The sequence below is a fragment of the Pseudonocardia terrae genome (assembly GCF_021343995.1).
GTDB lineage: Bacteria > Actinomycetota > Actinomycetes > Mycobacteriales > Pseudonocardiaceae > Pseudonocardia > Pseudonocardia terrae.
The window spans coordinates 1-56,931 of the sequence record NZ_JAJTTE010000025.1 but is presented as its reverse complement, the minus strand read 5'-3'; the positions used below and the strand labels follow the sequence as shown (position 1 = coordinate 56,931).

Here is a 56,931-nt window from a genome sequence, read left to right as displayed (position 1 = left end):
GGCCGAGGTACCGGCCGTCGCGGGTGTCGACCTTCACCTTGGTGCCGGTCTCGAGGAACAGCGGGACCTGGATCTCCGCGCCCGTCTCCAGCGTGGCGGGCTTGGTGCCGCCGGTGGAGCGGTCGCCCTGCAGGCCCGGATCGGTGTGGCTGATGACCAGCTCGACCGACGTGGGCAGCTCGATGAACAGCGGGCTGTCCTCGTGGAAGCTGACCTGCGCGACCTGGTTCTCCAGCAGGTAGTTCGCGGCGTCGCCAACCACGTTCTCCGGGATGGGGAGCTGGTCGTAGGTGTCCCCGTCCATGAAGACGAAGTCCGCGCCGTCGCGGTACAGGTAGGTCATGTCGCGGCGGTCGACCGTCGCGGTGTCGACCTTGGTGCCGGCGTTGAAGGTCTTGTCGACGACCTTGCCGGTCATCACGTTCTTCAGCGTGGTGCGCACGAAGGCGCCGCCCTTGCCGGGCTTGACGTGCTGGAACGCCTGGACCGACCACAGCTGGCCCTCCAGGTTGAGCACCAAGCCGTTCTTCAGGTCGTTCGTGGTGGCCACGTGCGGGTCTCTCCTGGTTCGTCGCGGTCGTGCAGGGTCGTACGGAGGGGCGCGCGTGTGCCGACCGTGACGACGGGTGACGAACCGGTACGACCGCACGCGGCGGATGCTGCTCTCGGCGGCGGCGTCCGGACTCCCGCCCGGGCCGGCCCCGCCGAACCGCCGTCGAGGATACCGGTGCACGCCCGCGCACGAACGTCACCCCGGGTCAGGCCACCTCGACGAGCTCCTTGGTGAACCCGGTCAGGGCCTCGGCCGGCCCGGCCCCGGACACGACCAGCGTGTCCTCGATCCGCACGCCGCCCCGGCCGGCCAGGTAGACGCCGGGCTCGACGGTCACGGCCATGCCCGCCTCCAGCATGTCCTTCGACGCCGCCGACAGCGCCGGGGCCTCGTGGATCTGCAGCCCGACGCCGTGACCCAGGCCGTGCAGGAACTCCGGGCCCCGCCCCGCGGCGGTGATCGGCTCGCGGGAGGCGGCGTCGACCTCCGCGGCGGGCACCCCGGCGCCCACCGCGGCGCACCCGGCGGCCTGCGCCCCGCGGACCAGGTCGTACAGCTCGCGCTGCCAGTTCGCCGCCCGGCCCAGCACCAGCGTGCGGGTCATGTCCGAGTGGTAGCCGCCGACCAGCGCGCCGAAGTCGAGCTTGAGGAGATCGCCGGGGCGCAGCGCGGCGTCGGTCGGGCTGTGGTGCGGGATGGCGGAGTTCGGGCCCGCGGCGACGATCGAGTCGAACGACGGCCCGTCCGCCCCGAGCCCGCGCATCCGGAACTCCAGGTCCAGGGCGATCTCCCGTTCGGTCCGGGCCGCCCGGACGCCCCCCGCCGCGAGCAGGTCGGTCAGCGCCGTGTCGGCGAGGGCGCAGGCTCGCCGGATCGCCTCGATCTCGGTGTCGTCCTTGATCGCCCGCAGCTGCGCGACCAGCCCGGGCGCCCGCTCCAGCGTCGTGCCCTCGGCCGCCGCGGTCAGGGCGGTGTGGGCGTCGACGGTCACGGCGTCGGACTCGAAGCCGAGTCGGCGGATCCCGAGCACCGACGCCCGCGCGGCGAGGGCCAGTGCCGTCGCCCGCTCGATCACCGGCGGCACGTCCGGCACCTCGGTGGCGGCCTGGGTCGTGTACCGGCCGTCCGTGCCGAAGCGGCTGCCCGCGTCGTCCGTCGCGGCGAGCAGCAGGGCGCCGTTGGAGCCGGTGAACCCGGTCAGGTACCGGACGTTCACGAGGTCGGTGACCAGCAGCCCGTCGAGCCCCGCGGCGCGCACCCGCTCGCGGAGGGCCTCGCGGCGCACGGCTTCGGCTCGGGTGCTGGTCGGGACGCCAACGGTCATGGCGCTCAGCCTAGGCTGGGTGCATGAGTGGGTCGGGGCTGTACTTCAGGCAGCTGCTGTCCGGACGGGACTTCGCGGTCGGGGACCGGGTCGCCACCCAGATGGTCAACTTCGCCTACCTGATCGGGGACGAGGAGTCCCGCGAGGCCGTCGTCGTCGACCCCGCCTACGCCCCCGACGACCTGCTCGACCTGCTCGAGGCCGACGGCATGCGGCTGACCGGGGTGCTCGCCACGCACCACCATCCCGACCACGTCGGCGGCACGATGATGGGCTTCGACCTCGAGGGCCTCACCGGGCTGCTCGCGCGCACCCCGGTAAGGGTGCACGTGCAGAAGACCGAGGCCGAGTGGGTCACCAAGGTCACCGGGCTCTGCGCCACCGACCTGACGCTGCACGAGAACGACGACGTGGTTCAGGTCGGCGACATCCCCGTGCGGCTGCTGCACACCCCCGGTCACACGCCCGGCAGCCAGTGCTTCCTGGTCGACGGGCGGCTGGTCGCGGGCGACACCCTGTTCCTGCAGGGCTGCGGCCGCACGGACTTCCCGGGCGGCGACGTCGAGGCGATGTACCGGAGCCTGCAGCGGCTCGGGTCCCTCGCCGGCAACCCTGTCGTCTACCCTGGACACCGGTACTCGGAGGAGCCGCACTCCCCGCTGCTCGACGTCCGCCGCTCCAACGTCGTGTTCCGGCCGCGGTCGGCGGAGGAGTTCGTGCTGGCCTTCGGCTGAGCCGGGCTGCCTGAGCCGGGCTGCCTCGCCGCGCTACCGGCTCGCCAGGTACCGCAGCGCCAGCACGTAGCCCTGCACGCCGAGGCCCACGATGGTGCCGGTGGCGACCGGGCTGACGTAGCTGTGGTGCCGGAACTCCTCGCGCTGGTGCACGTTGCTGATGTGCACCTCGACGAGGCCGTCGGCGAGCATCGCGCACGCGTCGCGCACGGCCACGCTGGTGTGCGTCCACGCGGCGGGGTTGAGGACGACCGGGATGCCGTCGTCGGCGGCCTCGTGCAGCCAGCCGATCAGCTCGCCCTCGGTGTTGGTCTGCCGGACCTCGACCTCCAGGCCCAGCTCGGTGCCGGTCTTCTCGCACAGCCCGACCAGGTCGGCATAGGTCGTGTGGCCGTAGATGCCCGGCTCGCGCAGGCCGAGCCGGTTGAGGTTCGGGCCGTTGAGGACCAGGACGCGGGTCGTGTCGCTCATGCGCTCACCGTGGCATAGGCCTGCTCGAGCAGCTCCGGGGCGGGGCCCTCGAGCCGGCCGGGCTTCGCGAGGCCGTCGAGCACCACGAAGCGCAGCATCCCGGCACGGGACTTCTTGTCGCCCTTCATGGTCTCGACCAGCTCGGGGAGCACGCCCTTCTCGTACGTCGTCGGCAGGCCGATCGAGGTCAGGATCGCGCGGTGGCGGGCGACGGTGGCGTCGTCGAGGCGACCGGCGGCCTTCGCGAGCTCCGCGGCGAACACGAGCCCGACGCTCACCGCCGCGCCGTGCCGCCAGGTGTAGTCCTCGCGGCGCTCGATGGCGTGGCCCAGAGTGTGGCCGTAGTTGAGGATCTCGCGCAGGTGGGACTCCCGCAGGTCGGCGCCCACGACGTCCGCCTTCACCTGGATCGACCGCCGCACCAGCTCGGGCAGGATCTCGCCGGCCGGGTCGAGCGCCGCCTTCGCGTCCCGCTCGACGAGGTCGAGGATCACCGGGTCCGCGATGAAGCCGGCCTTGATCACCTCGGCCATGCCCGCGACGAGCTCCGGCTCGGGCAGGGTCTCCAGGGTCGCCAGGTCCACGAGCACCGCGGACGGCTCGTAGAACGCCCCGACCAGGTTCTTCCCGGCGGCGGTGTTGATGCCGGTCTTCCCGCCGACGGCCGCGTCGACCATCGCGAGCAAGGTGGTGGGCACGTGGACGACCTTCACACCGCGCATCCAGGTCGCGGCGACGAAGCCGGCCAGGTCGGTCGCCGCTCCCCCGCCGAACCCGATCACGACGTCCTGCCGGGTCAGCCCGATCTGCCCGCAGACCTCCCAGCAGAAGCCGGCGACCGCGAGGGACTTGCCCTCCTCGGCGTCGGGCACCTCGACGCGGTGGGCGTCGATCCCGGCGGCCTCCAGCTCCTGGCGCACCGACTCCGCCGCCTCGGCCAGCGCCGGTTGGTGCACCAGCAGCGCGGTCCGCGACCGCAGCTCCGCCACGACGCCGGGGAGCCCCGCCCGCACCCCGCGGCCGACGATCACGTCGTAGGGCCGCTCCGCGGCGACGCGGATCGTGGTGGGGTTCGCGACGCCCGGGGCGGGCGCGATCGCGGTCGGGCTCGTCTCGGAGGGGCCGGGCTGGGTCATGCGACGACCCTAACGGCCGTGGCCCGCCCGGCTGCGGGGCGTCGGCGGTGGCGCTCCGTCGCCCAGGAGCCGGCGCGGGTCAGCAGCCGGGGCGGGTCAGGAACCAGGGCGGGTCAGGAACCGGGGCGGCCGAAGACCGGATCCGGGAGCGCGGCGTCGTCGGAAGGGGTGATCTCGTCGTCCGGATCGCCGGGGCGGGGCTCCGGGGCGGGCGCGGCGTCGGCGTCGAGGCCGAGCGCCGCGAGAACGGCGGCGGCGACCTGGTTCGCGCTGCGCTTCACCGTGTCGATCTGCACGGTGGCGACGGACTCGTACAGCGGCGCCCGGGCCTCGAGCAGGGCGCGGAAGGTCGCCCGCGGGTTCACCCCGGCCAGCAGCGGCCGCGCGGTGGACATGCCGGTGCGGCGGATGCCGTCGGCCAGCCCGACCTGGAGGTAGACGACGCGGTGCGCGGCCAGGAGCGCGCGCGTGGACTCCGCCAGCACGGATCCCCCGCCGAGCGCGAGGACACCGCAGTCCGTACCGAGCAGCTCGGCCACGACCTCGCGCTCCACCGCGCGGAACGCCTCCTCGCCCTGCGAGGTGAACATCTCCGCGATGGTGGTGCCGACCCGCGCCTCGATCTCGGTGTCGACGTCCGTGAACGGCACCGACAGCCGGCGCCCGAGGACCCGCCCGACGGTGCTCTTGCCCGATCCGGGGGGACCCACCAGCACCAGCACCGGCCTCGTCGCGTCGCTCACGGGCGCGATCGTATCCGCCGTTCGCCCGGCGTTCACCGACGGCCGCAGCCTCTCGCGGGCGGATGCGCCCGGTACCGCGACAGCGATCGCGAGGGCCACCGCGAGGGCGATCGCGACGGGGCCGCCTCAGTGCGCGAAGCGGCGCGCCACGTCCTCCCGGTAGGCCGCCACGTTGCGCCGCGTCTCAGCGAGCGAGTCGCCGCCGAACTTCTCCAGCGCCGCCTCGGCCAGCACCAGCGCCACCATCGACTCGGCGACCACGCCGGCCCGCGGGACCGCGCAGGCGTCGGACCGCTGGTGGATGGCGGTCGCCTCCTCACCGGTCGCGGTGTCGATGGTGCGCAGCGCCCGGGGCACCGTCGAGATCGGCTTCATGGCGACCCGCACGCGGACGGGCTCGCCGTTGGTCATGCCGCCCTCGATGCCGCCCGCACGGTTGGACAGCCGCTTCACCGGGTCGCCCGGGATCATCTCGTCGTGCGCGGCGGAGCCCCGGCGGTGTGCCGTGCGGAAGCCGTCGCCGATTTCCACCCCCTTCATCGCCTGGATGCCCATGAGCGCCGCGGCCAGCTTGGCGTCGAGCCGGCGGTCGGACTGGACGTACGAGCCGACCCCGACCGGCATGCCGTAGGCGATCACCTCGATGACCCCGCCCAGGGTGTCGCCGTCCTCGTGCGCAGCGTCGATCTCGGCCATCATCCGCTCGGCCGTGGCCTCGGAGAAGGCGCGGACCGGGCTGGCGTCGACGCGGTCGAGGTCGCCGGGCCCGGGGACCGGGTCGTCCTCGGGGGCGTCGACGGCACCGATCGCGACGACGTGCGACACGATGTCGACCCCGAACGCCTGCTTGAGGAACGCCTTGGCGACCGTGCCGAGCACGACCTTCGCAGCGGTCTCGCGGGCGCTGGCGCGCTCCAGGACCGGGCGGGCCTCGTCGAAGCCGAACTTCGTCATGCCGGCGAGGTCGGCGTGGCCCGGCCGCGGCCGGGTGAGCGGGGCGTTGCGGGCCCGGTTCGCGATGAGCTCGGGGTCGACGGGATCGGCCGCCATGACCGTCTCCCACTTGGGCCACTCGGTGTTGCCGATCCGGACGGCCACCGGACCGCCCTGGGTCACGCCGTGCCGGAGGCCGCCGATCACCTCGAGCTCGTCCGCCTCGAACGCCATCCGCGGGCTGCGCCCGTGGCCCAGCTTGCGGCGGCCCAGTTCGGCCTGCAGCTCCTTGGTCGTGACCTCGACACCGGCGACCATGCCCTCCAGCACGGCGACCAGCGCGGGACCGTGCGACTCCCCGGCGGTGATCCAACGCAGCACGCCGCGATTCTCTCACCCCCCGCCCATCGTCCCGACGGCACCGCTCACGCCACCCATGAGCGCCGCCACGAACACCACCAGCCACGCCGAGCCGAGCATCGGCGGGCCGAGCGGCAGCTCCGCGGGCGGCCCGGCCGGCGGAGCGAGGGGTCGCGCGCCCCTCCGCCACGTCGCCGCTCCCGCCGACCCGTCCGACCGTTCCGGCGCCACCGGATCCGGCGGGCCGGCGCGCAGCACGCCCCCACCCCGGGGCCGCGGGCGGCGGACCGACCGGACGACCAGGAACCCCGCCACGGCCGCGCTCACCACCGCGGTCAGCGCACAGCCGACGAGCAGCGCCGGCCAGGAGGCCGCGGTGAGCAGGGCGCCGACCGGCGCCGCGAGCTTGACGTCGCCGAGCCCGAGCGACCGGGGCGACACTGTATGGGTCAGCAGGTACATCCCCGCGAGGAGCGCGGCTCCGGCGGCGGCGCGCCCGACCGCCGCGATCCCCAGCGGCGCGGCGAGGAGGAGCGCGGCCGGCAGCGCGGGCAGGGTGAGCGCATCGGGCAGGCGGTGGTGCCGCAGGTCCACCACACCCGCCACCACCGCCAGCCAGCCGGCCGCGAGCAGCAAGGGCGCCCACGACCACGCCAGCGCACCGCTCCCCGCCGTGCCGACGACGACCGCCCACGGCACCCCGACCGCGACCTCGAGCCAGGGCACCGCCACATGCGTCCCCCGCCGGAGCCGGCCCAGCAGCACCCGGCCGGCGGCACCGGCCAGCATCCCGAGGCCGAAGCCCAGGACGGCCCACCCCACCCCGGCGCCACTCGGCAGGTAGCCGCCCGGCGAGATCCCGCCCGGCACCACCCCGGCGGCCACCGCCGCCCGCACCACCGCCGCCGGCCCCGCCACCGTCATCCCGGTCGTCATGCCGCCGATGCTCGCCCGGTCCACCGACCAGCGGCGGAACGGCGGGCGAGTTGTGCACAGGCCTGCTCTTCGGTGGATGAACCCCTGTGGCCGGGCCGCGAACGCGCCGATGCCGTCGGGCGGGTCCGGTAGTGCGCGTCACCCGCCTCGCACCCGACCGGACGGTGCAGCACCGGGCCGGGCCGGGAAGGATCGAGGGGTGCCCTCCCGCCCCGACCCGCCGCTCGCACCCGCCGTCGTCCGGGCGGACATCGACCACGGCCGGGCCGAGCTGGTCGGCGATCCCGAGCGCCCGTTGGCCTGGACACTCCTGGTCAACGGCACCGCGCAGTCGCACGTCGACCTCGCCGACCCCGAACACCTGGAGTTCGAGTACGTCCGGCGGATGGGCCACGTGGTCGACACGATCGCGCCGCCCACGGAGCCGCTGCGCGCCGTCCACCTCGGCGGCGGGGCCTGGACGCTCCCCCGGTACGTCGCCGCGACCCGCCCCGCCTCGCCGCAGCTCGTGGTGGAACTCGACGCGGCCCTCATCGACCTGGTCGCGGCCCGCCTGCCCGCCGACGGCACCGGCATCGACGTGACCAGCGGCGACGCCCGCGCCCGCCTCGCGACCCTGCCCGCCTCCTCCGCCGACCTGCTGGTGCTCGACGTGTTCGCCGGTGCCCGCACGCCCGCCCACCTGACCTCGACCGAGTTCGTCGCCGACGTGCGCCGGGTCCTCGCGCCCGGCGGGGTCTACGTCGCGAACGTGGCCGACGGGGGCCCGCTGGACTTCGCCCGTGGCCAGATCGCCACGGTGGGGGCACACTTCCCGGAGCTCGCCGTGGTCGCGGCGCCGGACCTGTTGTCCGGCCGCCGCTTCGGCAACCTGGTTCTGGTCGCGTCGGACCGGCCGCTCCCGGTCGCCGACCTCACCCGGCGCGCCGCAGGCGACCCCTTCCGGGCGCGCGTGCTGGCCGGCCCGGCGGCTGCGACGCTGGCGCGGGGCGCCGCCGTGCGACACGACCGGTCCACCACGCCTTCGCCCGTGCCGCCGCCGGGATTCTTCGGGCAGTAGCTACTCGGGAAGGTAGCCACAAGGCCCGGTCAGCTAGAAGGCCCGGTCTAGATTAGAAGGCCCCGTTGCGGATCGCCTCGGCGACGTTGCTCTGGTGCTCGGCCAGCGACGTCGCGAAGCAGGAGGTGCCGTCCTTCTGGCACCGCACGAAGAAGGTCCACGGCCCCGCCTGCGGGTGGAGCGCGGCCGCGATCGCGTCTTTGCCCGGCGCCGCGATCGGCGTGGGCGGCAGGCCCGTGTTCTGGTAGGAGTTGTACGCCCCCGCGGTGCCCCGCGCCTCGGCCGTGGTCCGCAGGGCCTGCAGGTCCAGCGGATAGTTGACCGTGGAGTCCAGCTCGAGCCGCTGGTTGATGTCGAGCCGGTTGGTGATCACCCGCGCGACCTTGCTCATGTCGGGGGTGATCGCCTCCTTCTCGGTGAGCGAGGCGAGCACCAGGAGCTGGTAGGTGGCGAGCCCGTCGTGGCTCGCGTCGGCGGTGAGGCCGCTGGACTCGAGCTGCGCGGCCGAGACCGCGAACAGGGACTTCCAGACGTCCGTGGCCGACGTGCCCGGGGCGACGTCGTAGATCCCCGGCACGATCAGGCCCTCGAACCGCCGGTTCGGCTCGGCCCGCGCGACGTCCTCGACCGCCCACTGCGGTACCCCGAGCGACGCCGGGTCGGCGGTGGCCATGACCTGCCGCAGGTCCTCCGGGCTCACACAGCGCCGCTCGCCGTCGATCCGGGCGCAGCTGGCCTGCGAGATCTGGCTGACGACGCCGGGCGCGACCGTTCCGTCGGGCGAGCGGGTGTCGTCGAGCTGGGTGCCCCCGCGGATCTCCAGCCGCCCCACCCGTGAGGACGGGTCGATCATCGCGGCCACCGCCGCCTCGCCCGACATCTGCAGCCGCATCTGGTAGTAGCCGGGCTGGATCGCGAGGACCTTCTTCTCCTCGGCCGCGGCCTCGGTGAACGCCTCCGGACTCGCGACGACGCCGCGGCGGGCCAGCATCGAGCCGATCTGCCGGGTGGAGTCCCCGTCGAGGACCCGGACCACGGCGTCGCCCTGGCCCTCGCCGTCGAAGTCGTCCGTGAAGAACTTCGAGCCGACGAGGTACGCGCCCCCGCCGAACACCACCCCGAGCAGGACGAGCGCCGTGAGCAGCACGAACAGGCCGCGCCGCCGGCGCTTGCGGGCGATCTCGCGCAGCTCCGCCCGCCGCGCGGCGAGCTCCTCGCGCCGGGTCAGGAACGGGCCGGTGGGATGGTTCACGCCGCGCGGCCCGCCCGACGGCGGTTCCGGTCGCTGCGGCAGGTCCCGTTCACAGCTCCGGAGGGTAACGGGTGCCCGGAAGGTCCCGGCACCGAGCACGCCCGACCGGGCCGGACGGTCACCGCCGGGTGTCGAGGTACCCCTGCAGGATGGCGACGGCGGCGGCCTGGTCGATCACGGCGCGCTGCTTGCGCCCCTTGACCCGGCCGCGCAGCTGCTGCGTGGCGACGACGGTCGTGAGCCGCTCGTCGTGCAGGACGACGGGGACCGGCACCACGGCCTCGAGCTCGACCTTGAACGCCTGCGCGGCCTCGGCCGCGGGACCCTCGCGGCCGGCGAGGGTCCGCGGCAGCCCGAGCACGATCTCGACGGCCAGGTGCTCGTCGACCAGCTCGGCGATCCGCCGGGCGGCACCCTCGCGCGGCACCGTCTCCAGCGGCGTCGCGACCAGGCCGTCGGGGTCGCACAGGGCGACCCCGACGCGCACCGATCCCACGTCGACGCCGAGCCGGCGCCCGCGCGGGTCGATCAACCCCGGACCGCCTCGCGGAGCTTCTGGATGGCCGCGCCGACGCCCGACGGGTCCGTGCCGCCGCCCTGGGCGAGGTCCGGCTTGCCGCCGCCCCGCCCGCCGACGGCCGGCGCGAAGGCCGGGATCAGCGTGCCGGCGGCCAGCCCCTTGTCCCGGGCCGCGGCGGTGGTGGCCACGACGAACGCGACCTTCCCGCCGTCGGTCGAGAACAGCGCCACGACACCCGGCTTCGCCCCGAGCCGGCCGCGGACGTCCGAGGCCAGGTTGCGCAGGTCGTTGCCGGCCAGCCCGGCCGGGGCCTCGACCGCCACGACGGACACGCCGCCGAGGTCCTCGGCCTGCTCCGCGAGCGTGCCGGCCGAGGCGAGCACGGCCTCGGCGCGGTGCTTCTCCAGGTCCCGCTCGGCGTCGCGCAGCCGTTCGACCAGCCCGTTGATCCGCTCCGGCAGGTCCTCCGGCTTGGCCTTGAGCTGCTCGGCCAGCTGCGAGACGAGCAGGTGCTCCTTGGACATGTGGTCGAACGCGTCGAGCCCGACGAGGGCCTCGACGCGCCGCACCCCGGAGCCGATCGAGCCCTCGGACAGCACCTTGATCAGGCCGATCTCGCCGGTCCGGCCGACGTGCGTTCCACCGCAGAGCTCGCGGGAGTAGTCGCCCATGTCGACCACGCGGACGCGGTCGCCGTACTTCTCGCCGAACAGCATCATCGCGCCGAGGCGCTTGGCCTCGTCCATCGAGGTCTCGTAGGCCTCGACCTCGCGGTTCTGCTGCAGCACCGCGTTGATCTCGCCCTCGACCTCGGCGAGCTGGGTCGGCGTGACGGCGCCCGACGGCGAGGTGAAGTCGAACCGCAGCCGCCCGGGGGCGTTGAGCGAGCCGGCCTGCGCGGCCGAGGTGCCCAGCGCGCCGCGGACGCCCGCGTGCACCAGGTGGGTGCCGGTGTGGGCGCGGGAGATCGCGGCCCGGCGCGCGACGTCGATCTCGGCGACGACCGGGGAGTCGACGGTGGCCGTGCCGTTCGTGACGACGCCGCGGTGCACCCGCAGGCCCGCGACCGGCGACTGGACGTCGTCGACCCGGATCGTGAACGAGCCGGACCGCAGCTCGCCGGTGTCCGCCTGCTGGCCACCGGCCTCGGCGTAGAACGGCGTGCGGTTCAGGACGGCCTCGACCGACGAGCCCTCGGGCGCGGCGGGGACCGGCTGCCCGTCGACCAGCAGGCCGACGATCGTGCCCTCGGCGGCCAGGTCGGAGTAGCCGAGGAACTCGGTGATGCCGTGGTTGTCCAGCACCGCGCGGTAGACCGACGCGTCGCCGTGCCCGACCTTGCGGGAGGCGGCGTCGGCCTTGGCCCGGCTGCGCTGCTCCTGCATGAGCGCGGTGAACCGGTCCTGGTCGACCTCGAGGCCCTGCTCGGCGGCCATCTCCAGGGTCAGGTCGATCGGGAAGCCGTAGGTGTCGTGCAGCTGGAAGGCGCGGTCGCCGGGCAGCACCAGCCCGCCCGCCTTCTTCGTCTCCGCCACGGCGGTGTCGAAGATCCGCGACCCGGCGGTGAGCGTGGAGAGGAAGGCCTCCTCCTCCGCCTCGACGACGGCCGAGATCCGCTCGAAGTCCGTGGTCAGCTCGGGGTAGGTCGGCGACATCTCGTCCCGCACCACCTCGGCGAACGCCCGCAGCACCGGCTGGGTCACGCCGAGCAACCGCGCGGAGCGGACGATCCGGCGCAGCAGCCGGCGCAGCACGTAGCCGCGGCCCTCGTTGGACGGCGTGACGCCGTCGCCGATGATCATGACGCCGGACCGGGCGTGGTCGGCGATGACCCGGAAGCGGGTGTCGTCGGCGTCGCCGTCCCGCCCACCCGCGCCGTACCGGCGGCCGGACAGGGCCTCCGCCTGCGCGATCACCGGCCGGACCAGGTCGGTCTCGTAGACGTTGGCCACGCCCTGCAGCAGGTAGGCGACGCGCTCGACGCCCATGCCGGTGTCGATGTTCTTGCTGGGCAGCGTGCCGACCGGCGGGTGGCCGAGCTTCGGGCTCAGCTCGCCGCGCTCGTCCTGCATGAAGACCAGGTTCCAGATCTCCAGGTACCGGTCCTCGTCGGCCTCGGGGCCGCCCTCGCGCCCGTACTCCGGGCCGCGGTCGTAGTAGATCTCCGAGCAGGGGCCGCCGGGACCGGGCACGCCCATGTCCCAGTAGTTGTCCTTGCCGCCGCGGCGCTGGATCCGCTCCTCGGGCAGCCCGGCGATCTTCTTCCAGAGCGCGATGGCCTCGTCGTCGTCCTGGTAGACGGTGACCCAGATGCGGTCGGGGTCGAACCCGAAGCCGCCCGACTCGCGGTCGCCGGTGACCAGGTTCCAGGCGTGCTCGATCGCCCCGGCCTTGAAGTAGTCGCCGAAGCTGAAGTTCCCGGCCATCTGGAAGAACGTGTTGTGCCGGGTGGTGCGGCCGACCTCGTCGATGTCGCCGGTGCGCACGCACTTCTGGATCGACGTGGCGCGCGGGTACGGCGCCGGCACGTCACCGAGGAAGTACGGCTTGAACTGCACCATCCCGGCGTTGACGAACAACAGGTTGGGGTCGTCGAGGATCAGCGACGCGCTGGGTACGGACGTGTGCCCGGCCTTGACGAAGTGCTCGGTGAAACGACGGACGATCTCGTGGGTCTGCACGGGTGTCTCTCTCGAGGGGAAACGGTGGGACGACGGCTCGGTGCGGCAGGGACCGCTCAGGCCCCTGCCCCGCGCGCTCGCCCCCGAGGGCGGGCCGGCTCGTCCTCGGCCACGGCCTCACTGTAGGACGGCACGTGCCCGCCCGTCCGTCGTTCGACGAGGTCGGTGAGCTCCTGCTCGCGGGTGGCCATGCCGGCGCGCACCTCCGCGCCGAAGGCCCCGAGCCCCGCCCCGAGCTCGCGCAGCCCGTCGGCCAGGTCGGCACCGATGCCCTGCGGGGTGAGTCGCTGCTTGGTCTCGGTGAGCCGGCGGGTGACGTAGGCGCCCGCGGCCGCACCGACGCCGATCCAGAACAGCCGCTTCACTTCTTCCTCCCCCGGCGGCGACCACGGGAGTGCGCCCCCGCGTCCTTGCCGGCGCGCCGGGCCTGGATCGCCTTGTTCAGGCCGTAGGAGAAGGCGGCGGCGCGCACGAGCGGTCCGCCGAGGGTCGCGGTGAACAGCGAGGTCAGCACCGAGACGTTGCTGGTGACGGTCCGGGCGTTCGAGGTGATCCCGTCGACCCGCTCGAGCTGGGTGTTGACGCTGTTCAGCGTGGTGTGCGCGTCGACCAGCAGGGGGGCGCTGCCCTCGTGGGCCTTGCGGATCGCGACGGTCGCCTCGTCGAGCGTGCGGCCGAGCTTCAACAGCGGGATCGCGAGCAGCACGACGAGCACCACGAACGCGATCGCCGCGATGAGCGCGGCGATCTGACCAGCCGACACGGACCCCTCCAGCGATCTTGGACTTCCGACCGCCACGAGCGTGGAGATCGGCGGTCAGGCTACTCCCCCGGCCGCCGGTCCCCACGTCCGGATCACGCCCGGATCAGCCGGTGGTGTCGGCCGTACCCTCGTCGGTGTCGGTGGCGGAGACCATCGCGTCGACCACGGCCTCGGCGACCTCACGGGGCAGGCCGCCGGTGACGAGCTGACGGAGCCGCGCGAGCGCGCGGTGCTGGGTGACACGCACGGCGCCGGGGGTGGAGCCGACGGTCTGCGCGGTCTCCTCGGCGCTCAGCCCGACGACCACGCGGAGGACGAGGACCTCGCGCTGCCGCTCGGTGAGCACGCCCAGCAGCCCGCCGAGGCGCTGGTTCAGCTCGGCGGTCAGCGCCAGGTGCTCCGGACCGTCGAGCACCACGCCGGTGTCCGGCACGTCGGCGACCGGCTCGGAGCGGTTGCGGCCGATGGCCCGGAAGGTGTCGGTCACCTTGTGCGCGGCGATGCCGTACACGAAGGCGCGGAACGACAGGCCCTTCACGGTGTAGCCGGGCAGCGCGGCGAGCACGGCGACGCAGACGTCCTGCGCCACGTCCTCGGCCGAGCCGATGACCGTCTCCTGGCGGCCGAGCCGCGCCCGGCAGTACCGCAGCACCAGCGGGCGGATCTCCTCGAGGAGCCGCTCACGGGCCCGCTGGTCGCCCTCGACGGCGGCGGCGACGTACTGCTCCAGGACCGACGGCGCCGGGACCGAGCGGGCCCGCCGGCCCTTGACCCCGGGGACGACGCTGAGCTGCGGCCCCCCGGCGGACGCGGTGCCGGGATCCGCGCCGGGGTCGACGGTGAGCCCCTCCGGCTCGGCGAACGCGGCGCCGAACGGATCAGGGGGCTCGAAGGCTGCCGCGGCGGTCATCGGACCGTTCCCGTGGCAGGGCGGACGAAGGCGTGCATGGGTTCCCCTCCCCTGCGACGCAGGGGGCGTGCCCGACCCTGGGCCGGACGGCGCCCCTCCGCGCCGTGCGCGGTAGTGAGCGACCGGGGCCCGATGTGCCCGTCGGACCCTGGCCGCGTTTGCTCCGGACGGAGCGACCGTGCGGCACCCGCCCGGCCGCCGATGGCGGCCCCCGACGGGCCGGTGCCCGTACCGTCCTCCCGGCCGGTGATCGCGGGGCCGTGCCCTGCCCGACGAGACCGTTCGAGATTCAAGTACGTGGTCACCATCTTGGGTGATCCTCGAAATAGAGTCAAGCCCAACTCGGCGCGTTTCGGCTACCGTCCGTCAATGTGACCACCGGCGGAAGCGGCCGTTCGAGCGATGCCCGGGCGCGGGCCGCGCGAACCAAGCGCGACCGCACCCGCCGCGCCCTGTTGGACGCCGCCGACGCCAACTTCGGCGCCCGCGGCTGGAACCGCACGCGTATGGAGGACGTCGCGGCCACCGCGGGCGTGAGCCCGGCGACCGCCTACAACCACTTCCCGAGCAAACACGCCCTCATCGGTCACGTCTACGCTCCACTGGTCGATTCACTCGTCCAGCAGGCGGAGCAGGACCGCAGGGCCGGACGGCCGGTGCTCGACGCACTGCGCGACCAGATCAACGCTCTGACCAGGACGAGCTGGCGCCACCGCGGGCTGACGGCGGCGTTCTGGTACGGGCTCCAGGATTACCTCGCCACCCGCGTCGGCGGGCCGCCCGACCGGGCCGACCTGGGGGACCCGCGCACCCTCGCGCCGGTGCCGGACGCCATCCTCGGACTCCTCGAGGACGGACAGGCATCCGGGGTGCTGCGGCCCTACCCGTCGGCCGTGGAGATCAGCGGGCTGATCGTCAACACCCTGCTCATCCGGGCGGTCAACCGGCCCGACGAGCCGCCCGAGCAGACGGCCGAGCTGTTACTCACCGTGCTATTCGGGACACTCAAGCCGGAGCTGCTCCGCGACGCCCGGGAGGACGAGCGGCCGTTCGCCAGCGGCCAGTGAACGGCCCCGCGGGACGGACGGCAGACGGAGCACGACGAGCGGTCACGAACGGGTGATCCGGTCCCCCGCTGCGGTCGCGTTCCTTGCCGCGGTGCAGCCGGGGTCGTACCTGTACCGATCATGGAACGTCGCGCGATGTCCCGCACCGCCACCCTGCTCTCCCTCGCACTGTCCCTCGGCACGGCCGCCGTCCTCACCGCCGCGCCCGCCGCTGCGGCCACCGTGCCCACTGCCGGTCCCACTGCCGGTCCCACCGCCGGTCCCACCGCCGGTCCCGCCGCCGGTCCCGCCGCCGCGTCCGCCGAGGGCGGGAGCACCACCAGCGCCACCTCCGAGTCCACCGTGCGGCCCGACGGCGCGCGGACGGTCACCCTCTACTCCGGCCCGGTGCGGGTGCAGCGCGGCGCCGAGTGGCTGCCGGTCGACCTCACCCTGCAGGCCGGGCCCGACGGCGTCGTGCGGCCCGCCGCGGCACCCCACGACCTCACGCTGACCCCGACCGGGCCGTCGGTGCGGTACGCGGAGGGCGGGTCGGCCGCCGTGGTGTGGCCGACCCCGCTGCCCGCCCCGCAACTCGACGGGCCGAAGGCCACCTACCGGCAGGTCCGCCCCGGCTACGACCTCGAGGTCGAGGCGACCCGGGCCGGCTTCGTCGCCTCGGTGCGCAAGGACGGCACGCCGACCGGCCCCGCCCCGGACCTGAAGCTCACCGGGAACGCGGAGGCGGTGCCCGACGCCGGCCGTTCCCTGACCGAGGCCGAGTCCGCCGTCAGCCGGGTGGTCGCCGCGGCACCGGTCACCGACGCCGCGCCGGTTCCCTTCGACACGACGACCCAGACGACGGTCAGGAACACCGACGCCTCCGGCGACCCGGATCTGCGGCTCGGCAGCTACGACGGCAAGGAGGCCGCCCGCAGCTACCTCACGTTCGACCTCACCGGGACGAGGTCGGCGACCGTCCGGTCCGCGACGCTCGACCTCTACCAGACCTGGTCCGCGTCCTGCCGGCCGCGCGCCTGGGAGGTGTGGACGCTCCCGGCCGGCGCCGTGGTCGGGCCGAAGCTGCGGTGGGCGAACCAGCCGCAGGGCGACCGCCTGCGTGCGACCAGCACCGACACCCGGGGCAACGCCGCGACGTGCGCGGCGGGCTGGAGCAGCGTCGACGTGACCGGCCTGGTGAAGGAGTGGGCGGCCGCCGGTGCCACCAGCGGCACGGTGATGCTCAAGGCGGCCGACGAGGCCGACCCGCTGTCGTGGAAGCGGTTCGCCTCGGCGGAGACGGCGACCGTCCCGCACCTCACCGTCACGCTCGGCTGAGGACCGCCTGCAGGGTGTCGAGGGCCAGGTGCAGGTCCTGCTCCTCGACGACGAGCGGCGGCGAGAGGCGCAGCGTCGGGCCGTGGGTGTCCTTGGTGAGCACCCCGGCCCGCGCGAGCCGCTCGCCCAGCTCGCGCCCGGTGCCGAGCGCCGGGTCGACGTCGATCCCCGCCCACAGCCCCACCCCGCGCACGGCCGTCAGGCCCGGCATCGCGCGCAGCCGGGCCAGCAGGACCTCGCCGAGCGCGCGGGTGTGGGCGAGCACGACGTCGTCGCGCAGGATCCGGATCACCGCCCGGCCGACCGCGCAGGCCAGCGGGTTCCCGCCGAAGGTCGAGCCGTGCTGCCCGGGTCTGAGGACCCCGAGGACGTCGGCGTCCGCCACCACGGCCGACACCGGCACCACACCGCCGCCGAGGGCCTTGCCGAGCAGGTAGACGTCCGCCTGCACGCCGCCGTGGCCGCGGGTCGCGAGCACGTACCCGGTCCGGCCCAGCCCGGACTGCACCTCGTCGGAGATCCAGAGCACCCCGGTGTCGGTGCAGATCTCCCGCACCGCGCGCAGGTAGCCCTCGGGCGGGACGATCACACCGGCCTCGCCCTGCACCGGCTCGAGCAGCACGGCGACGGTCTCCGGGGTGATCGCGGCGCGCAGGGCCTCGGGGTCGCCGTACGGGACCACGTCGAACCCGGGCGTGAAGGGGCCGAACCCGCCACGGGCCTCCGGGTCGGTGGAGAAGGACACGATCGAGATCGTCCGGCCGTGGAAGGCCCCGGCCGCGACGACCACCCGGGCCCGGTCGGCGGGCACGCCCTTCACCTCGTAGCCCCACTTCCGGGCGACCTTCAGCCCGGACTCGACGGCCTCGGCGCCGGTGTTCATCGGCAGGACCATGTCCTTGCCGAGCAGGGCGGCGAGCTCGGTGCAGAACGGGCCCAGCTGGTCGTTGCCGAACGCCCGGCTGGTCAGCGTCATCCGGTCGAGCTGGGCGTGCGCGGCGGCCCGCAGGACCGGGTTGCCGTGGCCGAAGTTCAGGGCGGAGTAACCGGCGAGGAAGTCGAGGTAGCGGCGGCCCTCGACGTCCGTGACCCAGGCGCCCTCCCCCGTGGAGAGCACCACCGGCAGCGGCGCGTAGTTGTGGGCGGAGTGCTCGGCGAGCATGCGCTCGTGATGCGCGGTCGCGGTCTCGTGCCCGACCGTGGGCTCGTGCGAGATGGTCGGCTCCGCAAGCTTCGCCTCCGGCAAGAGAGTCATGCCCGCACCTCCAACGTGCAGCACTTGGGTCCGCCGCCGCCCTTGAGCAGCTCGGACAGGTCGACGCCGACGGGCTCGTACCCGCGGTCGCGCAGGGCCGCGGCCAGGCCGGCCGCGGCGGCGGGGAGGACGACGTGCCGGCCGTCCGACACGGCGTTGAGGCCGAGGACCGCCGCGTCGGCCGGTGAGGCGAGCACCGCGTCGGGGTAGCGGCCGGCCAGCACCCCGCGGGAGCGGGGCGTGAAGGCCTCGGGCAGGTACGCGATGTCGTGCCCGGACAGCACGGCGACCGCGGTGTCGAGGTGGTAGTAGCGCGGGTCCACGAGCTCCAGGCCGATCGTCGGCCGGCGGAGCACCCGGGCGGCCTCGGCGTGCGCCCGGGGCTCGGTGCGGAACCCGGTTCCGGCGAGCACGACGTCGCCGGCCACGAGGAGGTCGCCCTCGCCCTCGTTGACGTACGTCGGCTCGACGTAGGGCCCGATCTCGACCAGGGCCTTGCGGTAGAGCTCGGCCTCGGCGGCCCGCTGGGGGTGGCGGAAGCGGGCGCCGTAGACCCGGCCGTCGACGATCGTCGCGCCGTTGGCCGCGTAGACCATGTCCGGCAGCCTGGGCTCGGGCTCCACGACGGTCACCTCGTGACCAAGCGCGAGGTAGGTGCGGCGCAGGGCGTCCCACTGCTCGAGGGCCAGGTCGCGGTCGACCGGTGTCCCCGGGTGCATCCAGGGGTTGATCGCGTACTCGACGGCGAAGTACGTGGGCGGGCACACCACGTAGTGCCGCCGTGTCGGTGTCCGGTCCGGGGTCGTCGCCGGACGGGTGAGAACGCTGGTCACGGGGCCTCCCTCGGCGCACCGGGAGTCGCGCCCTCGCGACTCACGACAACGGTAGGGAGGCCTGTGTCGAGTGGACAATCACGCTTCGTTGCCCGTCTGCGCTCGATCGTTGCGTGATCGGCGGCAGGAACGTCGTTTCAGTGCACGGTGGGCGGCGGCCTGCGGATGAGCGGCGAGAGCACCAGCACGGACTTGGTCCGCTCGACGAAACCCTCCGCCCCGATCTGCTCCAGCACCTGCTCGAAGTGCCGCATGTCGGCGGCCACGATGCGGACGAGGGCGTCGGCGTCGCCGGACACGGTGCTCGCGTCGACGACCTCGGCCAGCCCGGCGCAGGCGCGGCGGATCGCCTCCGGCGGGGTCGACGGCCGGCAGTACAGCTCGACGTACCCCTCCACCGTCCAGCCCAGCGCCGCCGGGTCGAGCCGCACGGTGAACGCCTCGATCACGCCGTCGGCCCGGAGCCGGTCCACCCGCCGCTTGACCGCCGACGCCGAGAGCCCGACCTCCGCGCCCAGCTCCGCGAAGCTGCGGCGCGAGTCGGCGACGAGCAGCGTCACGATCTTCTCGTCGAGCGGGTCCCAGCGCACCCGTCCATCTTCGGCCACGATGACGTTCATGCACCCCACGGACACCCCGGACGGGTCCCGTCCCGACCGGGTCTACCGGGTCGACTCGGAGGTCGGCACGCTGCGGCAGGTCCTGCTGCACCGGCCCGGCCTCGAGCTCAAGCGGCTCACCCCGGGCAACAAGGACCAGCTGTTGTTCGACGACGTCCTGTGGGTCCAGCGCGCCCAGGAGGAGCACGACGGCTTCGCGGCCCTGCTGCGCGGGCGCGGCATCGGCGTACACCTGTTCGACCGCCTGCTCCGCGAGACGCTCGAGCTGCCCGAGGCGAAGGCCTACGCGCTCGACCGGATCTTCGACGACCGGATCTACGGCCCGCTCGCCGTCGACGCCCTGCGCAACCTGTTCGACGCGATGGACGTCGACACCCTCACCGAGCACATGATCGGCGGAATCACCAAGCGCGAGGTGCTCGCGCGGATCGACGAGCCGCGGTCCATCGCCTTCCACATCCTCGGCCCGGACGACTTCGTGCTGGAGCCGCTGCCCAACCACCTCTACACCCGGGACACCACGGCCTGGATCCACGGCGGGGTGGCGATCAACAGCATGCGCAAGCTGGCCCGGATGCGCGAAACCGTCCACTACGAGGCGATCTACCGCTGGCACCCGCTGTTCGCCGGCGCCGGCTTCGACGTCTGGTCGTCGGGCTCGGTCAACGGGCCGGCGACCGTCGAGGGCGGCGACATCCTGGTGCTCGGCGACGGCGCGGTGCTGATCGGGATGAGCGAGCGCACGCGGCCGGCGGGCGTCGAGCGGCTGGCCCGGTCGCTGTTCGCCGGCGGCGAGGTGGACCGGATCGTCGCCCTGCGGATGCCGCACGGGCGGGCGCTGATGCACCTCGACACCGTGCTGACGATGGTCGACCACGGCACCTTCGTGAAGTACGCGGGGCTCGGGATGCTGCCGTCGTACACCGTGCGGCCGGGCGACTCGGACAAGGAGATGGTCATGACCGACCATCCGCCGGAGGACATGCACGTCGCGATCGCCGCCGCCCTCGGGCTGGGCTCCCTCCGCGTGCTCACCGCGGAGCAGGACGTGCACTCCGCCGAGCGCGAGCAGTGGGACGACGGCTGCAACCTGCTCGCCGTGGAGCCGGGGGTGGTGGTGACCTACGAGCGCAACGTCACCACCAACGCCTACCTGCGCAGAGAGGGCATCGAGGTGCTGGAGATCCCGGGCAGCGAGCTGGGGCGCGGTCGCGGCGGGCCGCGGTGCATGAGCTGTCCGATCCTGCGCGATCCTGCCTGAACGCTTCCGCCCGGCAGGTCGAATACGCAGCGTGTAACTACTCCGGACGGGTGACGCACGGGCGGGTGGACGGCCGGTCCGGAGGCAACGTCGGCGTCGTTGGCCGTGCGTGGCCGCCCTCGACGGACGGCGCACCGTGGTGCGCCTCCCCGGATTCCGGACCGTGCTCCGTGCCCTGCTCGTCCTCACCGCCGCCGGCGCCCTCACCGGGGCCGGGGTGGCGGCGGCCGCGCCGCAGGAGCCGAAGGCGGCCGCGCCGCTCGCCGCACCCGCTGCCGTCATGGCCCTGCTCGACGCGCGGACCGCGGCCGGCATGCCCGCCGGGATCGCGGACTACGGGATCGAGGGCGACGTCGTCGACGTCCGGCTGGCCGGCGGCCCCTCCCCCGACGTGACCGCACTGCTCGACGGCATTGACCCGGCCCTGCTGCGGATCGAGAGCGGGGCGGGCGCACCGCACCACGAGGCGTTGCGCGGCGGCCAGCGGATCACCGGCGGCAACACCCGTTGCACCCTGGGCTTCTCCGCCGGCTCGGGGGCCCAGGACTGGATCATCACCGCGGGGCACTGCACCCGCGAGTCCGACGAGTGGCTCGACGACAACGGCGAGGTCATCGGCGACGGCGCGAAGACCGCGAGCAACGGCGTCGACGTCGGGGCCGTGCCCGTCACCTCCTCCACGGCCGCACTGCCCGACGTCGCCTCGGTGCCGGTCCGGGGCACGGTGCCCGCGCCGATCGGTTCCACGGTGTGCCTCTACGGCAGCACCAGCGGCAAGACCTGCGGCAGCGTGACCGCCCGCGACCGGACCGTGAACTTCGACGGGCAGCAGCAGCGCGGCATGGTGGTGGCCTCGATCTGCACCGCGCAGGGCGACTCCGGCGGCCCGTACATCACCGCCGACGGGCAGGCGCAGGGCGTGCACAGCGGCGCCGGCGCCGGCTGCACCGCCTACTTCACCCCGATCGACCAGGCGCTGAGCTCGCTGGGCCTGACCCTCCGCACCGCCTGAGCGCCTGTCGGAATCGCGTTAGGGAACCACAACGCGTCAAAAGCGGGCTCCCGAGCGCGTTATGGTTCCAGAGTGCGCCTTTGCGGCTGGGCTCAGCGGCCGCGGACGGCGCGGCGGAGCTTGGGCAGGCGTTCGGCGAGGACCCGCTCGGCGCCGTGCGTGGTGGGCTCGTAGTAGTCCTTGCCGACGAGGTCGTCCGGCGGGTACTGCTGCGCGAGCACCCCGTCGGGCGTGCTGTGCGGGTAGCGGTAGCCCACGGCGTTGCCCAACTTCTGCGCGCCGGCGTAGTGCCCGTCCCGCAGGTGCGCCGGCACCGCCCCGACCGCGCCGGCCCGCACGTCGCCCATCGCGGCGTCGATCGCCGCGATCACGGCGTTGGACTTGGGCGCGGTGGCCAGGTGCACCGTGGCCTGCGCCAGCGCGAGCCGCGCCTCCGGCATCCCGACGAGCTGCACGACCTGCGCGGCCGCCGTGGCCGCCTGCAGGGCCGTGGGATCGGCGAGGCCGATGTCCTCGCTCGCGTGGACCATCAACCGCCGCGCGATGAACCGCGGGTCCTCCCCCGCGACGATCATCCTGGCCAGGTAGTGCAGTGCGGCGTCCGGATCGGAGCCGCGGATGGACTTGATGAACGCGCTGATCACGTCGTAGTGCTGGTCGCCGGCCCGGTCGTAGCGGACCGCGACCTCGGTGACCGCCCGCTCGACGGCCGCCAGGTCGACGACCCCGGTGCCGTCCGCCAGCACCCCGTCGGCCGCCGCCTCCAGCGCGGTGAGGGCACGGCGCGCGTCGCCCGCGGACAGCCGGACGAGGGCCGCCTCGCCGTCCTCGGCCAGCGTGACGGCGCCGTTGAGGCCCTGCTCCGCGCTCACGGCGCGGCGGAGCACCTCGCGGACCTCGTCCTCGTCGAGCGACTGCAGCTGCAGGACCAGCGAGCGGGACAGCAGCGGCGAGACGACCGAGAAGGACGGGTTCTCGGTGGTCGCCGCGACCAGCAGCACCACCCGGTCCTCGACCGCGCCGAGCAGCGCGTCCTGCTGGGTCTTGGAGAAGCGGTGCACCTCGTCGATGAACAGCACGGTGGAGCCGCCGTGGTAGTCCCGGCGGCGCCGCGCGTCGTCGATCACGGCGCGCAGCTCCTTGACCCCCGCGGACAGCGCCGAGAGCGCCACGAAGTGCCGCTCGCCCGCCCGTGCCATCAGCCGGGCGAGCGTGGTCTTGCCGGTGCCGGGCGGGCCGTAGAGCAGCACCGAGGCCGGGGCGCCGCCCTCGAGCAGCCGGCGGAGCGGGGCACCGGGCTTGAGCAGGTGCCGCTGCCCGACCACCTCGTCGAGCGAGCGCGGCCGCATCCGCACGGCGAGCGGCGCGCCCGGGGCCGGGCGCGCCTCCTCCGCGGCGGCCTCCGGGGACCCGGAGGGCTCGCCGATGTCGAACAGACCGTCGGATGCAGTGCTCATCGGTGTCCAGGGTGCCACTGGGCACCGACGGTTCCGGCACGAGCCGGGCCGCTGGCTACGAGTGCAGCTCCTGGACCAGCGTCGGCGTGCCGACCTGGGGGTTCTCCTTGTTGCGCAGCGAGGCGTAGGTGACGACGGCGACGCCGGCCGCGGCCAGGGTCACCGGCAGGCTGAGGATGCCGACGAGGATCGAGAACGTGGCGGAGTTCGGCGACGCGAACAGGCCCACGATCGCGGTGACGATCCAGCGGTAGACCCCCGCGGCGATGACGGCGGTGATCAGCCGGCCCGCGGTCGGCCAGAAGTGCGGGTTGACCAGCGTGAACGTGCGTCCGATGCCGGCGCGCTCGTACATGATCACGCCGGTGAGCGTCGCCGCGAACACGATCAGCAGGTAGAGGCCCGGGATCACCAGCAGGAAGAACCCGATCACGACGAGGATGCCCGCGAGGATCCCCCAGCCCAGCAGCGGCAGGGCCCGGCCGGCCGCGAAGGACAGGGCCTCCCCGGCGCCCACCGGCTGCTCGGCCGCCTGCCGGGTCACCACGTAGACCGAGGCGCCCTGGGCGAGCAGCGACACCGCGACCACGATGATCATCGAGAGGCCCGCACCGATCGCCACCCCGACCGCGCCGCCGCCGGTGGCGACGACGAGCGAGATGATCGCACCGATGATCAGCGCCGGCAGCGCGGTGGCGATCTGGATCAGCAGCAGGGGCTGCCAGCTGCGCCCGAGGACGGCGAGGACCTTGGTCCACCAGTCCGAGAAGTCGGCGGCGACCAGCGGGTCCGCGAGCGGCGCCGGAACCCCGCCGCCGTACTCGGCGGGCGGGCCGTAGCCGTAGGGCTGCTGCCCGTACCCCTGCTGGCCGTACCCCTGCTGCCCGTAGCCCTGCTGGCCGGCGCCCTGCTGCTCGTACCCCGGTTGCCCGTACCCGGCGGGCGGCGGGTAGCCCTGGGCCCCGTAGCCCTGGCCGGGCTGCCCCTGCGCGGGCTGTCCCGGGCCGGGCCCGTAGCCCGGGGGCGGGGCCTGGCCGTACCCGCCCGGGCCGTACCCACCCTGCCCGTACTGGCCCTGGCCGGGCTGGCCCTGCGGCCCGGGGCCGTAGCCCTGCGGGGGCGGACCCTGGCCCTGACCCGGCGGCGGGTACCCGCCGGGCGGCTCCTGCCCGCCCTGCTGGGGCGGGGCCGAGCCGGGCTGCGGGGCGCCCTGCTCGCCGGACTGGTGGCGGTCGTCACCCGACGGGTTGCTCATACCCGGCAAGGTAGAGCGTCCGACCACGTCGGTCACCGGGTCGGAAGTCCTGTGATCCGTTTGCAACCTGTTTGGGCGGTTCCCAGCATTCGGGAAGCTGGTTCCGGATCGCAGGAAGCGAGGCGCACTATCGATACGGGCGCCGGTCCACCCGATCCGCGCCCGTGCTTCCGCGGACGATCCCCGCGGGACGGCCCGGCCCTCCCGGTGACCACCGGGAGCGCCCGGTCCCCGCCCGTGCCCCACCTCTCCGCGAGGCTATCGTGACCAGTACCGACCTTCGCCCCGCCCCGTCGACCGCCCCGGCCGCCCCGCCCCCGGTCGCACTCGCCGCCCGGCTCGCCGGGATCCGCGGGTCCGCGATCCGGGACCTGCTCACCCTCACCGCGCGCGACGACGTGCTGAGCCTGGCCGGCGGCCTGCCCGCCGCCGACCTCATGCCGCGCGAGCGCATCGCCGCCGCCGCCGACCGGGCGCTGCGGTCCCCCGCCGCCGTGCAGTACTCCGAGACGGCGGGGCTCGCCCACCTGCGCGAGGTGGTGGCCGGGCACGAGACCGGCCGGACCGGGCGGGCGATCGCGCCCGCCGACGTCGTCGTCACGAGCGGGTCGCAGCAGGCCCTGGACCTGCTCGCCCGCGCCCTGCTCGACCCCGGCGACCCGGTGGCCGTCGAGGACCCGGTGTACGTCGGGGCGCTGCAGGTCCTGCAGGCGGCGGGCGCCGAGGTCCACCCGGTCCCGCTCGACGCCGACGGGATGTGCGTCGACATCCTGGCCGCGCGGCTCGGGGCCGGGTTCCGGCCCCGCCTGGTGCACACGGTGTCGAGCTTCCACAACCCGCGCGGCGTCACGATGAGCCAGGAGCGCCGCCGGGCCCTCGCCGGGCTGGCCGAGCGCTACGGCTTCCTGGTCGTCGAGGACGACCCGTACGGCCTGCTGGCCTTCGACGGCACCCCGCCACGCCCGCTGGCCGCGCACGGCGAGCGCGTCGTGCGGCTCGGCAGCGCGTCGAAGGTGCTGGCCCCGTCCCTGCGGGTCGGCTGGCTGGTCGCACCCCCGGTACTGGCCGCCGCCGTCGAGCGGCTCAAGCAGTCCACGGACCTCTGCGGCTCCTCGCTCACCCAGATGATCACCGCCGAGCTGCTGGCCGACGAGCCGTGGTTCGCCGCGCACGTCGACGGCGTCCGGCGCGAGAACCGGGACCGGGCCGCGGCCCTCACCGCCGCGGTCGACGCGGAGTTCGGCGCCGCCGTCGCCCGTTCCACCCCGGCCGGCGGCATGTTCTGCTGGCTGGAGTTCGCCGACGGCACCGACACCACGGCGCTCCTGCCGACCGCCCTGGAGCACGGCGTGGGCTTCGTGCCGGGCGCGGCCTTCTCCGTCGACGCCGCGGCGGACGGGGGCCCCGGGCTCCGCTCGGCCGCCCGGCTCTGCTTCGCGACCTACCCGCCCGATGTGCTGACCGAGGCCGTCCGGCGGCTCGCCCGGGCCGCCGACGGCCGCATCGGGCAGTAGGGTCGGGGACCGTGCGCGAGATCCTGGAGCTGCTGGAGCGGGACGCGTCGTTGAGCCACGACACCCTGGCCACCATGATCGGTCGGCCCGTCGCCGAGGTGTCGGCCCAGATCGCGGCGTGGGAGGAGGCCGGCGTCATCCGCCGGTACAAGGCGGTCGTCGACTGGGAGAAGGTCGACGGCACGGAGGCCACGGAGGTGACCGCGTTCATCGACGTCGCGGTCGCCCCGGCGCGGGGGGTCGGCTTCGACGACGTCGCCGAACGGATCTCGCGGTTCGACGAGGTGCGCAGCTGCTACCTGGTGTCCGGGGGGCACGACCTGCGCTGCACCGTCGTCGGGTCGAACATCCGCGCGGTCAGCGACTTCGTGAGCCGCAAGCTCTCCACCATCGACCGGGTCACGGCGACCGCCACGCACTTCGTGCTGCACACGCACAAGCGCGACGGCGACACCTTCTTCGAGCCCGAGCCCGACCACCGGCTGCGCGTGACCCCGTGAGGAGCGCCCGATGAAGCCGCTCAACGACGTCATCTCCGCCTGTCCACCGTCGGGCATCCGGCGCTTCTTCGACATCGCCGCCGAGATGGACGACGTGATCTCCCTCGGCGTGGGCGAGCCGGACTTCGTCACGCCGTGGCGGATCCGCGAGGCCGGCATCTTCGCCCTCGAGCACGGCTACACGACCTACACCTCCAACGCGGGCCTGCCGCAGCTGCGCCGGCTGATCTGCGCGGAGCTGGAGAAGCGGTACGCCGCGCAGTACGCCTGGGACACCGAGTGCCTCATCACCACCGGGGTGTCCGAGGGGCTGGACCTGGCGTTGCGGGTGCTGCTCAACCCCGGCGACGAGGTGGTCGTGCCGGAGCCCTGCTACGTGGCCTACGAGCCGTGCGTCTCGTTCGCGGGCGGCACCCCGGTGCGCGTGGCCACGCGGTGGGAGGCCGACTTCGCGATCGACCCCGCCGCCGTCGAGGCCGCGATCACCCCGCGCACCAAGGCGATCCTCATCGGCTCCCCCGCGAACCCGACGGGTGCGGTGCAGCCACGGGCCGCGCTGGAGGGCCTGGTCCGGCTGGCCGAGAAGCACGACCTCTACCTGATCTCCGACGAGATCTACGACCGGCTGACCTACGACGACACCCACGTCTGCCTGGGCGCGGTGCCCGGCGCCCGGGAGCGCACCGTGGTGCTCGGCGGGTTCTCCAAGGCGCAGGCGATGACGGGCTGGCGGGTCGGCTGGATCTGCGCGCCGCAGGCCGTGGCCGAGCTGTGCGTGCGGGTGCACCAGTACACGATGCTGTGCGCACCCCACGTCTCGCAGATCGCCGCGGTGGAGGCGCTCGAGGAGGCCGACGGCGACGTCCGCGAGATGGTCGCGGACTACGACCGGCGCCGCCGCGTGTTCGCGAAGGGCCTGCGCGAGATCGGGCTGGAGTGCCCGGAGCCGGGCGGCGCCTTCTACGCCTTCCCGTCCATCCGGTCGTCGGGGCTGGACTCCGAGACCTTCGCCGAGCGACTCCTCCACGAGGAGAGCGTGGCCGTGGTGCCCGGCAACGTGTTCGGGCCCTCCGGCGAGGGGCATATCCGGTGCTCGTACGCGACCGCGCTGCCGCAGCTGGAGGAGGCGCTCGTGCGCATCGACCGGTTCCTCGGCTCGCTGCGGTAGCCGTCCCACGGCGACAACCGTCGCCGGATCGCAACACTGCGCGGCGTGGCGTTCACGGCACGGCAACGCGACCGGTCCATCCTTCGGGGGCATGGACGACGGCACACCTGTCCCTGCCCGCCCGACCCAGACCTGCACCGTCTGCGCCGGTCCCCGGACCGTGAACGACGTCCGCGGACTGGCCTGGAGCAGCCATCACGCCGACGGTGTGGTCAGCTGGGTGTGCGGGCCCTGCACCCGCGCCCACCTCGTCGAGATCGAGACGGGCCGCCCGGTCCGGCCCGCCGCGCTCCCCCGCTCCGCCTAGGAGACCTCCTGCTCCGGCGCCCCGGCGCGAGTCGGGCGGCCGGCGCCCGTCCGCCCGCGAGGAGGCCGTGCAGGATCACCGGGCCGAGGTCGCGGCCGCGGCGCACCAGCCAGGGCGTGCCGCGCACCACGATCCACGCGGCCCGGTGGAACGCGGTGATCTCGCGCCGGCCGCCGCAGGCGATCGGCACGGGGGCGGGCACCGCGAAGCCCGAGCTCGCCAGCAGCTCCCCCGCTGCCCGGGCGAGCAGCCGGTGCCCGAGCTCCGAGGGGTGCAGCCGGTCGACGCTCCACGCCGCGCGCTCGTAGCCGCCGGGGAGCAGGTGCAGGTCCAGCACCCCCACCCCGGGGCCGTCCGCGCCCGCGATCGCCGCGTCGATCGCCGAGTTCAGTGCGGTCACCCGGGTCCGCAGCGCCTCCCGCAGCCGCCCCGGCAGCCGGAACACGCGGGTGTGGTCGTGGTAGCGCGGTTGAGCAGCCGGGTCCCGGGCCCGAGGGTGTCGCGGAGCAGGACGGGGAAGCCCCGCCGGCCGCCGCCGGGCAGCGGGTCCCCCAGCCCGACGGCCGTCGAGTCGCCGAGGGTGGCCAGGGTGGTGACGGGGCGGCTCGGGCCGGTGGGGGTGGTCGTCGGGAGGGTACGGACGGGTCGCACGCTCGGCACGGACACGAGCGCATGATCGGGTCGCGAGGCTCCGCGGCGGTGTGCGCGTGGTGACGCGTCGCGACGGCCGCCTGAAATCCGTGGAGCGGGATCCCCGCACTCCCTGGAGCGGATCCCGCGGGGCGGACCTGCCCGGACGACCCTCAGGCCAGGCTGCGGAAGGCGGGGTAGAGCGGCAGCCGGCCGGAGCCGTTGTCCGAGGGGTCGTCGAACCGGCGTTGCAGGGCCGCGGCCATCTGGTGGGCCAGGTCGACGGTGGCCGGACGCCCGCCGTCCGCGGCGGCACCCGCTAGCCGCCGCCAGTAGTCCGCCAGCGCGGCACTGATCCGCGGGGACCGGCCGGGGTCGATCCCGATCCGCGTCTCACCGGCCACGACCCGCGGCAGCAGCCACCAGGTGCAGAGCCAGACCCACAGCAGCTGGGCGTCGAGGAGGCGGGCCCGCAGCAGCGCCGGGTCGTCGAGGTCCGGCCACACCGTGGCGATCTCGTTGCGCCAGGCCTCGAGCATGGCCTCGGCCATCCCGTCGGGCAGCGCGAAGCTCGACTCGCAGGCCGGGAACGGGACGCGGAAGTAGGCGGCGTCGAGCGCGACGTCGCGGAAGCAGCCCCATTCGAAGTCGACGAACCGGACCCCGCGGCCGGTCACGAGGTTGTTGTCCGGGCAGGTGTCCGACGGGCTGAACGCCCGGTAGCGGGTGCCGCCCAGCAGCCGCGCGGTCTCCCGCGCCTCCGTCTCGGCGGCCGCACTGACCGTCACGCCCAGCACCTCGGCGACCAGCTCGGGCACCCCCGCGAAGGCCGCGCGCGCCTCGTCGGCGACCGGGTCCCGCCGAGCCTTCTCCCCCAGCCGGCGCAGCAGCGCACCGAAGTCGTTCTCCCGGCCGGCCGTGGCCGCCTGCATGCGGCCGAGCGCCCGGGCCCAGCTCAGCAGGCATCGCTGTGCCGCAACAGGATCCGGCGCGAACAGCATGTCGGCCAGCGTGGAGCTGCGGCCCAGGTCCTCCAGCACGAGCAGCCGGGCCGCCGGGTCGTGTGCGATGAGCACCGGGCTGGGCCGGGCGTCGGCCGGGAGCGCGGTGAACAGCTGGCAGCTCGCGACCTCGAAGTGGAACGGGTCCGGCCGGTTCCCGTCGGGCTCGCCGACGTACTGCTTCACCACGAGGGTGCGCGGCAGCGAGAACGGGTTGCGCGCCACCCGGGCACGCGCCACCACCGACCGTTCGCTGCCACCGAGGTCCTCCGGGTCCGCCAGGACCACGGTGGCCCCGGCCCGCCGGGTGAGCAGGCGTTCCGCCGCGGCCAACGCGGTGAGCACGGGCCTGGGGAAGCCGGCCAGGTCGCGTGACATCACCGTCGACCCTACCCCGACGGGAGCGCCCGGCCGCGGTTCCGGTCCTGCCTGTCACGCAACGGGTGCGCCGCGCCGCGAGGGGCCACCGGGGTCAGGCCCCGCCGCCCCGCGCGTCCGTCTCCGCCGCCGTCTCGGCCGTCGTGTCCGCTGCCTTCTCCGGCGCCTTCCCCGTGGCCTTCGCGCCCGTCGCGCCCGGACCGGCCGGCTTCGGCGGTACGGCGTCGACCCCGGCCTCCTTGCGCTGCTCCGGGGTGATCGGGGCGGGCGCCGCGGTGAGCGGGTCGTAGCCGCCGCCGGTCTTCGGGAAGGCGATGACCTCGCGGATCGAGTCCTCGCCGGCGAGCAGCGCGGTGATCCGGTCCCAGCCGAACGCGATGCCGCCGTGCGGGGGCGGGCCGAACGCGAAGGCGTCGAGCAGGAAGCCGAACTTCTCCTGCGCCTCCTCCTCGGACAGGCCCATGATCTCGAAGACGCGCTTCTGGACGTCCGCCCGGTGGATACGGATGGAGCCGCCGCCGATCTCGTTCCCGTTGCAGACGATGTCGTAGGCGTAGGCCAGCGCGTTGCCCGGGTCGGACTCGAACTTGTCGATCCAGTCCGGGGTCGGCGAGGTGAAGGCGTGGTGGAGGGCCGTCCACTTGCCGTGCCCGACGGCCACGTCGTCCGTCTCGTCGGCCGCCTCGAACAGCGGGAAGTCGACGACCCAGACGAAGGACCAGGCGCTCTCGTCCAGCTGGCCGGTGCGCCGGGCGATCTCGCTGCGGGCGGCGCCAAGCAGGGCGCGGGCCTCGTTCGGGCGGCCGGCGGCGAAGAAGATGCAGTCGCCGGGCTTCGCGCCGACGGCGGCGGGCAGGCCCGCGCGCTCCTCCTCCGACAGGTTCTTGACGACCGGGCCCTTCTCGGAGACCGTCCCGTCCTCGTCGACCAGCACGTAGGCCAGCCCGCGGGCGCCGCGCTGCTTGGCCCACTCCTGCCAGGCGTCGAGCTGCTTGCGGGGCTGGCTCGCGCCGCCCTGCATGACGACCGCGCCGACGTACGGGTTCTGGAACACCCGGAAGCCGGTGGTGGCGAAGTACTCGGTGAGCTCGGTGAGCTCGATGTCGAAGCGCAGGTCGGGCTTGTCCGAGCCGTAGCGGGACATGGCCTCGGCGTAGCTGATCCGGCGGACGGGCCCGACCTCGTGCCCGATCAGCGCCCACAGCGCGGTGAGGATCTCCTCGGCCAGGCCGATGACGTCGTCCTGCTCGACGAAGCTCATCTCGATGTCGAGCTGGGTGAACTCCGGCTGCCGGTCGGCGCGGAAGTCCTCGTCCCGGTAGCAGCGGGCGATCTGGTAGTAGCGCTCCATGCCGCCGACCATGAGCAGCTGCTTGAACAGCTGCGGGGACTGCGGCAGCGCGTACCAGGAGCCGGGCTTGAGCCGGGCGGGGACCAGGAAGTCCCGGGCGCCCTCGGGCGTGGAGCGGGTCAGCGTGGGGGTCTCGATCTCCACGAAGTCGTGTGCTTCGAGGACGCCGCGCGCGGCCTTGTTCACCGCGCTGCGCAGCTTGATCGCCGCGGCGGGCTCGGGCCGGCGCAGGTCGAGGTACCGGTACTTGAGCCGGACCTCCTCGCCGACGCCCGTGTGCTCGTCGATCGGGAAGGGCAGCGGCGCGGACTCGGACAGCACGACGAGGTCGGTGACCGTGACCTCGATGGCGCCGGTGGACAGCTCGGGGTTCTCGTTGCCCGCCGGCCGCGCGACGACCTCGCCGGTCACCTGCAGGCAGAACTCCGACCGCAGCCGGTGCGCGCGCTCGGCCATCTCGCCCTCGCGGAACACGATCTGGGCCGAGCCGCTCGAGTCGCGCAGGTCCACGAAGATGACGCCGCCGTGATCGCGGCGACGGGCCACCCATCCGGCGAGGGTCACGGTCTGGCCGGCGTGCTCGGCACGCAGGGTGCCGACGGGGTGGGTTCGCATCACGGTCGGCAAGGCTATCCGCCCACACCGGGCAGCGTTCCACCAGGTTTCCGCGCCGGCGCACGAACGGTGCCCCCGGGCGGCCGGCCCGGGTCCCTGCCGGTCAGAGCAGGGTGAGCTGCTCGACGACCGGCGCGGCAAGGTGCTCGGCGGGCGGGGCCTGGCCCGCCACCTCCGAGGCCGGGAAACCGCCGTCGCCGCCGGAGGTGCGCTGCACGCCCGGGCCGCGGTCCAGCCCGTGCCGATGCAGCAGCGGGCGGACCCGCTCGGCCAGCGCCCGCCGGTACTCCGCGTCGACGTACGCCCCGCGCCGGTAGAGCCGCTCGTAGGTCGGCACCAGCGCCGGGTACTCCCGCGCGAGCCACCCCATGAACCACTCCCGGGTGCCCGGCCGCAGGTGCAGCGCCAGCACGCTCACCCCGGACGCGCCGGCCGCCCGCACCCGCTCCAGCAGCGCGTCGAGCGCCTCGGCCGAGTCGGTGAGCAGCGGGAGCACCGGCGCCACCATCACGCCACAGTCCAGACCGGCGTCGGCGATCCGTTTCACCAGGTCGAGCCGGGCCGGCGGCGACGGCGTGCCGGGCTCGAGCCGGGCCTGCAGCGCCCGGTCGGCGAGCGCGAGCGAGACCCCGAGGCCGACCGGCACCTCGCCCGCCGCGGCCGCGAGATCGGGCAGGTCGCGACCGAGCACGGTGCCCTTGGTGAGGATCGAGAAGGGGGTGCCCGAGCCCGTGAGCGCCCGGATGACCTCCGGCATCAGCCGGTGCCGGCCCTCAGCGCGCTGGTACGGGTCGGTGTTGGTGCCCATGGCCACCGGTTCCCGGGCCCACCTCGGGCGGGCCAGCTCGCGTGCCAGCACCCGCCCGACGTTCACCTTCACCACGATCTGCGAGTCGAAGTCCGCCCCCGCGTCGAGGTCGAGGTAGGTGTGGGTGTTGCGCGCGAAGCAGTAGACGCAGGCGTGCGAGCAGCCGCGGTACGGGTTCACGGTCCAACGGAAGGGCATCGGTGAGCTCCCCGGCACCCGGTTCAGCGCGGACTTCGCCTCCACCTCGTGGAACACCGTGCCGGCGAACTCCGGGGTGCGCACCGACCGCAGCAGGCCGCGCAGCCCCGGGAGGGCGGCCGCCTCGCCCACGCCGTCCGTCAGCACCTGCTGCCCGCTCCACCGCATCGCTTCAGTCGAACACATGTTCGAGCCCGTGGCAAGTTCCCGGTCCATCCGGCAGGATCCGTCGCCGTCCGCGACGCTGCCCCCATGAAGGGGAAGACGACCACGCTCGTCGTGATGGGGGTGTCCGGGGCCGGCAAGTCCACGGTCGCCGAGGAGCTCGTGCGGCGGACCGGCTGGGCGTTCGCCGAGGGCGACGCCCTGCACCCCGAGGAGAACCGGCGGAAGATGGCCGCCGGCCACCCGCTGACCGACGAGGACCGGTGGCCGTGGCTGCGCCGGGTGGCCGACTGGATCGGCGAGCAGGAGGCCGCCGGCCGCGACGCCGTCGTCACCTGCTCGGCGTTGCGCCGTCGGTACCGGGACGTGCTCGTCGACGGGCACCCCTCCGTCCGGTTCGTGCACCTGCGGGCGTCGACCGACGCGCTGGCCTCGCGGCTGGCCGTCCGCCAGGGCCACTACATGCCCCCCTCGCTGCTGGACAGCCAGCTCGGGACGCTCGAACCGCTGGAACCCGGTGAGCCGGGTATCGCGGTGAGCGGCGAGGGCGATCCCGGCGCCGTCGTCGACCGCGTGCTCGCCGAGCTGACCCCCGCCGGAGGTGCCTCATGACCCCGCTCGCCGTCGTCCTGGCGCAGGCCAAGGAGACCGCCCCGGCCGCCGGCGCCACGCAGCTGGTGGTCGCCACCCTGCTCGGGATCGCGGTGATCGTCCTGCTGATCACCTGGCTGCACGTCCACCCCTTCCTCGCGCTGATCGCCGGGACCGCGGTGCTCGGCATCGTGGGCGGGCTCGGCCCGGACAAGACGATCACGAGCTTCACCAACGGCGTCGGGTCCACGGTCGGCTCCGTCGGCGTGCTGATCGCGCTGGGAGCCATGATCGGCGGCCTGCTGCGCGACTCCGGCGGCGCGGACCGGGTGGTCGAGGCCGTCACCCGGCGGGTCGGGCCGCGCGGCATGCCGTGGGCGCTCGCGGGGCTCGCCGCGCTTGTCGGGATCCCGCTGTTCTTCGAGATCGGCGTGGTGCTGCTGGTCCCGGTCGTGGTGCTGGTCGCCGCGCGCACCCGCAGCTCGGTGATCCGGATCGGCATCCCGGCCCTGGCCGGCCTGTCGGTGCTGCACGGCCTCGTCCCACCGCACCCCGGCCCGCTCGTCGCGATCAGCGCCCTCAAGGCCGACCTGGGGCTGACGTTGCTCTTCGGGCTCATCATCGCCGTCCCCACCGTGATCATCGCGGGACCCCTGTTCGGCCGGCTCGCCTCGCGGTGGGTCCCGCTCTCCCCGCCCTCGGAGCGGGAGGCCGCGGCGGTCGCCGGACGCGCCGGCGGGACCGGGGACGACGGCGAACCCGCCGGCCCGCCCGAGCCCTCCGGTCCGTCCGGGTCGTCAGGGGCCGCTCGGGTCGCGGCGGCCGAGCGGACGGGGCGACAGGTGCGCGTGAGCGCCGCCGTCGCGGTGATGCTCACGCCCGTCGTCCTCATGCTGCTCCGCGCGATCGCCGAGGTCACCCTGGCCGACGGCAACCCCGTACGGTCGGCGCTCGACGTCATCGGCGAGCCGATCGTGGCCCTCCTCGTCGGCGTCGTGGTCGCGATGTTCGCGCTCGGGCTGCCGTCCGGGATGAGCCGGCGCGGGCTGACCGACTCGGTCGGCGGCGCCCTGCCCGCGATCGCCGGGATCCTGCTGATCGTCGCCGCGGGCGGCGGGTTCAAGCAAGCCCTCGTCGACGCCGGCGTCGGCACCCTGATCGGGCAGTGGGCCGGCGCGGCGGCGCTCTCGCCGCTGATCCTGGGCTGGCTGGTCGCGGTCGCCATCCGGGTGGCGACGGGCTCGGCCACGGTCGCCACCATCACCGCGGCCGGCATCGTCGCACCCCTGGCGGCCGGGCTGTCGCCCGCGACCGTCGCGCTGCTCGCCCTGGCGGTCGGCGCGGGATCGCTCTTCTTCTCGCACGTCAACGACGCCGGGTTCTGGCTCGTCAAGGAGTACTTCGGGCTCACGGTCGGGCAGACGATCAAGAGCTGGTCGGTGATGGAGACCATCATCTCGGTGGTCGGCCTGCTGCTCGTGCTGCTGGTCTCGGTCTTCGTGTAGGGAGGGCGGTCGCCCGGTCCGTGCGGCGACGGGCGAGGATGCCGGGGTGGCCCGGCCCGACCCGTCGTCCGACAGCAGGCGGCACCGTGCGCCCGTCCGGGCCGCCCACCCGGTCCCTGCCCAGGACACTGCTCGGGCCCCTGTCCGGGACACGGCTCGGGCCGCTGTCCGGAACACTGCCCGGGCCACCGTCCGTGTCCCGCCCGAGACGGACGCCGAGCGCACCACACCGCTCGCACCGGTGCCGGACGAGACCGCCGCCTCCACCCCGCCCGGGGCCGGCCGCGAGCAACCATCCGGTCATGGTCATGGGCACGGTCACGGACCCGCCTCCCCGGCGAGCCGGCGGGTCCGGCTGCTGCTCGTCGGGCTGCTGGTGCCCTGCGCCCTCGCCACGCTGGTCGGGATGGTGCTGCTCTGGCCGAGCGGCCCGCTGCCCACCGGAACCCAGCCCGCCCAGCAGGTCTTCGACGCCGAGGTGGTCGCCGCGCAGGCGGCCGACTGTTCCCCCGGCTCGGGCGACCGCGGCTGCGCGGGCCTGACCCTGCGGATGGACGGCGGCCCGCTGCCCGGCCGCGACCTCGTGCAGGTCGTCCCGGTCGAGCCGTCGACGCCGCGGTTCGCCGTCGGCGACCGGGTCCGGGTGGCCTGGTCCGGGGGCGCGGCGACCGATCCCGGCTCCTACCAGGTCGTCGACTTCCAGCGGTCCGGCCCGCTGGTCGCCCTGGCGGTCGCGTTCGCGCTGGCGGTGCTGCTGCTGGGCCGGTGGCGCGGGCTCGCCGCGCTCGTGGCGCTCGGGATGAGCCTGGTCGTGCTGGTGCTGTTCGTGCTGCCCGCGATCCTGGCCGGGTCGAGCCCGGTGTGGGTGGCGGTCGTCGGAGCCTGCCTGATCATGTTCGTGGTCCTGTACCTCACCCACGGGCTGTCGGCCCGGACGTCCACGGCCGTGCTCGGCACCCTGGCGTCGCTCGGCCTGATCGCGCTGCTCAGCGCGGTGTTCTCGGCGCTCGCCCGGCTCACCGGGCTCGACGACACCACCGCCAGCCTCATCGCCACGCTCGGCGCGCCGATCGACGCCCGGGGTCTGCTCCTCGCGGGGATCGTGATCGGGGCGCTCGGCGTGCTCGACGACGTCACGGTCACCCAGACCAGCGCCGTCTGGGAGCTGCGGGCGGCGAACCCCGCGCTGGGCGCCCGCGCCCTGTTCGCCGCGGGGATGCGGATCGGGCGGGACCACGTGTCGTCGGCCGTCAACACCCTCGTGCTGGCCTACGCGGGCGCCTCGCTGCCGCTGATGCTGCTGTTCACGGTCTCCGGTCGCGGCCCCGGCGACGTACTGACCTCGCAGGACGTCGCCACCGAGATCGTCCGGACGCTGGTCGGCAGCATCGGGCTGGTCGCCTCCGTGCCGATCACGACGGGCCTCGCCGCGCTCGTCGCCGGCCGCGAGGAGCCCGCCCGGCCGGAGTCGGCACGGCAGGAGTCGGGACGGTCCCTGGGCCGCCGAGCGCGCCGGGCGCGCTGACGGACCGCCCGCCACGGCTCGGGGGCGACCGGTCGGTGCCGTCGCGGGCCCGGACGCGCTCGACCCTCAGCGGCGGCGGGCCAGCAGGGTCGCCTCGCCGTCGCCCTCCCGGTGGTCGACGATCTCCAGGCCCGGGAACGCTCCGGCCAGCTCGCCGGGGACCGCCCGGAAGCGCCCGCCCTCGTCGCCGACCTCGGACAGCACGGTCAGGACGAGCAGCCCGCCGGGTGCGAGCGCCGCGGCGAGCGCCGCGTACAGCGCGGGGTCCCGGTAGCGCTGGCAGGCGACGACGTCGTAGGGCCCCGCGACCGGCAGGCCGGCGTCGAGATCCGCCTCCAGGAACCGCACCGCCACGCCCTCCGCGGCCGCCAGCGCCCGCGCCGACGCGAGACCGGCCCCGGAGACGTCGACTGCGTCGACCGCGAAACCCAACCGGGCCAGCCACACGGCGACCGCACCCCGCCCGCAGGCGACGTCGAGGGCCCGTCCACCGGCGGGCAGGCCGCCCCGGTCGGCCGGCTCCGGCCCGCCCGGGAGCAGGTCGAGCCGGCCCCGCAGCCCGTCCGGCGGCATCGGGGTGCCGATCCCGACCGCGGCGTGCCGGGCGTCCCAGCGCTCCCGGTCGGTCGCGTTCACCGGGCCGCCCCGCCGGGCGAGGGTGCCGCCCGCATCAGGACAGCGTGGCGACGAGCTCCGCGACGACGGAGTCGAGCGGCACCGCGCGCTGGTCGCCGGAGGCCAGGTCCTTCACCCCGACCGTCCCGGCCTCGAGGTCCCGCTCCCCCAGCACGAGCGCGTACCTGGCCCCCGAGCGGTCCGCCGACTTCATCGCGCCCTTGAGACCGCGCCCGCCGTAGGCCAGGTCCACCCGGACCCCGGCGCGGCGCAGCTCCGCGGCGATCACGACGAGGCGGCGCTTCGCGGTCTCCCCCAGCGGCACCCCGAACACCTCGGCCCGGGCCTCGGACCAGGGCTGCACGCCCTCCGCGCGGCACGCCAGCAGGGTGCGGTCCACCCCGATGCCGAACCCCACGCCGGACAGCGGCTGCCCGCCCAGGGTCTCCATCAGGCCGTCGTACCGGCCGCCGCCGCCGATCCCGGACTGGGCGCCCAGGCCGTCGTGCACGAACTCGAACGTCGTCTTGGTGTAGTAGTCCAGCCCGCGCACCATCCGCGGGTTGATCGTGTACGCCACGCCGAGGTCGTCGAGGTGCGCCAGCACGGCGGCGTGGTGCTCGGCCGAGGCCGTCGACAGGTGGTCGAGCAGCAGCGGCGCGTCCTCGAGCTGCCTGCGGACCTCGGCCCGCTTGTCGTCGAGCACCCGCAGCGGGTTGATCCGCGCCCGGGCCCGCGTGGCCTCGTCGAGGTCGAGACCGGCCAGGAACTCCTGCAGCCGCTCGCGGTAGGCGGGCCGGCACTCGGCGTCGCCCAGCGAGGTCAGCTCCAGCCGGTAGCCGGTGAGCCCGAGCGTCTTGAACCCCTCGTCGGCGACGGCGATGACCTCGGCGTCGAGCGCCGGGTCGTCCACCCCGATGGCCTCCACCCCGACCTGCTGCAGCTGCCGGTACCGGCCGGCCTGCGGCCGCTCGTACCGGAAGAACGGGCCCGCGTAGCGCAGCTTCACCGGGAGGCCGGCGCGGTCGAGGTTGTGCTCGATCACCGACCGGACGACGCCCGCGGTGCCCTCCGGCCGCAGCGTGACGGACCGGTCGCCGCGGTCGGCGAACGTGTACATCTCCTTGCTCACCACGTCGGTCGACTCGCCGACGCCGCGCGCGAACAGCCCGGTGTCCTCGAAGATCGGCAGCTCGACGTACCCGTAGCCGGCGCGCTCGGCGGCGGTCGACAGCGTGTCACGCACGTGCACGAACCCGGCCGACTCCGGCGGGTAGTACTCCGGGATGCCCTTGGGCGCCGCGAAGGCGGTGGCCCGCTCCTGCACGGCGCTCACAGCCCGCGCCCCCGGACCGGCGCGGCGGGATCCGCGGTGCCGTCCGTGCTCTCGGTGAGGCCCTGCAGGAACGGGTTGGACACCCGCTCCCGGCCCACCGTCGTCGTCGGGCCGTGGCCCGGGAGGACGACACCGGAGTCGGGCCGGCCGAGCAGCCGGTCCCGGATGCTCTCCAGCAACCGGCGGTGCGAGCCGCCGGGCAGGTCCGTCCGCCCGATCGAGCCCGCGAAGAGCGTGTCGCCCGCGAGGATCACCTCGGTCCCGTCCTCCGTCTCCGTCGTGAACACCACCGAGCCGGGAGTGTGCCCGGGGGTGTGGTCGACCCGCAGCCGCATTCCGGCGAGCTCCAGGTCGTCGCGGTCGGTCAGCGTGCGCACCTCGCGCGGCTCCCGCAGCTCCAGCCGCCCACCGAAGAACGCCGCGGACTCCGACGAGATGCCCTTCATCGGGTCCGCGAGCAGCTCCCGGTCGTCCGGATGGATCCAGGCGGGGATGTCCGAGCCGTCGCACACCGGCTGCACGCTGAAGGTGTGGTCGAAATGGCCGTGGGTCAGCAGCACCGCCACCGGGGTGAGCCGGTGCTCGGCGAGCACGGCCTCCAGCGGTTCGACGGCGTCCTGCCCGGGGTCGACGACCACGCACGCCTCGCCCGCCTCACGGGCGACGACGTAGCAGTTGGTCTGGAACGCTCCTGCGGGGAATCCTGCGACGAGCACCCGACCAGCCTAGACGTGCCTGCACACGGGCCTCTCAGGAACGGCCGATACCCTCCCCCGCGATCGATACGACCGGGAGGACGACACACACCGTGGCCACGAACGAGATGCGGCGGGAGGCGGCCAAGCGCAAGCTGGCCAGTCAGCAGAAGCGGCGGGCCGAACGGGCCCGCAGGCAGAAGCGGGTCGCCGTGATCAGCTCCGCCGCGGCCGTGGTGGTCGTGGTCGTCGCCGTGGTGCTGCTCACCACGGCCCCGTGGAAGTCCGAGCCGATCGCGAGCCAGCAGGCCGCGGCCCCGCCCGGCACCGTCAACTGCCAGTACCCGGCGGACGGCACCGCCGCGAAGCCCGCGAACCCGCCGCAGGCGGACGCGGTGAGCAACCAGGGCACCGTGCCGGTCTCCCTGACGACGTCGGCGGGCGCGATCGGCCTCACGCTGGACCGGGCCGAGGCCCCGTGCACGGTGAACAGCTTCACCTCGCTCGCGAGCCAGGGCTACTTCAACGACACGCCCTGCCACCGGCTCACCACCGGCGAGGGCCTCAAGGTGCTGCAGTGCGGCGACCCCAGCGGCCAGGGCACCGGCGGTCCCGGCTACACGATCGCCGACGAGCCGCCGACGAAGCTCGCGCCCGCGGGCCCGTCCGGCACGGTGATCTACCCGCGCGGGACGGTCGCGATGGCCAAGACCTCGGCCCCGAACTCGGGCGGCAGCCAGTTCTTCCTGGTCTACGCCGACTCGACGCTGCCGCCGGACTACACCGTCTTCGGCACCATCGACGACGCCGGCCTGGCCACGATCGACAAGATCGCCGCGGCGGGCACGGACGACAGCAACGGCACGGGCGACGGCAAGCCCAAGACCCCGGTCACCATCCAGACGGCCACCGTGGCCGCCTGACCGCCAGGAGCCGAGGGCTCCGCCGGGCCTCCGGCGGAGCCCTCGACTCCTTTCCGGGTGCGGTGGGGCTCAGCTCGCGCTGGTGACCCGGTAGACGTCGTAGACGCCCTCGACGTTGCGCACGGCGTGCAGCACGTGGCCCAGGTGCTTCGGGTCGCCCATCTCGAAGGAGAAGCGCGACACGGCCACGCGGTCCCGCGAGGTCGTGACCGAGGCCGACAGGATGTTCACCTTCTCGTCCGCGAGCACCTTCGTGACGTCGGACAGCAGGCGGTGCCGGTCGAGCGCCTCGACCTGGATCGCCACCAGGAACACCGACGCCGGCGAGACCGACCACGCGACGTCGACCAACCGTTCGCTGCGGGCCTTGAGGTCCGCGGCGTTGGTGCAGTCCGTGCGGTGCACCGATACGGCGCCGCCACGGGTGACGAACCCGAGGATCTCGTCGCCGGGCACGGGCGTGCAGCAGCGGGCGAGCTTGCAGTAGACGTCGCCCAGCTGGGTGCCGTCCTCGCCCGTCAGCACCACGCCGGCGTCGCCGGAGGGCCGCCGGACCCGGACGGTCGAGGGGGTGGCCCGCTCGGCGAGCTCCTCCTCGGCGTCCTCCATCCCGCCGAGCAGCGCCACCAGCCGCTGGACGACGTGCCGGGCGCTGGCCTGCCCCTCCCCGACCGCGGCGTAGAGCGCCGAGATCTCGGAGTAGTGCATCTCCCGGGACAGCGCGGCCATCGCGTCGGCGGACACGAGGCGCTGCAGCGGCATGCCCGTGCGCCGGGCCTCCCGCGTGATCGCCTCCTTGCCCTCCTCGATGGCCTCCTCGCGGCGCTCCTTCGCGAACCACTGCTTGATCTTGTTCTTGGCGCGCGGCGACTTGACGAAGCCCAGCCAGTCCCGGCTCGGTCCGGCGCCCTCGGCCTTCGACGTGAAGATCTCGACGACGTCGCCGGACTCGAGCGTGCGCTCGAGCGCGACCAGCCTGCCGTTGACGCGGGAGCCGATGCAGCGGTTGCCGACCTCGGTGTGCACGGCGTACGCGAAGTCGACCGGGGTGGAGCCGACCGGCAACGTGACGACGTCGCCCTTCGGGGTGAAGACGAACAGCTCCTTCGCCGCGAGGTCGTAGCGCAGCGACTCCAGGAAGTCCCCGGGGTCCGCGGCCTCGCGCTGCCAGTCGAGCAGCTGCCGCATCCACGACATCTCGTCGATCTCGACGGTGCCCGCCGCGCTGTTCTGCCCGCGCGTCTCCTTGTAGCGCCAGTGCGCCGCGATGCCGTACTCGGCCGTGCGGTGCATCTCGTGGGTGCGGATCTGCACCTCGAGCGGCTTGCCGTCCGGCCCGATCACGGTGGTGTGGAGCGACTGGTACACGCCGAACCGCGGCTGGGCGATGTAGTCCTTGAACCGGCCGGGCATCGGCTGCCACAGCGCGTGGATCATGCCCATGGCCGCGTAGCAGTCCCGCACCTCGTCGACCAGCACGCGCACGCCGACCAGGTCGTGGATGTCGTCGAACTCGCGGCCCTTGACGATCATCTTGCGGTAGATCGAGTAGTAGTGCTTCGGCCTGCCCTCGACGGTCCCGCTGACCCGGGCGGCCTCCAGCTGCCGCGACACCTCGTCGATGACCTGCTTGAGGTAGGTGTCCCGGGACGGCGCCCGGGTGGCGACGAGCCGGACGATCTCCTCGTACTTCTTCGGGTGCAGGATCGCGAAGGAGAGGTCCTCCAGCTCCCACTTGATCGTCGCCATGCCCAGGCGGTGCGCCAGCGGCGCCATCACCTCGAGGGTCTCGCGCGCCTTCTTCGCCTGCTTCTCCGGCGGCAGGAAGCGCATGGTGCGCATGTTGTGCAGCCGGTCGGACAGCTTGATGACCAGCACCCGCGGGTCGCGCGCCATGGCGACGACCATCTTGCGGATGGTCTCGGCCTCCGCCGCGGTGCCGAACTCGACCTTGTCCAGCTTGGTCACGCCGTCGACGAGGTGCGCGACCTCCTCGCCGAAGTCCGTGCTGAGCCGCTCCAGCGAGTAGTCCGTGTCCTCCACGGTGTCGTGCAGCAACGCCGCGACCAGCGTGGTGGTGTCCATGCCGAGCTCGGCGAGGATCGTGGCCACGGCCAGCGGGTGCGTGATGTACGGGTCGCCGGACTTGCGCTTCTGCCCGGCGTGCTTCTGCTCCGCGACGTCGTACGCGCGCTGCAGCAGCACGAGATCGGCCTTGGGGTGCAGCGCGCGGTGCACGCTCGCGAGCGGCTCGAGCACGGGCTTGACGATGGCCACCCGCTGCGGCGTCATCCGCCGCGCGATGCGGGCCCGCACCCTCCGCGTGGCCGAGGGGCGGGCCGGGTCCTGCGTCGCCGTCTGGACGGCGGTCCGCGACGCGCCGGAGGGCGCTTCCGCGGGTGCGGGTGCGTTCTGCTGGACGTCCGTCACCGGGCCTGCTCCGCTCCTGTCACCACCTAGCGAAGGATAACCCTCCGGTAGCCCGGAGGGACGCTCGCCTAATAGGTGAGCAACGCGTGCACGTCGACGCCGGTCAGGCGCCCCCGGCCGCGCAGAGCCGCCAGCTCGACGACGGCGCCGAAGCCGGTGATCTCGGCCCCGACGTCCGTCAGCAGGCCGCAGGCCGCGGCCGCGGTGCCGCCCGTGGCGAGCACGTCGTCGACGACGAACACCCGGGTCCCCGGCTCGACGGTGCCCGCGGGCAGCTCCAGCGTGGCCGTGCCGTACTCCAGCTCGTAGGTCCGCGAGCCGGCGACCGCCGGGAGCTTGCCCGCCTTGCGCACCGGCACCACGCCGGTGCCCGCGACGAGGGCCACCGCGGCGCCGATCAGGAACCCGCGGGCCTCGACGCCGGCGATGAGGTTCGCCGCGCCCGCGGAGGCCGCGAGCTCGGTCGTCAGGATGGCGAACGCCTCGGCGTCGGCCAGTGCCGGGGTGAGGTCGCGGAACAGCACCCCCGGCTCCGGGTAGTCCGGCACCGCACGGATCAGGTCCCGGACCTTCTCGAGCTCCAGGGCGGACTCGTCGACCTCGAGCGGGCCGCCGCCGTGGCCCTCGGACGCCGCGCTCACCGGCGCCGCTTCCCGCTCGGGCGCCCGGCGGCGCGGTTGTGATCGGCACGGCCCTGGCCCGCCTTGCCCTGCGGGCGGCCCGGCCGCGCCCGGTCCGGCGCGCTCGCGGCCGCCGCCATCGCACGCTCGCGGCGCAGCTCCCGGGCGAGGGCCTCGTCGTCGGCGGTGTCGAGGTCCTCCTCGGTGTCGCCGGACTGGGCGGCGGCCGCCCGGGCCCGGCGGGCGGCGACCCGCTCGGCCTGCTTGCGGTACCGCGGATCGCGCATCTTGAGGTCGACGAGCAACGGGGTGGCCAGCAGCAGCGAGGACAAGGCGCCCGCGATGATGCCGACCAGCTGCACCAGAGCCAGGTCGGCGAGCGTCCCGACGCCGAGCAGCCCGACGCCGACCACCATCAGGCCGATCACCGGCAGCACCGCGATCAGCGACGTGTTGATCGAGCGCATCAGCGTCTGGTTGACGGCCAGGTTGGCCTGCTCGCCGTACGTGCGGCGGGTCAGGTTGAGCAACCCACGGGTGTTCTCCTTGACCTTGTCGAACACCACGACCGTGTCGTAGAGCGAGAAGCCGAGGATCGTCAGCAGGCCGATGACCGTGGACGGGGTGACCTCGAACCCGATCAGCGAGTAGATGCCCGCGGTGACGACGACGTCGTGCACCAGCGCGACCAGCGCCGCGATCGCCATGGCCCGCTCGAAGTAGAAGGCCAGGAAGATCGTGACCAGCACCAGGAACACGGCGAGGGCGATCAGCGCCTGGCGGGTGATCTCCCCGCCCCACGTGCCGCTGACCGCGCTGTCGCTGATCACCTGCTCGGAGGGCTGCCCACTGGCGTCGAGCGGTTCGAGCTGGTGGAACACCGCGTCCTTGAACGAGGCGATCTGCGCCGGGTTGAGGGGCTCCGACCGGACGAGGATCGTGGCCGAGCCGCCGGCGCCGGCGGACTGCGCCGAGGACGGCTCCTGGCCGACCGAGGAGCGGAAGACGTCCTCGACCTGCTGGGTGGTGATGGTGCCGTTGGCGCCGGCGGCGGGCATCTGGAACTGCGAGCCGCCGGTGAAGTCGATGCCGAGGTTGAACCCGCGGATCACCATCGACAGGACGCAGATCAGCACCAGGGTGCCGAAGGCGACGTACCAGACCTTCCGGCGGCCGACGACGTCGAACGCGCCGGTGCCCGTGTAGAGCCTGCTGAACACCCCGCGCTTCGCCGGGGTGGACGGGGTGGAGGTGGTGCTCACTGCCTCAGGCCCTCCTGCTCGTGCCGGACCCGCTGCCGGTGGTCTCCCGCGGTTGCCGCCGCCGTTGCGCCCCGATCTTCGCGACGGTCCCGAGGCCGGACAGGGCGGGGCTGGCGAAGATCTTGGAGTTCGAGGCCAGCGCCACCAGCGGGTGCGTGACCAGGAAGACGACCACCAGGTCGAGCACCGTGGACATGCCGAGGGTGAACGCGAAGCCCTTCACCTGGCCGACGGCGAGGATGTAGAGCACCGCGGCGGCCAGGAAGCTGACGGCGTCGGCCGTCAGGATGGTGCGCCGGGCGCGGACCCAGGCCCGCGGCACGGCCGAGCGGAACGACCGGCCCTCGCGGACCTCGTCCTTGAGCCGCTCGAAGAAGATCACGAACGAGTCCGCGGTGATGCCGATGGCCACGATGAACCCGGCGACGCCCGCGAGGTCGAGGGTGAACCCGATCCAGCGCCCGAGCAGCACCAGCACGGCGTACACGACCAGGCCGGAGAGGATCAGCGAGAGGATCGTGAGCACACCGAGCACGCGGTAGTAGAAGAGGCAGTAGACGAACACCAGCGCCAGGCCGATGGCGCCGGCGATCAGACCGGCCTCCAGCGAGGCGAGCCCGAGCGTGGCGGACACGGTCTGTGCGTCGGACGCCTCGAACGACAGCGGCAGCGAGCCGTAGCGGAGGACGCCGGCGAGGTCCTGCGCCTGCTGCTGGTTGAAGTTGCCGCTGACCTGGGTGTTGCCGTACAGCGCACCCTGGATCGTCGGGGCCGAGACGACCTCGCCGTCGAGCACGAAGGCGGCCTGCTCGCCGATGTGCGCGGCGGTGTAGTCGCCCCAGGCCTTCGACCCGTCCGACTTGAAGCTCAGGTCGACGACGTACCCGACGCCCTGCTGGTTCTGCGAGGCCTGCGCCGACGCGATCTGGGTGCCCTCGACGACCGTGGGCCCGAGGATGTACTTCGCGGTCTTGTTCTGGTCGCAGGTCACCAGGGGCAGCGACGAGTCGTCGTAGCCCCGCAGGGGGTCCGCGGCGTTGCAGTCGAGCGCGAGGAGCGCCTGCTGCTGCGTGGCCGGGTCGGTGCTCTGCCGGGTGGCCTTGGCCTGGGCGATCGCGGCAGCCTTGGCCGGGTCCTGGTCGCCGCCCGGCGGCGGGGTCGGCTGCTGCTGCGCGGGCGCGAGCGCGGTGCTGTACGCGACCGGGGCGACCGTGCCGTCGACGACCGGGGCGGCAGGGTCGCTGCTCATGCCCTGGGGCCGGCCGCCGCCTCCGGCCGGGGCCGGGGCGGTGTTCCCACCGGTCGGCGGGGTGGCTCCGCCGGTGTCCTGCCCGGCCGGCGGCGCGGTGGCGCCGCCCTGCTGCCCGGCGGGCGGGGTGGCCGGCGTGGCGGCGATCGGCTGGCCGACGACCGGGCGGATCCGCAGCTGCGCGGTCTGGCCGAGCGAGCGGGCCTGCTCGCCCTGGTCGCCGGGCACCGTGATGGTGAGGTTGTTCCCGTCGAGCACCACCTCGGCGCCGCTCACGCCCAGCCCGTTGACGCGCTGTTCGATGATCGACTGGGCCTGGATCAGCTGGTCGCGCGGCGGGACCTGCCCCGACTCGGTGCGCGCGGTCAGCGTGACCCGGGTGCCGCCCTGCAGGTCGATGCCCAGCTTCGGGGCGAAGGACCGGTCGCCGGTGAAGGCGACCAGCGCGTACAGCACCACGACGATGCCCGCGAACCCCGCGAGGTACCGCCAGGGGCGGATCCGCCCCGGGGTCGTTGCCACTCTCTCTGCTCTCCTGGCGTCACGGCCCGGTCACGCGTCGGCGGACGGCCTGTCCGGACCCGTCCGCGGCATGGCCGCGGCCCGGTGTTCCCGCACGATGCTGCACCATCCGGGGCAGCGGGCCGACGGCGGCCCCGCCGTGGGCGGTCCGGCTACTTCTTGTCGTCCGCGATGGAGTCGGCGGGGGCGTCCGCGACGGTCCCGTTGGTGCTCGGCGTCCCGTTCGTGCTGGTGGTACCGCCCGTGGGCAGCTCCCCGGTGGCCGGGGTGGCGGTCGCGGCCGGGGCCCCCTCGGCCTCGTCCAGGTGCTCGGCGTGGGCGTCCTGCTCGACCTTGTCGCGGACCGCCGCGCGCAGCCAGGTGGTGACGACGCCGTCGGCGATCTCGAGGTCGATCGTGTCCTCGTAGGAGGCGTCGACGACCGTGCCGCGCAGCCCGGACGTGGTGGTCACGACGTCGCCCTCGGTCAGCGCGCCCTGCATCGCCTGCGTCTGCGCCAGCTGGCGCTTCTGCTTGCGGCCCGACAGGAAGATCGGGATGAAGAGCAGCAGGATGAGGATCGGGAACAGCAGGCTCAGGTCCATGATGTCGTGTTTCTCCGTTTCTCGGGCAGGTCGGACGGCCGAGTCTGCCAGTCGGGTCCGACACCCGGTCGGTCGACCCGGCGTCGTGACGGCCCCGTGACGTGCGGTTTCGGTGCGGGGCCCGCCAGGTGCGCCCCCGGTGCCGGTCCGCCCCCGATCGAGATCGCGTTCAGAACAGCGCCGGCGGCACCTCGCCGCCGGAGTCCGGCGGCCGCAGGCCGAGATGGCTCCAGGCCGCGGGCGTGGCGACACGACCCCGCGGCGTCCGGGCCAGCATCCCGGCCCGCACCAGGTAGGGCTCGCAGACCTCCTCGACGGTACCGGGTTCCTCGCCCACCGCCACTGCCAGCGTCGATACTCCCACCGGGCCTCCCCCGAACGTCCGTACGAGGGCGCCCAGCACGGCCCGGTCGAGCCGGTCGAGGCCGAGCTCGTCGACGTCGTAGACCGCGAGCGCGTCCCGGGCCACGGACCGGGTGACGGCCCCGTCGGCGCGGACCTCGGCGAAGTCCCGGACCCGGCGCAGCAGGCGGTTGGCGATGCGGGGCGTGCCGCGGGAGCGACGGGCGATCTCGCTCGCGCCGTCCGGCCGGAGGTCGACGTCGAGGATCTGCGCCGCGCGACGCACCACGAGCTCGAGCTCCGCGGGCTCGTAGAACTCCATGTGCGCGGTGAAGCCGAAGCGGTCCCGCAGCGGGCCGGTCAGCGCGCCGGCCCGCGTCGTGGCCCCGACCAGCGTGAACGGCGCGATGTCGAGCGGGATCGACGTGGCGCCCGGGCCCTTGCCGACCACGACGTCGACCCGGAAGTCCTCCATCGCGAGGTAGAGCATCTCCTCGGCGGGGCGGGCGATCCGGTGGATCTCGTCGATGAACAGGACGTCGCCCGGGACGAGGTTCGACAGCATCGCCGCGAGATCCCCGGCGCGCTCCAGCGCGGGACCGCTCGTCAGCCGGATCGCGGCGCCCAGCTCGGCCGCGACGATCATGGACAGGCTCGTCTTGCCCAGCCCCGGCGGGCCGGAGAGCAGGATGTGGTCGGGCGGGTCGCCGCGCCGGCGGGCGCCCTCCAGCACCAGTTCCAGCTGTTCGCGCACCCGGGGCTGGCCGATGAACTCGCTGAGCCGGCGCGGGCGCAGCGAGTTCTCGACGTCGAGGTCCTCCGGGACGGCTTCGGCGGCGACCTCCCGAAGCTCCGGCTCGTACTCGGTCACCGGCTCGGTCACCTGCTCCGGCCCAGGCCCGCCAGGGCCGCACGGAGCAGCTGCGACGCCTCGGCCTCGGGCTTGTCGGCCAGCACGGCGTCGACCGCCTGCTCCGCGGGCTTGAGCGTGAAGCCGAGGCCGACCAGCGCCTCGACGACCTGCTCGCGCACGGGCGAGGCGCCGTTGCCGGCCGCCGGGACGGGGGCGCCCGCCACGGGAGCCGCCGAGGGCGCGACGACGACCTTGTCCCGCAGCTCCACCACCAGCCGCTCCGCGCTCTTCTTGCCGACGCCCGGGATCCGGGTCAGCGTGGCCAGGTCGCCGTCGTGCAGGGCGCGACGCAGCACCTCCGGCTCCAGCACGGCGATCGTGGCCAGCGCGAGCCGCGGCCCGATGCCGCTCACCGTCTGGAGCAGCAGGAACAGCTCCCGCTCGTCCGCGTCGGCGAAGCCGAACAGCGTCAGCGACTCCTCACGCACGATCAGCGTGGTGGACAGCCGGGCCTCGGTGCCGCGCCGCAGGCCCGCCAGCGTGGTCGGGGTGCAGAACACCGCCAGCCCGACGCCGCCGACCTCGACCACGGCGTGGTCCAGCCCGATCTCCAGCACGGGCCCGCGCACGGACGCGATCACGGCACTCCCTCGCTCCTGCGAACAGTCGTTCGAGACCGAAGGCTACCGGGACCCCCCGACACCCTCCCCCGCTCCCCCGCCCCTCGGCGTGTCCCCCGCCTCGGTCCCGCGAGTCGCGCCCGGAGCTCCCGCGAGTCGCGAGATCCAGCACCGCGAGTGGGCAGTTTCGGGTGACCGAGTCGCACATCCCGGGTCTCTCCCGGGACGGCACACTCGGAGGCGCGGGAGTATCGACTCGCGAGGTCAGCGGCGAGGGCGCGCCTCCTCGGCGAGCCGCTGCCGCTCGAGTTGGCGCTGCCGCTCCTTCTGGGCGGCGGCCAAGCGAGCCTTGTGCGCCTTGGCGATCTCGGCGGCGCGGCGCTCCGCCTCCGCCATCCGCGTCATCATCGGGGCACGCCAGCAGTGGCAGATCGCGAGGGCGAGGGCGTCGGCGGCGTCGGCGGGACGGGGCGCCTCGGCCAGCCCGAGGACCCGCGTGACCATCGTCGTGACCTGCGCCTTGTCCGCGCGGCCGGCCCCTGTGACCGCGGCCTTCACCTCGCTCGGGGTGTGGAACGCGACGGGCAGCCCAGCCCGGGCGGCGACCAGCGCGACGACCCCGCTGGCCTGCGCCGTCCCCATCACTGTCCGGACGTTGTGCTGGCTGAACACCCGCTCCACGGCCACGACGTCGGGCCGGTGCCGGGCGATCCAGCGCTCCACCTCGTCGGCGACCACCAGCAGCCGCCGGTCCACCGGCAGGTCGTCGTCGCTGCGCACCACGCCGACGTCGACACACGCCACCTGGCGTCCGCCGTCGCCGTCGACCACGCCGAGGCCGCACCGGGTCAGCCCCGGGTCGACTCCGAGCACCCGCACGCGCGCTCCCCTCACCGGTCCGCGCCGCACGCTACCGGCGCGGCGTCCGGCCCCCACGTCCGGCGCGCCGCCCGCCGACGAGATGAGCACCACGGTCGTCGAACCATGATCGAACAGCCGTGGTGCTCATCCGGACCGGCGAGGGCCCGCGATGCTCATCCGGGCAGGCGAAGGCTCGCCCGGACTCGCCCGAGGCATCATCGGGTCGTGCAGCAGATCGCGGTGGAGGACACGCTCGGCGTAGAGGTGCGGATCGCCGTCGAGATCGTCGAGCTGGTCGCCTCATCGGTGCACGCCTTCGAGGGGCGTCCCGCCGACGGTCCGCGATCGGACCCCGAGGGCCCGCGGCGGGACCGGATCGAGGTGCGGGCGGGGCTCGGTGTCAAGGGCGACCGGTACTTCAACCACCCGGCACACCGGCGCGCGGCGGTGACCCTGATCTCGGCAGAGGCGCTCGACGCCGTGGCGACCGAGGTCGGTGCGCCGCCGTTCGACCCCGTCCTGGCGCGGCGGACCGTCGTCCTGCGTGGCGCCGCGGTCGACGCCCTGGCCGGGACCGGCGCCGACTTCACGCTCGACTCCGGCGACGGGCCGGTCCGCATCCGCGCGCACCGCGCCGCGCATCCCTGCCGCTGGATGGACGTGGTGCTCGCGCCCGGTGCCTTCAAGGCCCTCCGGGGGCGCGGCGGCGTGCGGTGCGAGCCCCTCTCCGACGGCGTGCTCCGCCGTGGCCCGGCCACCCTCACCGTGCCCACCGAGCTGGCCGACGCGGTCATGGGGCGCTGACCGTCGAGCACGCGGAACGACGCGCTGGCGCGGCCCGACGAGAACGATGACGCTGCTCACCACTCGCCTCGCGGCGCACAGGCTGCAGGATCTCCCCACTCGCGCTGCAGGAGATCCCGACTCGCGGAAGCCCACAGCGCGACTCGCGGGAGCCCACAGCCCGACTCGCGGGAGCCGACAGCGCGACTCGCGGAAACCCCACAGCGCGACTCGCGAAGGCCGACTGCGCGACCTCGCTCTCAGGCGCTCTCGGACTCCGGGTGGTCGGCCTTGGGAGCGCCCTCGGCGGCGAGGGCCGCGACCGGGCCCGCGAGCCACCGCTGCACGTCACGCCGGGAGCGCAGCCGCACGACGGGCAGCCCGGGGCTGCGCTCACGCGCCTGCCCGACCCGGACGGCGACCTCGGCATGGGTGCGCCAGGCCCACCGGACGATGTGGTCCGGGTCGGTGAGGAAGGTCCGGAAGGGCGGCTCGACGTTGCCGTTCCACAGCTCCTGGCGGCGGAGCCGCCGCACGACGGTGCGCGGCACGACCTGGCGCATCACGGCCGCGCGCGGCAGGTCGAGCCACACCAGGAGCTCGGCCCGCGGCAGCACGAGCGGACGGGCCACGGAGTAGCCGTACTCGGTGATCCACGCCTCGCCCGCCGCGAGCGCGGCGACGTCGGCCGGGAACTCGGGCCGCGGCACCCAGTCCGGCCCGTGGTACAGCGCGTCGAGCTCGATGTAGGGCACGCCCAGCCGGGGTCCGAGCGCGCGGCCGAGGGTCGACTTGCCGGAGCCGGAGCAGCCGGTGAGGAGGATGCGGCGGGGTCGCGCGGGCAGCGGGTCCGAGGGGCCGAGCAGCACCGGACCATCCTGCTGGTCCCGCCCGGCCCCGTCACCCGGTTTCACGGTCGGCCTGCCCGGCCGGTCCGCGCTGTCCACCGGGCCCCCGCTACGGATCAGTGCGCCGCGTCGTCCCAGCTGCGCCCGTACCCGACCGACACCTCCAGCGGGACCGACAGCGTCTCGGCCGCGCCCATCTGCCGGCGCACCAGGTCCTCGACCGCCGCGCGCTCGCCCTCGGCCACCTCGAGCACCAGCTCGTCGTGCACCTGGAGCAGGATCCGGCTGCGCAGCGAGGCCCCGGCCAGCGCGCTGTGCACCTTGAGCATGGCGACCTTGATGATGTCCGCCGCGCTGCCCTGGATCGGCGCGTTGAGCGCCATCCGCTCGGCCATCTCGCGGCGCTGCCGATTGTCGCTGGTCAGGTCCGGCAGGTACCGCCGCCGACCGAGCATGGTCGCGGTGTAGCCCTCCTTGCGGGCCACGTCGACGATCGACCGCAGGTAGTCCCGCACGCCGCCGAAGGTCTCGAAGTAGTCCTCCATCAGCGCGCGGGCCTCCTCGGTGGAGATCCGCAGCTGACCGGAGAGCCCGAACGCCGACAGCCCGTACGCCAGGCCGTAGTTCATCGCCTTGATCTTGGCGCGCTGCTCGGGGGTCACCTCGTCGGCCGCGACGCCGAACACCTTCGACGCGGTCTCGGAGTGGAAGTCCCGCTTCGAGTTGAAGGCCTCGATCAGCGCCGCGTCCTCGGACAGGTGCGCCATGATCCGCATCTCGATCTGGCTGTAGTCGGCGGTCATGAGCTCGCCGTAGCCCGCGCCGACGACGAAGGTCTCGCGGATCCGCCGGCCCGCGGCGGTGCGGATCGGCACGTTCTGCAGGTTCGGGTCGGTCGACGACAGCCGACCGGTCGCGGCGATCGTCTGGCTGTAGGTGGTGTGGATCCGCCCGTCGGCCGCGATCGACTTGAGCAGCCCGTCGACCGTGACCTTGAGCCGCGTGGCGTCCCGGTGCTGCAGCAGGTGCATGAGGAACGGGTGCTCGGTCTGCTCGTACAGGCTCTGCAACGCGTCCGCGTCCGTGGTGTAGCCGGTCTTGGTGCGCTTGGTCTTCGGCATGCTCAGCTCGTCGAACAGCACGACCTGCAGCTGCTTCGGCGAGCCGAGGTTGATCTCCTTGCCGATCACGTCGTACGCGGCGCGCGCGGCTTCCTTGACCTGCGCCGCGAACTCGGACTCCAGCGACTCCAGGTGGTCGCGGTCCACGGCGATGCCGGCGGCCTCGAGGTCGGCGAGCACGAACGCCAGCGGCTGCTCCAGCTCGAGCAGCAGCCGGGTCTGCTCCTTCTCGGCCAGCTCGGCGCCCAGCGCGTCGGCCAGCTCGGCGACGGCCGACGCCGACACCATCTCCGTCTCGGCGTGCTTCGCGTCGGCCTCCTCCTCACCGCCCAGCAGCGACAGCTGGCCGTCGCCCTCGCCGCCCTCCAGGGCCAGCTCGCGGCGCAGGTAGCGCAGGGCGAGGTCGGCGAGGTCGAAGCTGCGCTGCCCGGGCCGCGCGAGGTAGGCGGCGAGCGCGGTGTCACTGGTCAGCCCGGCGAGCGTCCACCCCCGGGCGCGCAACGCGTGCAGCACCGCCTTGATGTCGTGAGAGGCCTTGGGCACCGCCGGGTCGGCCAGCCACGCGCCCAGCGCCGCCTCGTCGTCCGGCTCCAGCTGCCGCACGTCGAGGTACCCGGCGACCGGGACGCCGGCCTCGGCGCCCTCGACGCGGTCCTCCAGCGTCGGCTCGCCGGCCGCCAGCGCGATCCCGGTGAAGTCGCGCTCGGTGATCCCGCCGGTGACCCCGGAGAACGCGAGGCCGACCCGCCGCCCGTCCCGCGCGTGCTCGTCCAGCCAGCTGCGCACGGTGCCGGGCGCGATCACCCCGCCCTGCACGTCGAAGCCGGACTCGGCCTCCGGCTCGGCGCTCTGCAGCGTGGCGAACAGCCGCTCGCGCAGGACCCGGAACTCCAGCTCGTCGAACAGCCGGTGCACCGCGTCCCGGTCCCACGGCCGGATCTCGAGCTCGGCGGGCACGGAATCCAGCGGCACGTCCCGCACCAGCTCGGTGAGCTGGCGGTTCATCAGCACGCTGGCGAGGTTGGCGCGCAGCGCGTCGCCCGCCTTGCCCTTGACCTCGTCGACCCGGTCGGTCAGCTCCCCGAGCGAGCCGAACTCGCGGACCCACTTGGCCGCCGTCTTCTCCCCCACGCCCGGGATGTTCGGCAGGTTGTCGCTGGGGTCGCCGCGCAGCGCCGCGAAGTCCGGGTACTGGGTCGGGGTGAGCCCGTAGCGCTTGTCGACCTCCGCCGGGTCGATGCGCCCCAGGTCCGACACCCCGCGCTTGGGGTAGAGCACCGTGACGTTGTCGGTGACCAGCTGGAACGCGTCCCGGTCACCGGTGGTGATGAGCACCTCGAAGTCCTGCGCCTCGGCCTGGGTGGCCAGCGTGGCGATGATGTCGTCCGCCTCGAAGCCCTCGACCGCGAACACCGGGATGTTGAGCGCGCGCAGGACCTCCTTGATGAGGTCCACCTGGCCGCGGAAGTCGTCCGGCGTGGTGGTGCGGTTCGCCTTGTAGTCCGCGTACCGCTCCGCGCGGAAGGTCTTGCGCGAGACGTCGAACGCCACGGCCAGGTGGGTCGGCTGCTCGTCCCGCAGCTGGTTGATGAGCATCGACGTGAAGCCGTAGACGGCGTTCGTGGTCTGCCCCGTGCCCGTGCGGAAGTTCTCCGCGGGCAGGGCGAAGAACGCCCGGTAGGCGAGCGAGTGACCGTCGAGCAGCAGCAGCCGCTTGCCCTCGGGCGCGGCGGAGGTGCCGGTGCTCGCCGAGGACTTCCCGGCGGCCGGGGTGGCGGGTGACTTCGTGGCGGGGCTCATCAGGGGCGAGTCTAGAACCGGGCACCGACAGTTCCCGGCGAGCCTCCGGCCGGGACCGCACCCTCCTCGATCGGGCGAGTCCCACCCGCCGCACACCCGGCAGAACGACGACGGCGCCGCCCCGCGGAGGGGACGGCGCCGCACGAACGGGCTGGATGCGGTCAGCCGACTTCGGCCACGACCTCGTCGGACGCGTACTTCGGCGTGTCCGCTCAGGCGTTCACTTCCTCGAGGACCGCGTCGGACACGTGGAATTCAGCGCAGCGGCGGATGCGGACTTCGACGTGTCCCGTTATGCGTTCACTTCTTCGAGGACCGCGTCGGACACGTCGAAGTTGGCGTAGACGTTCTGGACCTCGTCCGAGTCCTCGAGGGCCTCGATGAGCCGGAAGACCTTCTTGGCGGCCTCGGCGTCGAGCTCCACCTGCATCGACGGCAGGAAGGTCGGGTCGGCGGAGTCGTAGTCGATCCCCGCCTCCTGCAGCGACGTCCGCACCGCGACCAGGTCGGTGGCCTCGGAGACGACCTCGAAGCTCTCACCCAGGTCGTTGACCTCCTCGGCGCCCGCATCGAGGACGGCCATAAGGACGTCGTCCTCGGAGAGGTCGTTCTTCGGCAGCACCACCACGCCCTTGCGGGTGAACAGGTAGGCGACGGAGCCCGGGTCGGCCATCGTGCCGCCGTTGCGGGTCATGGCCGTGCGCACCTCGGTGGCCGCGCGGTTGCGGTTGTCCGTGAGGCACTCGATCAGCAGCGCGACGCCGTTGGGGCCGTAGCCCTCGTACGTGATCGTCTGGTAGTCCGCGCCGCCGGCGTCGGCACCCGAGCCGCGCTTGACCGCGCGGTCGATGTTGTCGTTGGGCACCGAGCTCTTCTTCGCCTTCTGGATGGCGTCGTAGAGCGTCGGGTTGCCGTCGGGATCACCGCCGCCGGTTCGGGCCGCGACCTCGATGTTCTTGATCAGCTTGGCGAACATCTTGCCCCGGCGGGCGTCGATGACGGCCTTCTTGTGCTTCGTCGTCGCCCATTTGGAGTGGCCACTCATCGGCTGCCCCGTCCTTCCTGAACTCGCGCGTGTGCCCGCTGCACGGCGCCGCAGCAGGACGGGCACGCAGGGCCCGCACGAGGCCCTGCCGGAACCCTCCGATGGTACCGGCGGGCCCGTCACCGGCACGGACACCCCACGTCGGGGAGTGTTCATCACACCCGGGAGCGCGGTTCGTCACGGATCCGGCGGGTAACTCACCGGTACCGGTGAAAGAGCGGGCCGCGTGTTCACGTTGCCGGCGGTCCGCGCGATGTCACCGGTGAGGGACGCCGAGGGGGTGCGAGATGGGGAAGCACAGCATGCGGGGCCGCGAGCGGTCCGCCGCGCGGCTCGGGTGGGCCGCGGCGGGCGCCGCCGTGCTGGCCACCGGAGGCACGGCGACCGCGACGGTGCTCACCGGCACCGCCACCGCGGACACCCCGCTCACGGTCACGGTCACCGGGCAGTCGGCGCCGCTGTACACCTGCGATTTGCAGTCGCCGCCGGAGTTCGGCGACCCCGCGAACCCCGTCGAGATCACCAACCGCGCCTGCGGGTACACCGACGACCAGGGCCGGCAGCGCTCGGTCGACCCGTGGATCGACGGCCAGCTGCTCCACTCCGGGGGGCGCTAGGTGGCTGGTGTCGAACGGTCGGTTCGGCAGTGTGGGCTGCTCGGTTGGCTGTTCATGCGGGCTCCTGGGTTCGCTTGGGTCGGGCTGTGGGCTGTTCGGTGGAACCGCTGTGGAAGGGTCCTGGCCCTCGGGCGCCTCGATGGCCAGTCCTCGATGGGGTGCTCTCGCTGGTGGTCAGCTCGCCACCGCCCATCCTTGGGCGGTTCGGTGCAGCCCGAGCACGGCCAGCCGAGCCAGGTTGACCGCGGCGGCCAGTAGCCGGAAGTCGGCGTCGACGCGGGCGGTGCCCCGGACCCGGGCTCGTCGTCCGCCGTGTCGGCGGCGCATCAGGTGGCCGAGTTTGCGTTCGATCTTGGGTCGGGTGCCGCGGTAGTCGGTGACCCAGTCGGGGTCGCCCTGGCGGGCCCGAGCATCGGTGAGGGCCTGTTCGTGTGGGCCGACGCTGATCGTGCGGCCGCCGGCGGCGGTGGTGCATTGCGGTCGCAGTGGGCACCCGGCGCAAGCCGACCCGAAGTAGGCGATGCCGCCGCCGGCGATCGCCGGACGGATCGGGGCGGTGACCCCGGCCGGGCAGCAGACCGCGCCGGCGCCGAGGTCGATGGCGAAGCGGTCCTTGCTGAACCGGCCGCCTGCTGCGGTGGCCGCCTGGGTCTTGCAGCGGTCGGCGATCCCGGCCTCGCGGAGCCGATCGTGGAACTCACCGGTGCCGTAGGCATTGTCGCCGTAGACCGTTGCCGGCTCGCCCCCGCCGACGCTCGCCGCGGCGGGCCCCGGCGCGGCGGGCCCCGGTTCGGCCGGCTTCGGCTCGGGGTGGCCCGGCTGCGGGTCGAGCAGGTCGGTGATGAGGTCCTCGGCCACACTGGCGTCACCGGCGTTGCCCGGGGTGACCGCGGTCGTGGTGATGATCTCCGAGTCCGGGTCGATGGCGGCGTGCCCCTTATAGCCATCGAAGCCGCGCGCGGAGGTCTTGTGCCCGTGCCGGGTTTCCGGGTCCACCGTGGAGATCACCCGGTCCTTCGCGACCCGCCGCGCGATCCGGAACACCCCGCCGCCGGTGCCGCCGGTGCCGCCGGTGCCGCCGGTGCCGCCGGTGCCG

General features: G+C 74.1%; 52 protein-coding genes and 1 pseudogene (1 of these 53 only partly in view). 15 read left to right on the top strand and 38 right to left on the bottom strand.

Annotated features, from left to right (window positions below):
- Together efp and LWC33_RS18160 are read right to left on the bottom strand one after the other, a co-directional pair.
- Positions 1-550, bottom strand: partial view of an elongation factor P gene (gene efp / locus LWC33_RS18165; RefSeq protein WP_232874434.1) — the 5' portion only. It extends 14 nt beyond the left edge of the window; 550 of the gene's 564 nt are visible here — the first part of the coding sequence; its start codon is at positions 548-550; its stop codon lies beyond the left edge, outside the window.
- A gap of 208 nt (positions 551-758) precedes the next feature.
- Positions 759-1,877 (bottom strand): M24 family metallopeptidase, encoded by a 1,119-nt coding sequence (locus LWC33_RS18160; protein WP_233305593.1) that lies wholly within the window; start codon positions 1,875-1,877, stop codon positions 759-761.
- Positions 1,878-1,900: 23 nt separating this feature from the next.
- On the opposite strand from LWC33_RS18160, the gene LWC33_RS18155 reads away from it, so the two are divergent.
- Positions 1,901-2,611 (top strand): MBL fold metallo-hydrolase, encoded by a 711-nt coding sequence (locus LWC33_RS18155; RefSeq protein WP_233305592.1) that lies wholly within the window; start codon positions 1,901-1,903, stop codon positions 2,609-2,611.
- A 33-nt stretch (positions 2,612-2,644) separates the two neighbouring features.
- Here LWC33_RS18155 and aroQ read toward each other — a convergent pair whose 3' ends face one another.
- The 5 genes from aroQ to LWC33_RS18130 form a co-directional block, all read right to left on the bottom strand.
- Positions 2,645-3,082, bottom strand: coding sequence for a type II 3-dehydroquinate dehydratase (gene aroQ / locus LWC33_RS18150; protein WP_233305591.1), 438 nt, complete (start codon positions 3,080-3,082; stop codon positions 2,645-2,647).
- On the bottom strand, positions 3,079-4,218 hold the full coding sequence (gene aroB / locus LWC33_RS18145; RefSeq protein WP_233305590.1) for a 3-dehydroquinate synthase: 1,140 nt from the start codon (positions 4,216-4,218) through the stop codon (positions 3,079-3,081). The genes aroQ and aroB overlap by 4 nt, the downstream gene beginning before the upstream one ends.
- Before the next feature lie 113 nt (positions 4,219-4,331).
- Entirely contained in the window at positions 4,332-4,961 is a 630-nt protein-coding gene (locus tag LWC33_RS18140) for a shikimate kinase (RefSeq protein ID WP_233305589.1), read from the bottom strand.
- A 126-nt stretch (positions 4,962-5,087) separates the two neighbouring features.
- A complete protein-coding gene (aroC, locus tag LWC33_RS18135) occupies positions 5,088-6,275 on the bottom strand; it encodes a chorismate synthase (protein WP_233305588.1) in 1,188 nt (395 codons plus the stop codon).
- A gap of 12 nt (positions 6,276-6,287) precedes the next feature.
- A complete protein-coding gene (locus tag LWC33_RS18130; protein ID WP_233305587.1) occupies positions 6,288-7,190 on the bottom strand; it encodes a prepilin peptidase in 903 nt (300 codons plus the stop codon).
- Between the two features lie 199 nt (positions 7,191-7,389).
- Between LWC33_RS18130 and LWC33_RS18125 the strand changes: the two genes are divergently transcribed.
- Complete coding sequence (locus LWC33_RS18125; protein WP_233305586.1) at positions 7,390-8,250, top strand: spermidine synthase; 861 nt, start codon at positions 7,390-7,392, stop codon at positions 8,248-8,250.
- Positions 8,251-8,302: 52 nt separating this feature from the next.
- On the opposite strand, the gene LWC33_RS18120 is transcribed toward LWC33_RS18125, so the two are convergent.
- The 6 genes and pseudogenes from LWC33_RS18120 to shbA form a co-directional block, all read right to left on the bottom strand.
- Positions 8,303-9,502 (bottom strand): endolytic transglycosylase MltG, encoded by a 1,200-nt coding sequence (locus LWC33_RS18120; protein WP_233305585.1) that lies wholly within the window; start codon positions 9,500-9,502, stop codon positions 8,303-8,305.
- A 118-nt stretch (positions 9,503-9,620) separates the two neighbouring features.
- Positions 9,621-10,034, bottom strand: coding sequence for a Holliday junction resolvase RuvX (ruvX, locus tag LWC33_RS18115; protein WP_233305584.1), 414 nt, complete (start codon positions 10,032-10,034; stop codon positions 9,621-9,623).
- Complete coding sequence (gene alaS, locus LWC33_RS18110) at positions 10,031-12,703, bottom strand: alanine--tRNA ligase (protein ID WP_233305583.1); 2,673 nt, start codon at positions 12,701-12,703, stop codon at positions 10,031-10,033. Before alaS ends, ruvX begins: the two co-directional genes overlap by 4 nt.
- Before the next feature lie 56 nt (positions 12,704-12,759).
- Complete coding sequence (locus tag LWC33_RS18105) at positions 12,760-13,068, bottom strand: hypothetical protein (protein WP_233305582.1); 309 nt, start codon at positions 13,066-13,068, stop codon at positions 12,760-12,762.
- Positions 13,065-13,466 (bottom strand): DUF948 domain-containing protein, encoded by a 402-nt coding sequence (locus LWC33_RS18100; protein WP_233305581.1) that lies wholly within the window; start codon positions 13,464-13,466, stop codon positions 13,065-13,067. The genes LWC33_RS18105 and LWC33_RS18100 overlap by 4 nt, the downstream gene beginning before the upstream one ends.
- A 205-nt stretch (positions 13,467-13,671) precedes the next feature.
- Positions 13,672-14,376, bottom strand: a pseudogene (shbA, locus tag LWC33_RS18095) (RNA polymerase sigma factor ShbA); the annotation flags it as partial.
- A gap of 371 nt (positions 14,377-14,747) precedes the next feature.
- On the opposite strand from shbA, the gene LWC33_RS18090 reads away from it, so the two are divergent.
- A complete protein-coding gene (locus LWC33_RS18090) occupies positions 14,748-15,443 on the top strand; it encodes a TetR/AcrR family transcriptional regulator (RefSeq protein WP_233305580.1) in 696 nt (231 codons plus the stop codon).
- A gap of 135 nt (positions 15,444-15,578) precedes the next feature.
- Positions 15,579-16,760 carry a DNRLRE domain-containing protein gene (locus tag LWC33_RS18085; protein WP_233305579.1) on the top strand — a complete coding sequence of 394 codons (1,182 nt, stop codon included), beginning with the start codon at positions 15,579-15,581 and terminating at the stop codon, positions 16,758-16,760.
- Here LWC33_RS18085 and rocD read toward each other — a convergent pair.
- The 3 genes from rocD to LWC33_RS18070 all read right to left on the bottom strand — a co-directional run bounded on the left by rocD (position 16,747) and on the right by LWC33_RS18070 (position 19,468).
- On the bottom strand, positions 16,747-17,922 hold the full coding sequence (gene rocD / locus LWC33_RS18080; protein ID WP_233305625.1) for an ornithine--oxo-acid transaminase: 1,176 nt from the start codon (positions 17,920-17,922) through the stop codon (positions 16,747-16,749). The two genes, LWC33_RS18085 and rocD, sit on opposite strands and share 14 nt — an antisense overlap.
- Before the next feature lie 89 nt (positions 17,923-18,011).
- Entirely contained in the window at positions 18,012-18,848 is an 837-nt protein-coding gene (gene ddaH, locus LWC33_RS18075; RefSeq protein WP_233305578.1) for a dimethylargininase, read from the bottom strand.
- Between the two features lie 137 nt (positions 18,849-18,985).
- Positions 18,986-19,468 (bottom strand): Lrp/AsnC family transcriptional regulator, encoded by a 483-nt coding sequence (locus LWC33_RS18070; protein ID WP_233305577.1) that lies wholly within the window; start codon positions 19,466-19,468, stop codon positions 18,986-18,988.
- On the opposite strand from LWC33_RS18070, the gene LWC33_RS18065 reads away from it, so the two are divergent.
- Both LWC33_RS18065 and LWC33_RS18060 read left to right on the top strand, forming a co-directional pair.
- Positions 19,467-20,729 (top strand): arginine deiminase, encoded by a 1,263-nt coding sequence (locus tag LWC33_RS18065; RefSeq protein WP_233305576.1) that lies wholly within the window; start codon positions 19,467-19,469, stop codon positions 20,727-20,729. The genes LWC33_RS18070 and LWC33_RS18065 overlap by 2 nt on opposite strands.
- A gap of 109 nt (positions 20,730-20,838) precedes the next feature.
- Positions 20,839-21,741, top strand: coding sequence for a S1 family peptidase (locus LWC33_RS18060; RefSeq protein WP_233305575.1), 903 nt, complete (start codon positions 20,839-20,841; stop codon positions 21,739-21,741).
- 92 nt (positions 21,742-21,833) lie between these two features.
- Here the strand turns inward: LWC33_RS18060 and LWC33_RS18055 are convergent, their stop codons facing one another.
- Positions 21,834-23,198, bottom strand: coding sequence for a replication-associated recombination protein A (locus LWC33_RS18055; RefSeq protein WP_233305574.1), 1,365 nt, complete (start codon positions 23,196-23,198; stop codon positions 21,834-21,836).
- A gap of 55 nt (positions 23,199-23,253) precedes the next feature.
- Positions 23,254-24,453: a hypothetical protein gene (locus tag LWC33_RS18050; RefSeq protein WP_233305573.1), complete on the bottom strand. Its 1,200-nt coding sequence runs from the start codon at positions 24,451-24,453 to the stop codon at positions 23,254-23,256.
- Positions 24,454-24,716: 263 nt separating this feature from the next.
- On the opposite strand from LWC33_RS18050, the gene LWC33_RS18045 reads away from it, so the two are divergent.
- The 3 genes from LWC33_RS18045 to LWC33_RS18035 are packed head-to-tail and all read left to right on the top strand — an operon-like array spanning position 24,717 to position 27,635.
- Positions 24,717-25,967, top strand: coding sequence for an aminotransferase-like domain-containing protein (locus LWC33_RS18045; RefSeq protein WP_233305572.1), 1,251 nt, complete (start codon positions 24,717-24,719; stop codon positions 25,965-25,967).
- Positions 25,968-25,978: 11 nt separating this feature from the next.
- On the top strand, positions 25,979-26,467 hold the full coding sequence (locus LWC33_RS18040; protein WP_233305571.1) for an Lrp/AsnC family transcriptional regulator: 489 nt from the start codon (positions 25,979-25,981) through the stop codon (positions 26,465-26,467).
- Between the two features lie 10 nt (positions 26,468-26,477).
- On the top strand, positions 26,478-27,635 hold the full coding sequence (locus tag LWC33_RS18035; RefSeq protein ID WP_233305570.1) for an aminotransferase class I/II-fold pyridoxal phosphate-dependent enzyme: 1,158 nt from the start codon (positions 26,478-26,480) through the stop codon (positions 27,633-27,635).
- A gap of 212 nt (positions 27,636-27,847) precedes the next feature.
- Here the strand turns inward: LWC33_RS18035 and LWC33_RS18030 are convergent, their stop codons facing one another.
- The 5 genes from LWC33_RS18030 to LWC33_RS18010 form a co-directional block, all read right to left on the bottom strand.
- Positions 27,848-28,387, bottom strand: a complete 540-nt coding sequence (locus LWC33_RS18030) for an SGNH/GDSL hydrolase family protein (protein WP_233305569.1) — start codon at positions 28,385-28,387, stop codon at positions 27,848-27,850.
- Entirely contained in the window at positions 28,339-28,608 is a 270-nt protein-coding gene (locus tag LWC33_RS18025) for a hypothetical protein (protein ID WP_233305568.1), read from the bottom strand. The genes LWC33_RS18030 and LWC33_RS18025 overlap by 49 nt, the downstream gene beginning before the upstream one ends.
- A gap of 137 nt (positions 28,609-28,745) precedes the next feature.
- A complete protein-coding gene (locus LWC33_RS18020) occupies positions 28,746-29,951 on the bottom strand; it encodes a hypothetical protein (protein WP_233305567.1) in 1,206 nt (401 codons plus the stop codon).
- A gap of 94 nt (positions 29,952-30,045) precedes the next feature.
- Positions 30,046-31,920 (bottom strand): aspartate--tRNA ligase, encoded by a 1,875-nt coding sequence (gene aspS / locus LWC33_RS18015; RefSeq protein ID WP_233305566.1) that lies wholly within the window; start codon positions 31,918-31,920, stop codon positions 30,046-30,048.
- 100 nt (positions 31,921-32,020) lie between these two features.
- Positions 32,021-33,091, bottom strand: a complete 1,071-nt coding sequence (locus LWC33_RS18010; protein ID WP_233305565.1) for an Rv2578c family radical SAM protein — start codon at positions 33,089-33,091, stop codon at positions 32,021-32,023.
- Positions 33,092-33,175: 84 nt separating this feature from the next.
- Between LWC33_RS18010 and LWC33_RS18005 the strand changes: the two genes are divergently transcribed.
- The 3 genes from LWC33_RS18005 to LWC33_RS17995 all read left to right on the top strand — a co-directional run bounded on the left by LWC33_RS18005 (position 33,176) and on the right by LWC33_RS17995 (position 36,709).
- Positions 33,176-33,700, top strand: a complete 525-nt coding sequence (locus LWC33_RS18005) for a gluconokinase (RefSeq protein WP_233305564.1) — start codon at positions 33,176-33,178, stop codon at positions 33,698-33,700.
- The gene (locus LWC33_RS18000; protein WP_233305563.1) at positions 33,697-35,184 is read left to right on the top strand and encodes a GntT/GntP/DsdX family permease; all 1,488 of its coding nucleotides are present in this window, start codon (positions 33,697-33,699) and stop codon (positions 35,182-35,184) included. The genes LWC33_RS18005 and LWC33_RS18000 overlap by 4 nt, the downstream gene beginning before the upstream one ends.
- A 241-nt stretch (positions 35,185-35,425) precedes the next feature.
- The gene (locus LWC33_RS17995) at positions 35,426-36,709 is read left to right on the top strand and encodes a YibE/F family protein (RefSeq protein WP_233305562.1); all 1,284 of its coding nucleotides are present in this window, start codon (positions 35,426-35,428) and stop codon (positions 36,707-36,709) included.
- A gap of 66 nt (positions 36,710-36,775) precedes the next feature.
- Here the strand turns inward: LWC33_RS17995 and LWC33_RS17990 are convergent, their stop codons facing one another.
- The 3 genes from LWC33_RS17990 to LWC33_RS17980 are packed head-to-tail and all read right to left on the bottom strand — an operon-like array spanning position 36,776 to position 39,376.
- Positions 36,776-37,345 (bottom strand): class I SAM-dependent methyltransferase, encoded by a 570-nt coding sequence (locus LWC33_RS17990; protein ID WP_233305561.1) that lies wholly within the window; start codon positions 37,343-37,345, stop codon positions 36,776-36,778.
- Positions 37,346-37,379: 34 nt separating this feature from the next.
- Positions 37,380-38,651 (bottom strand): histidine--tRNA ligase, encoded by a 1,272-nt coding sequence (hisS, locus tag LWC33_RS17985; RefSeq protein ID WP_233305624.1) that lies wholly within the window; start codon positions 38,649-38,651, stop codon positions 37,380-37,382.
- A 5-nt stretch (positions 38,652-38,656) separates the two neighbouring features.
- Positions 38,657-39,376: an MBL fold metallo-hydrolase gene (locus LWC33_RS17980; RefSeq protein WP_233305560.1), complete on the bottom strand. Its 720-nt coding sequence runs from the start codon at positions 39,374-39,376 to the stop codon at positions 38,657-38,659.
- A gap of 92 nt (positions 39,377-39,468) precedes the next feature.
- On the opposite strand from LWC33_RS17980, the gene LWC33_RS17975 reads away from it, so the two are divergent.
- Positions 39,469-40,278: a peptidylprolyl isomerase gene (locus LWC33_RS17975; RefSeq protein WP_233305559.1), complete on the top strand. Its 810-nt coding sequence runs from the start codon at positions 39,469-39,471 to the stop codon at positions 40,276-40,278.
- A 69-nt stretch (positions 40,279-40,347) separates the two neighbouring features.
- On the opposite strand, the gene LWC33_RS17970 is transcribed toward LWC33_RS17975, so the two are convergent.
- From LWC33_RS17970 to ruvC, 8 genes are all read right to left on the bottom strand, one after another.
- Positions 40,348-42,708 (bottom strand): RelA/SpoT family protein, encoded by a 2,361-nt coding sequence (locus LWC33_RS17970; protein ID WP_233305558.1) that lies wholly within the window; start codon positions 42,706-42,708, stop codon positions 40,348-40,350.
- Positions 42,709-42,776: 68 nt separating this feature from the next.
- Positions 42,777-43,292: an adenine phosphoribosyltransferase gene (locus LWC33_RS17965; RefSeq protein WP_233305623.1), complete on the bottom strand. Its 516-nt coding sequence runs from the start codon at positions 43,290-43,292 to the stop codon at positions 42,777-42,779.
- A 53-nt stretch (positions 43,293-43,345) separates the two neighbouring features.
- Complete coding sequence (secF, locus tag LWC33_RS17960) at positions 43,346-44,590, bottom strand: protein translocase subunit SecF (RefSeq protein WP_233305557.1); 1,245 nt, start codon at positions 44,588-44,590, stop codon at positions 43,346-43,348.
- Positions 44,591-44,594: 4 nt separating this feature from the next.
- Positions 44,595-46,361, bottom strand: a complete 1,767-nt coding sequence (gene secD / locus LWC33_RS17955; RefSeq protein WP_233305556.1) for a protein translocase subunit SecD — start codon at positions 46,359-46,361, stop codon at positions 44,595-44,597.
- Between the two features lie 152 nt (positions 46,362-46,513).
- A complete protein-coding gene (yajC, locus tag LWC33_RS17950; RefSeq protein WP_233305555.1) occupies positions 46,514-46,945 on the bottom strand; it encodes a preprotein translocase subunit YajC in 432 nt (143 codons plus the stop codon).
- A gap of 169 nt (positions 46,946-47,114) precedes the next feature.
- On the bottom strand, positions 47,115-48,158 hold the full coding sequence (ruvB, locus tag LWC33_RS17945) for a Holliday junction branch migration DNA helicase RuvB (protein ID WP_233305554.1): 1,044 nt from the start codon (positions 48,156-48,158) through the stop codon (positions 47,115-47,117).
- A gap of 8 nt (positions 48,159-48,166) precedes the next feature.
- On the bottom strand, positions 48,167-48,781 hold the full coding sequence (gene ruvA, locus LWC33_RS17940) for a Holliday junction branch migration protein RuvA (protein WP_233305553.1): 615 nt from the start codon (positions 48,779-48,781) through the stop codon (positions 48,167-48,169).
- A gap of 243 nt (positions 48,782-49,024) precedes the next feature.
- A complete protein-coding gene (gene ruvC / locus LWC33_RS17935; protein WP_233305552.1) occupies positions 49,025-49,639 on the bottom strand; it encodes a crossover junction endodeoxyribonuclease RuvC in 615 nt (204 codons plus the stop codon).
- 207 nt (positions 49,640-49,846) lie between these two features.
- Here ruvC and LWC33_RS17930 point away from each other — a divergent pair, with 207 nt between their 5' ends.
- Positions 49,847-50,425: a molybdenum cofactor biosysynthesis protein gene (locus LWC33_RS17930; RefSeq protein WP_233305551.1), complete on the top strand. Its 579-nt coding sequence runs from the start codon at positions 49,847-49,849 to the stop codon at positions 50,423-50,425.
- Between the two features lie 239 nt (positions 50,426-50,664).
- Here LWC33_RS17930 and LWC33_RS17925 read toward each other — a convergent pair whose 3' ends face one another.
- The 3 genes from LWC33_RS17925 to LWC33_RS17915 all read right to left on the bottom strand — a co-directional run bounded on the left by LWC33_RS17925 (position 50,665) and on the right by LWC33_RS17915 (position 55,218).
- Positions 50,665-51,273, bottom strand: a complete 609-nt coding sequence (locus tag LWC33_RS17925; RefSeq protein WP_233305550.1) for a P-loop NTPase family protein — start codon at positions 51,271-51,273, stop codon at positions 50,665-50,667.
- A 95-nt stretch (positions 51,274-51,368) separates the two neighbouring features.
- Positions 51,369-54,173 (bottom strand): DNA polymerase I, encoded by a 2,805-nt coding sequence (gene polA / locus LWC33_RS17920; RefSeq protein ID WP_233305549.1) that lies wholly within the window; start codon positions 54,171-54,173, stop codon positions 51,369-51,371.
- A 292-nt stretch (positions 54,174-54,465) separates the two neighbouring features.
- Positions 54,466-55,218, bottom strand: a complete 753-nt coding sequence (locus LWC33_RS17915) for a YebC/PmpR family DNA-binding transcriptional regulator (RefSeq protein ID WP_233305548.1) — start codon at positions 55,216-55,218, stop codon at positions 54,466-54,468.
- Positions 55,219-55,505: 287 nt separating this feature from the next.
- On the opposite strand from LWC33_RS17915, the gene LWC33_RS17910 reads away from it, so the two are divergent.
- The gene (locus LWC33_RS17910) at positions 55,506-55,835 is read left to right on the top strand and encodes a hypothetical protein (RefSeq protein WP_233305547.1); all 330 of its coding nucleotides are present in this window, start codon (positions 55,506-55,508) and stop codon (positions 55,833-55,835) included.
- A gap of 174 nt (positions 55,836-56,009) precedes the next feature.
- Here the strand turns inward: LWC33_RS17910 and LWC33_RS17905 are convergent.
- Positions 56,010-56,931: transposase (locus LWC33_RS17905; protein ID WP_233305546.1), on the bottom strand; the 922-nt coding region annotated here is incomplete at its 5' end.

What these genes read in the sequence shown, in the direction of transcription:
- LWC33_RS18055 (WP_233305574.1), bottom strand. Translation starts at nt 23,198, where the DNA reads ATGAGCACTGCATCCGACGGTCTGTTCGACATCGGCGAGCCCTCCGGG.
- LWC33_RS18050 (WP_233305573.1), bottom strand. Translation starts at nt 24,453, where the DNA reads ATGAGCAACCCGTCGGGTGACGACCGCCACCAGTCCGGCGAGCAGGGC.
- LWC33_RS18035 (WP_233305570.1), top strand. Translation starts at nt 26,478, where the DNA reads ATGAAGCCGCTCAACGACGTCATCTCCGCCTGTCCACCGTCGGGCATC.
- LWC33_RS18130 (WP_233305587.1), bottom strand. Translation starts at nt 7,190, where the DNA reads ATGACGACCGGGATGACGGTGGCGGGGCCGGCGGCGGTGGTGCGGGCG.
- rocD (WP_233305625.1), bottom strand. Translation starts at nt 17,922, where the DNA reads ATGCTCGCCGAGCACTCCGCCCACAACTACGCGCCGCTGCCGGTGGTG.
- LWC33_RS17910 (WP_233305547.1), top strand. Translation starts at nt 55,506, where the DNA reads ATGGGGAAGCACAGCATGCGGGGCCGCGAGCGGTCCGCCGCGCGGCTC.
- polA (WP_233305549.1), bottom strand. Translation starts at nt 54,173, where the DNA reads ATGAGCCCCGCCACGAAGTCACCCGCCACCCCGGCCGCCGGGAAGTCC.
- aroQ (WP_233305591.1), bottom strand. Translation starts at nt 3,082, where the DNA reads ATGAGCGACACGACCCGCGTCCTGGTCCTCAACGGCCCGAACCTCAAC.
- LWC33_RS18020 (WP_233305567.1), bottom strand. Translation starts at nt 29,951, where the DNA reads ATGTCACGCGACCTGGCCGGCTTCCCCAGGCCCGTGCTCACCGCGTTG.
- LWC33_RS18065 (WP_233305576.1), top strand. Translation starts at nt 19,467, where the DNA reads ATGCACCCCACGGACACCCCGGACGGGTCCCGTCCCGACCGGGTCTAC.
- LWC33_RS17915 (WP_233305548.1), bottom strand. Translation starts at nt 55,218, where the DNA reads ATGAGTGGCCACTCCAAATGGGCGACGACGAAGCACAAGAAGGCCGTC.
- LWC33_RS18085 (WP_233305579.1), top strand. Translation starts at nt 15,579, where the DNA reads ATGTCCCGCACCGCCACCCTGCTCTCCCTCGCACTGTCCCTCGGCACG.
- yajC (WP_233305555.1), bottom strand. Translation starts at nt 46,945, where the DNA reads ATGGACCTGAGCCTGCTGTTCCCGATCCTCATCCTGCTGCTCTTCATC.
- LWC33_RS18010 (WP_233305565.1), bottom strand. Translation starts at nt 33,091, where the DNA reads ATGCGGTGGAGCGGGCAGCAGGTGCTGACGGACGGCGTGGGCGAGGCG.
- LWC33_RS18000 (WP_233305563.1), top strand. Translation starts at nt 33,697, where the DNA reads ATGACCCCGCTCGCCGTCGTCCTGGCGCAGGCCAAGGAGACCGCCCCG.
- LWC33_RS18070 (WP_233305577.1), bottom strand. Translation starts at nt 19,468, where the DNA reads ATGAACGTCATCGTGGCCGAAGATGGACGGGTGCGCTGGGACCCGCTC.
- LWC33_RS18155 (WP_233305592.1), top strand. Translation starts at nt 1,901, where the DNA reads ATGAGTGGGTCGGGGCTGTACTTCAGGCAGCTGCTGTCCGGACGGGAC.
- aroB (WP_233305590.1), bottom strand. Translation starts at nt 4,218, where the DNA reads ATGACCCAGCCCGGCCCCTCCGAGACGAGCCCGACCGCGATCGCGCCC.
- LWC33_RS18005 (WP_233305564.1), top strand. Translation starts at nt 33,176, where the DNA reads ATGAAGGGGAAGACGACCACGCTCGTCGTGATGGGGGTGTCCGGGGCC.
- LWC33_RS18160 (WP_233305593.1), bottom strand. Translation starts at nt 1,877, where the DNA reads ATGACCGTTGGCGTCCCGACCAGCACCCGAGCCGAAGCCGTGCGCCGC.